The sequence below is a fragment of the Dyadobacter diqingensis genome (assembly GCF_024220585.1).
Lineage (GTDB): Bacteria > Bacteroidota > Bacteroidia > Cytophagales > Spirosomataceae > Dyadobacter > Dyadobacter diqingensis.
The window spans coordinates 173,014-230,684 of the sequence record NZ_JAMXKF010000003.1 but is presented as its reverse complement, the minus strand read 5'-3'; the positions used below and the strand labels follow the sequence as shown (position 1 = coordinate 230,684).

The following is a 57,671-nucleotide window of genomic DNA, read 5'->3' as shown; positions in this document are numbered from 1 at the left end:
TTACTCTTGCAATGGACTATTGGGATTACTATTCTGATCTTTATTTGAGTAACAACGTAATAACCGGAACAACGGTATTTGATAGGAAGTATGATGAAGGTAATATCTTTGAAGGAGCACTTACCCGACCATTATATTGGCGCGGCAGTTTAGGGCCATCTCAATACAATGGCAACGTTAGTTACATTGGTGGCTATACTTATCTGGGCTATGTTGACAATTCTAAGTATAGTGAGAGTCTTACCCTCAACACAAATTATTCCACAGGTGGTGGTAAAATCATTTTTAATGGTAGTACTGACAGTCGGTTAACCACTAATACCGGTCATTCCTTTCGTAACCTTGAAATACAAAAAACAAACGGAGCTAAATTATTAATGGGTTATTATGGCCTTTTAATAACCCATAGTTTAAACCTTGTTTCAGGGTACATAGATAGATGGGGGGAGTTAAATGGACCGTTTGGATCGGTTGCTTTTGCTGATGGTGCAACTTGTACTGGTCAGAGTGATCAAAGCCATATTGTAGGAATAATTGTAAGTAAAGTAGGTGATGATGCTTTTACTTTCCCTGTAGGTTCAGGGACTAAGCTATTTCCACTTTCTATCAGTGGAGCGCCGGGACAGCAAGGCGGTTTTTCCGTCGAGTACGTGAATGCCGATCCATCCACTAAGGGATATAACATTTCTTCCAAGGCATCATCACTTGCAAAAGTTTCAAGTGATGGGTACTGGAATATACAGAGCAACGGTGTGGCAACTGTAACACCTTCATTTGGGTACAACCTCCCAACCGGCTATATTACAGATCAATCCAAACTCCGTGTAGCCCACTGGAATGGTTCGATCTGGGAGGACTTAGGCAACGGCGGAACCTCGGGTTCCTTAACAGTTGGCACGGTTTCCACAGCCAGCGGTGTAACCAGTTTCAGCCCTTTCACCATTGCCAGTACAGATGCATCCAATCCACTTCCTGTGAAATTGGTTAAGTTTTCTGTCCAAAAGGAAAATGAAACGGCATTGCTCCAATGGAGCACTACGGAGGAAATCAACAGCGATCGTTTTGAAATAGAAAACAGCCTGGATGCTATTAACTGGCAGAAGATTGGTGAGACCAAAGCAAATGGCGAAAGCACCGTCTTATCCCATTATCAGTTCGTAGATAAGACGCCTTTTTCAGGTTTGAACTATTATCGCCTTAAAATGATCGATGCAGACGGTACTTTTGCATACAGCAGAATTGAAAGCATAAAATTGTCGGCGGTGGTACAAACGGTCATGTATCCTAATCCGGTTTCTGACAGATTGTTTTTTGAAACAACCAAAGGTGTTAGTATTTTGAAAGTTAATTTAACAAATAGCAATGGTATTCATGTATTAGTTGCCAATAATGCTGATTTGAATGAGGGTATTGATTTATCGAAGTTCCCTGCCGGGATTTATTTTGTAAATATTACACTATCAGACAGCCGGGTAGAAACACATAAGGTGTTTGTGAAATGATAGCATCACTCAGGTTGGGCTTTACCTAAATTTTTTATGCACGAAAAAATCCCATTCGAATTGAGATTTTTTCGTGCAAAGTTTGCAATGCGGAAAGATCAAATTATGTCACTTCGATAACTGGAATCTAGGATAAGAAACGGTTAATTTCTAGTAGCTGCTCGCGCGGTACATTACAAAACTTTCTTAAAAACCCGTTGAATACTACAGGTAACTTTCAAGGAATCTCCTGAAACAACACCTTCACAAAATGGCCGCTCGTTTAGCGCGTAGGTTACCGTCTTTGAAGTTTCGTTATAGCTATATTGATAAACCTGGGTCACTTTTTCCGTCCCTTCGGCATTATCATTACTTGAAACTTCCAGCTCAATCCCGTCCCTGAATTTAATTGTGGAGTAAATATCTCTGTTGCTTTCTTGCCGGTACACCCACTTCCAGGTTGTACCAATCAACTCATTCGTGGGCTCCGGAGTGGATTCCCGTTTATCTCCTTTCGAACAAGAGAGAATTAATGTAAGACAAATGAGCAATAATAATGTGTGTTTCATGATTAGTTGGATTTTTAGCTGTGTTCGTTGTTCGTAGTGTTCGCCAGAACACTGCGAACTAAAAAATAAAATACCGTCTGTGACGGTCTCCAAAGCAAAACAAAGCCGGATCATGTAAAATATCAGTCATGCCGAGTTTTCAAACTACGAGCAACGACTGTAACACAAATCTATTAATTATTACATATTCAGCGACTTCCTTGATCAAAACATTTCAAGGTGTTACAAACACAAGATTTTATCGTTTTTTCTATCCAGCGTTTCAAACGCTAAATCAAACTAACCCCGATTGCAAATCGAGATTAGCCCTTATCAGGAAATTTTAAAAAAACTACATTCAGCACAATGGTGCTGGTAACAGCGCTAAAAATCGCGATCCAGAATCCGATTTCTTTTGGATTGCTACTCCACGATCCGCCGGGCGTAAACATGAGCGCCAGCGCGTGGATAATGGTCAGCACAATTGAGATACTCCTGATTTTCTTGTTGGCAAATATTTTCATGATCAAGTTAAGTGTGAGTCTGTAGTACGTACTGTTCCGGTAAACACTACGCACTAAAATTAAAACACCGTCCGCGACGGTTTTGAAAAGTAAACAAACCCGAACAACATAGCAACAACATAGAAGTTTTCTATATCAGACAACTATCTCGCTGCAATAGTAACATTTTCAAAACGTTCGGTAAACCTGTCCATAAAATCTTCTATCTTTAAAGGACTCCTTTTTCTTCCTGAAAACCTTAACGTAGATGCTGAAAACAAGTACTCCCGAATCGGTTATGCACAAAAATGACACCAACTGGCGCCTGAAAGCCATCATGGGCGGATCCATCGGTAATTTGGTAGAATGGTATGACTGGTATGCTTATTCCGCTTTCTCGTTATATTTTGCCGGAAGTTTTTTCCCGGATTCCAACCCAACCGTTCAGCTTATCAACACAGCCGGAATTTTTGCCGTGGGATTCTTAATGCGCCCGATCGGTGGTTATCTTTTTGGAAAAATTGCAGATACAAAAGGCCGCAAGGAAGCTATGACATTATCTGTGTTACTAATGTCTTTTGGCTCATTGCTGATTGCATTTCTGCCTGGTTATGGCACCATCGGCATCGCGGCGCCTGTTTTACTTTTGGTGGCGAGATTATTACAAGGGCTGAGCGTTGGTGGCGAATATGGTACCTCGGCCACTTATTTGAGTGAAGTGGCCACCAAAGAAAGACGTGGATTTTATTCGAGTTTCCAATATGTAACGCTGATCGGTGGACAATTAATCGCGTTGGGATTACAACTTATCTTGCAAAGAATCTTCCTGACGGAACAGGAAATGCATGCCTGGGGGTGGCGTATTCCGTTCGTTATCGGAGCCGCACTTTCACTGATCGCGCTTTACCTTCGGAGTAATCTGCATGAAACGGACGCTTTCCAAAATAAAAATACTTCTCCTGCCAAAAAGGAAGGCTCCATGACCGAATTGCTTAAACACCCCAAAGCAATCGCAGTGGTCGTAGGACTAACGCTGGGCGGGACACTCGCTTTTTACACCTATACCACCTACATGCAAAAGTTCCTGGTCAATACCGTGGGTTTAACCAAAGGCCAGTCCACCACGCTGACTTTCTGTTCCTTGCTGATTTTCGCCTTGTTACAGCCTGTTTTTGGTGCACTGAGTGATAAGGTAGGGCGCCGGCCGCTTTTAATCGGCTTCGGTGTCCTGGGTACGCTTTGCACGATTCCCCTGCTGACAACTTTGAGCCATACCTCCACCATGTGGGGAGCTTTCGGTTTGCTCATGGCTGCATTACTGATTGTAAGCGGATATACTTCCATCAATGCCGTTGTGAAAGCCGAATTATTTCCGGTCGAAGTCCGTGCTTTGGGCGTTGGGCTCCCCTATTCTTTAACCGTTGCTATTTTTGGCGGAACAGCTGAATATCTGGCACTTTGGTTCAAAAATATTGGCCACGAAAATTATTATTACTGGTATGTTACAGCCTGCATTTTCCTTTCTCTTACCGTATACATAAGCATGAAGGATACAAAACATACCTCTCTGATTGAACATTAATGGCCCTTGCTATAAGAAATGTACTATTCCAATTAAAAAGATAATTTATCTATTGACATCGCCTTTTTAATTTTATAACTTTCTGGAAACCAAAACATTCTGAGAGTTATGGACATGATACACCGAATTGAGCGTTGGGGAGATACACATCACCCTGCCTGGATGGATGTAGTACGCATAGGGTTGGGCGTGCTGCTTTTTGTCAAAGGTATAAGTTTCATCAGCGATACCACGCGGCTGTCTCACCTGATCAGCAACATGGATTTCCACTTATACTCGGTTATGGCTGTCCATTACGTGGCTTTTGCACACATTTTTGGTGGGTTTTTGATCGCGCTGGGATGCCTGACCAGAATATCTGCCATTTTTCAAATCCCAATCCTGATTACCGCCGTATTTTTTGTCAACCTCAGAACAGGTTTTTCTTATTTCAATTCAGAGTTATGGTTATCCATGATAACGCTCATATTGGTTCTTACTTTCACAGTCATCGGATCCGGTAAATTTTCGATGGACGAATGGATGAAGAATCACGATAATTAAAATATTCAACGTTACAAATCTCCATCAGCAGTACAGCAATTACTCCATGGTTAATGAAAATAACCGGTTTAATTGCTGTGCTGTTTTTTATAAAGCTTTCGACATTTCATGCGGCCTTTTTGCTTCCGGCAAAGCCTTGAATAAATATTTCCTTTTGTATTCAAGTGGAGTCATATCCGTCACTTTTTTAAAATGCCGGTAGAAGTTTGAAATATTGTTAAAACCACATTCAAAGCAGATCACTTCTATCGTGAGGCTGTCTTCGATCAGGAAACGGCATGCATGGCTGACCCGGATTTCGACAAGAAAATCGTTATAAGTCTTTTTCGTCATTAATTTGAAATAACGGCAAAATGACGTGATGCCAAGATTTGCGATGGCGGCAACATCCTGCAACGAAATCGGATTTTTATAATTGGATAAGGTATAAGCATAAACTTTGTTCAGCCGAAGCGTTTCCGAATCATTGGACTTATAAAAAGCATGGGCCGAGGTGATCGTTTCCGTTTCACTGGTTTCGGCCAGGATTTTCAAAATCGACAGCAGGGCAATTAATCTGTCAAGATTCTGGGCATTCACGGTTGAGCGCATCAGTGCAATGACCTGCTCTTTTGCCTCACCGTTGATGACAAGCCCCTTTTTGGCCTTTTCATACAATTTGGGAATCAGGTAAGCTTCGGGCAGATTCAGCAGATCCCCACCCAGACAATCAGGCAAAAAATGAATAATAATAACTTCGACCGCAGAACTGCCCATCCCTCCTTCAACCCTCCAGGTATGCGGCAGGTTTTCACCAAGAAGGATCAGCTCGCCATCCGAAAAATTACTGATATTATCCCCGATAAACCGTACACCATTTCCTTTGATCAGATAATGCAGTTCCAGCTCCGGATGATAATGCCAGACCGTACCAAAACTCGATTCCCGCTCATGCCTGATGCTGAACGAGTTTTGTGATTTTATCGGAACCTTGTGAAAATGCGGTTTCATATTATTAAATTGAATCAGGACAAGACTGTCAAGTATCCTACTGTTTTCAACTTAATAAGTACTAACGCTATTGTTTCTATCCACAGAACAATTTAAAAGTAACTTTTTGGCCATCGGTTGTCGGCTATCAACAATCAACCTTAATCTGATTTCCGTCATCAAGCCGATCGCTGAAAGCCCATAACCGATGGCTCTCTTTTAATATGGCTTGGAAGTTCCCTGGATCAGCCAAATTTTTGAATAGTGGTGATCCTTGCTTTGACCAGCCGGAACATAATTTGTTGGTATTAATTTAGCAATCGCCGCATTGTAATTGACCAGATAATTTGGATCGACATTTGCCGTAGGGTACATGTAACGTAGCGGCAAAGCAGGACCATATTGTGCTACTGCCCCTGTTTTTAAAGCAGGGAAACCAGTACGGCGCCAGTCAAACCAGGACTGAACACCAAACCACGACGAAATCCACTTTTGCTCGATAATCCGTTCCTGCTTATTGGCAGCATCGGTGTAAGCAACGGAAGGCTGCGCATAATAAGTATCGAAATTAAAGGTCGTTGCGGTAAACACCCCGGCTTTTTCCATGGAGGCCTTAATTGCTTTTTTGTAGTGTCCCTCAGCGTCACTTGCGCCAAAACCACCCAGTAGAGCTGCCTCAGCAAGGATAAATTCAACCTCGTCATACGTCATAAGATCCATCGTTGCGTATGGATCCGTGTTCTTGCGATAACGGTCGTGGATATAAGAAATGTATGGATTACGTTCATTCGGATATGTGGCACCATCACTTCCCTTGTTGTACGCTATGGCCGAAGTGATTGACATACCAATGGGAAGCCCGACGTACAGCGACGTATCGGCACTGGTCGCGGTTGCCGGCACATATACCACCGAGAAAGTTTCCCCAAACATATTCGTCACGGTTTTGGTCGTGGTGGCTGTAACCTTGGCATCCCATTTTCGCTGAACAGGCTGCGCCCAGCGTTCCAGTCTTGGATCTTTAAGATTGATCAGTTTGTCAACCAACGTTTTCCCCGGTTTCAATAAATAGTTTGGATTGGCAGCATTCAGAAGACCGCCCGGAGAGGAGTTATCGGCAGTGGTTCCAATAAACGCCATCACGGCATTGTCACCATTACTTGCAAAAGCAGCTGCACTGGCATCCTTAAATTCCGTTTCGATATTCACACCCAGCGCACTCATTTCCGCCTTTTTATCTGCCAGCCGAAGTGCATAACGAAGACGTAAAGCGTTGGCAAATTTTTTCCATTTGGCCGCATCACCTTTGTACATAACATCGGCCGTCGCACTGATCGCGTCTTTCGCTTCCAAACTGCCTAACAATGTGTTTGCTTCTTTCAGATCCGTCAGTATGCCTTTGTAAATCTCCGCCTGCGCGTCATATTTTGGGAAATACTTCCCGGATGCTGCATTTAGCGCCTCCGAATAAGGAATGTCACCGTACAAATCCGTCATCAGTCCAAAAATGGCAGATTTCAATGTCAACGAGATCGCCTGAAAAAAGCGGTTGTTATCGCGTACGCCATTGTCGTAAATCAGTTTATTATTTCGCAGCACGTCAAAAACTCCTGCACCGGAAGCACTTATCCAGCCTTCCTGAACCCAGGCATACTGGTTGATGATGGCGGCTCCTTCGTTGGTACCCGCCTGCATGTACTGCATCGTCGCCCCGATTTTCGACCCATCCCTCCCTAGTGTATACACGATCTTCCCAGTATTGGTCAGCACGTAGGTCAGGATATAATTTGACGAAACATTTTCCGGCGCGTTGGGATTATTATTAACCTCAGTCAAATCCTCACACGAAGTCATGAAAAGACAAAGTGTCGCCAAAAGCGTGAAGTATATCGATTTTATAGCTTTCATATTGTCTCTCAATTTAAAAATCAACATTCAATTTAAATCCTAACGAGCCGGTGTAAGGCAAGATGTTATAATACTCTATACCCTGTGTCCAACTCCCCGTTGTACTGTTTTGCTGGAAAGCCTTTTCCGGATCAAATCCTTTAATCCCCGCTTTTGTCCACATAAACAAGTTGTTACCAACAACGGCAACAGAAGCATTTTGTATTTTAAACCTGTTGACAAATGATTTTGGCAAACGATAGGTAAGCGACACTTCGCGAAGTTTGACATACGTGGCACTGTACATATTCCGGCTCGGGAACGGACGGTTGGCATAACGATACGCGCTGAACGGATCCAGCCACTTACTTCCCGCTCCTCCCAGATTTTCGGTATACACCGTTTCCCCGGCAGCATTTTTTGTAGCAAAAACTCCCGGATTCAAGCTCGCATCCTGAACTCTCACTTTTGATTCCGTGCTCCCCTCAGGCCATGCAAATCCATGGTAGTCTGCATTTCTCCCGCCTACCCAGTTGCCCAGATATTTATCAGGATTTTCCTTGATCTGATCAGACAGGCTTCTTGACGGATCATAGGCCACCCCCGTTAATGTTTCCTCCCGTTGGCCATTATTTCCCAGGAACATCATCGTATTGGAATAAAAAGAGCCTCCCTGGCGCCAGTCGATATTCGCGAACAAAGTAAAGTTCTTATAGGTCACCGAAGGCTGAATACCCATCAGGATATTGTGGTTGAAGTTGCCTATCTTGACAATCTTGTTAATGTCAGTATTCGTCTGATAAAGTCCGCCTGCTGTTACGATCGGATATTTGTAATAAGGTGAATTGGGGTCATCTACCGTCAGCATAGGCTGCATGTAAATGTCACCGATTTGTCCTCCGGCATAGGTCCGAACCATGGCACCACCGCTTTCGTTGGTTGAAAAATAGGATATCCCGTCTGCTAATTCCCGGATGTATGCCCGGTTACGGCTCAGCGTCACATTCAGGTCAAAAGTAAGATTTTCGGTTTTAACAGGTGTCGTTACGATACCGATTTCAAATCCCTTGCTTTGCACCAGACCAGCATTAATAAGCTTGCTGGTTGCTCCCGATTCCGATGGTACGGTTATACCCAGAATCTGGTTTTTATTTTTTCTGTCGTAATAAGTCGCTTCCAGTCCAAGACGGTTTTTCAGGAATTTCACATCAAAACCAACCTCCATCGACGTCGCGATTTCGGGTTTAAGGTTAGAATTTTTCAAGGTACCTGCCATAAACATTCTTTTGGCAGTACCCCAGTCCGCCGCCGTTGCATAGGTCTGGATCAGGTTGTAAGGCGCGACGTCGTTACCAACCTGCGCATATCCCGCCCTCACTTTTGCAAAGCTCATCCAGCCTGGCAATGTTACCATTTCAGAAATCAAAACGCTCAGCGACGCCGAAGGATAGAAATACGAGTTATTTCCTTTCGGGAGTGTACTGGTCCAGTCGTTACGCGCAGTCAAATCCAGATAAACCATATCCCTGAAACCCAGAGAGGCCGATCCGTATGCGCCATACAACAATTTGCGTGTCAGACCGCTGGAATAAGTAACAGTTCCGGGAGCACCATTGGCAATGTTATACAAACCCGGCACAACCAATGAACCGGCGTTATTTTCCAGCGAACGGGCATATTGTTCAAGACGGTTACCTCCGGCCATGGCATTCAGACTCCAGTGTTCTCCAAAATTTTTCTTGTATGCGATAATCAGGTCAAGGTTGGTTTCCTTCGTGTAGGTATTCTTTACGTTGTACGCGCCGTTAACATACTCGAAGTTATTAAATGCCTTTTTCGCTTCAAAAATCTCATTGTAAGCATCTCGCGCATAACGGCCGGTAATTGAAAAATCATTGTTGATATCGTAATCCAGCTGAATTTTACTTACCGTTCTGTCTCGCTTAAAACTCGTCGGGTTTTCGTGGATGAGATAAAATGGGTTGTTCTGCTTGTCCTTGTATTTCCGCTGGGCAATCCCCTCCTGCCCCGGCAGCCAATAGTCCCGCAGGTCGTTGATGTTTACCTGAGCTCCGGTTTCATAAATACTTCTGACAGGGTCATTTCGGGATGCATCGATCATTGGCCTGTTATCTGAACCCGATTCGGTGATATTCAGATTAAATGTTGCCCGAAATTTGCTGGTGATGTTGTAGGTTGTATTCAACGCGAGTGTCAACCGCGAAAGGTCCATCGTCGGGATGATACCTTTATTGGTCATATTCCCAGCCGACAGCCTGAAATTACCTTTATCATAATTGCCATTCACCGCAATGTTGTTGGTATTGGTGACACCCGTCTGAAAAAAATCCTTGAAACGGTCAGGCTGCGAAACCAGAGGCGTTTTTACACCGCTGGTATTCCATTGTGCCCACATTTCACCTTTATCCAATGCAGCCCCCCAGCTTTCATTTTCCTGTTCTTCCAAAACATGCGCACCTGTTTTGCCCGAACCAAATTTATTTTGCACCTGAATATATTGCATCGGGATATCAAACACCACGGACGAATTCAGTGAAACACCAATACCCTTTTTCCCGGCCGCTCCCGACTTCGTCGTGATCAGCACCACACCATTACCCGCTCTGGAACCGTACAAGGCAGCTGCGCTGGCACCTTTCAAAATGGATACGTTGGCGATATCGTTCGGGTTGATATCAGAAATCGGGTTCCCCATGTCGGCTCCGCCAAATCCGTTACCCAGCTTGTTTGCAACCGGAACACCGTCAATGACAAAAAGCGGTTGGTTGTCTCCATTCAACGAACTTGCACCCCGGATGATCATACTCACCGAAGAACCTACACCACCGCCCATTTGTGAAATTTGTACGCCCGCCACTTTTCCAGAAAGCGCATTCAGAACATTATTCTGGGGAGTTTGCGTTAACGCCGTTCCTTCCACATTTCCCACCGAATAACCCAGTGAACGTTTCTCTCTTTTAATACCTAGCGCCGTCACAACCGCCTCTTTAAGGGTTTCCGTACTTTCTTCAAGATTTACATTGATGACCGTTTGTTTCCCAACGACAAAATCCTGGCTGGTAAAACCGATGTATGAAAAAGTGAGGATTGAGCTTTCTTCCGGAACATCAATGGAATAATTTCCGGCAGCATCGGTTGTCGTACCCGTCTGAGAACCTTTCAAAAGTACGTTCACACCCGGCATTGCTACGCCATCCCGCGAAGAAACCACTTTGCCTCTGACCTTTTGAATCAGATGCCCCGTTTCGGAAGGTCCCGAATTTTGTTTATCTAAAACATCCGTTGAAACCGGCATAGGTGCCAGCACAATTTGTTTGCCCATAATGCGGTACCGGATTTTCAACGGAATCAGCAGGTTATCAAGCACATCAGCCAAACGCTCATTGGTAACCTCCAGAGAATATTTTTTTACGGAAGAAACCAGCTTCGGCCGGTATGTAAATTTCACATCAGCCTGTTTTTCCAGACTGTTTAAAATCGAAATGACATTTTGGTTTTCAACTTTAATACTGACTTTTTTATTGAGCAGATCCTGTGTATCTGCCGGACGTGCAACTGCAACAGTAGCAAAAATCACCGCAACGCAGGCCTGTGCCAACGAAAGTTTCATGAGGTGATAGAGGATTTTGGGAAAACGTAGATCTTTTTTCATTTGCTTCGAATGGGTTTAAGAAAAGCAATAACAATCCTTTATCCGCTGGTGGGAATGGTGTTTTCTGAGAACCTCAGAGGAGACCTTAAATCGGGGAATAATGTAAAGAGCTGGGTTTATTCATATCAAGAGTTTTATGGGTCCGGAATTGTTAATTACACTTTTTGCCATCAATCATGATCTGCGCGTCCACCACTTTATAACTCGCCTCCAACGCTTCGCAGATGATATCCAGTCGTTCAAATAATGTTTCATTGCCAAGGGAAGTTGTCAGACGGCAATTCGACAAAAGTGCTTTGTCAAACACGATTTCAACACCGTAGGCTTTCTCAAGGGCTTCAAAAATATCGGGTAAAGGCGCATTGGTGAAGGTCAGGTCACGCAATTCCTGCTGTGAAACAACCACTTGCGGGGCTTCAACCAGTGACCGTACCAGCGTTTCATCCTCTTTCGTAAAAGCCGCCTGCTGATTGGGGATCAGAATAATTCCCTTATGATCAGCATCCAAACGTGTTAAATCTGTATTTTTAAAAACCGATACCCGCCCTGTACGGACCGAAACGGTTACCTTTTTGTTTTCTTCAAAAGCGTTGATGGTAAAACTTGTCCCCAGCACCTTTGTCACCAACTCATTGGCATACACTATAAAAGGTTTTTCAGGATTTTTGGTCACATTAAAAAAAGCGGCTCCCGACAAAAAAACTTCCCGCTGTTTTCCCGTAAAATCGCGGTCATAGCTTAGCCGGCTGGCTTTTTCCAACTTTACCGTACTGCCATCGGGCAAGATCACGCTGATGGTTCCGGAAGTCGTATTGATCACTTCTTTCAACGGGTTTTCAGCCTGTTCAATCAATCTTGCATATACCTGCGGCTGATCGCTTGTTGATGGATAATTCCACCAGATCAAAGCGGAAAGCAGAATAACGGAGGCTGCTGCGACCCATTTTTTCCAGTTTATAGTCAATACGCGACCGGTATTTTCACCTTCTTCCGCCAAAGCCGATTCCAGTTTTGACCATATTTCGCTCACGTCGTTCTGATCCACAGGCATACGGGAAGCCTCGCTCAGGTGTGTCACAATCTGACGGGCGTGTATAATCGTTTCCTGCTGACCCGGATAGTTTTGTATAAAATCCGACCAAAAAAGATCTTCTTCGGGATGAGAAAACTTCACCCAGGCGATGAACTTTTCGTCCTTCACAAAATCCTCAACTGAATATCCGGCGTATTTTTCAAACATAACCATCGCTTATCTGACCCCTAAATCGGAGTGTTATCGTTTTGTACTCAACTTTTGTTAAAAATTTTCTCAAAAAATTACCACTGCCTCAAAATCAGCTGTAAGTGATTTAAAAGGCATGATCCGGTAAAATATGAAAGTCGGTTTTAACGTGTAAAAGAAGTTATTAGCAGCAAAAACCAGCCCGCCATTTCAAATGAAATACGAAGCTGGCTGATGGCCCGGTGAAGAAGGTTTCTGACAGACTGGTTATTAAGCTGCATCAGATTTTCAATTTCTTCCAGACTGAAATCATTATGATACCGCAGCTGAATAACCTCCTGCTGCCTTTTTGAAAGTTTATTGATCGCTTTTTGTAAACGCCCTATTTGCTGAACTTCGGTTTCCTGTGCCATGAGCTCCTGCTCGAAAGAAAAATCTTCGATGATATTTTCCAGAATACTATCGGCCGTCTGCGGCAGGATATCCGACTTTTCAATATTTCGTAAAATCCGGTTTCGGAGCGCGCGAAAAAGGTAAAATTTGATAGAATCGGTCTCCGAGAGATTTTCGCGATGCAGCCAGAGGTGTAAAAAAAGATCCTGTATACTGTCTTTGATCAACTGCCGGTTGGACGTTACCCGGTACCCATAACTCAGCAGATCTTCAATGTAAAGCTTATAGATACCAGCATACGCTTCCCTGTTACCTTCCCGGAAGGCATTCCACAAAAGCACATCTGAACCCGTAGCTTTCACCGTTTTAAATTGAAATTTTATTTATAATTATTATTCAAATAACCATATTTAATAAAATCGGGCAAATTTTGTCACCCGATGTAAATTAACCTCTAAAAAAGAGGTTATCAGGCGTAAAAGCTGTTATAAAATTGTTAATTATGAAATCGCGATGCGTGACTGCCGGCGTAATATTTCTTTTGCCTTGATCAGTTGGTTTTTAACCGTGTTGGTAGAAATGTTCAGGTACGTGGCAATCTCTTTGTAAGACTTCCCTTCCTCAATGTTTAGTTTCAGTATCTGGCGACGTTTTTCGGAAAGACAGTCAACCGCAACCTGAAGAAACTGGATCCGCGCTTCTTTGTCATCACTGTCCTCGTCGTTCATGATCGTCATCCGATCCACGTATTGTTTTCTGAGCAGCTGGTCCTTCTCAAATTTTTTGAACTGATCAAAAATCTGGTTCCGCAAACTCACAAACAGATAAGCCTGAAAACTGTGCTCCGGCTTGATCTGGACTCGGCGGTCCCATATTTTGGCAAATACATCCTGAGTAATATTTTCGGCCTCTTCCTCGTCTTTGAGTAAAGTCGTGCAAAATTTGAGCGCCGGCGAACGGAAATGCGTGTACAACTGGGAAAATGCAGCTTCGTCTCCCTGGGTTACGCGGTAAAGGATTTGTTCATTAGGAAAGTTCATAGGATTAGGAAGTAAGGATTTATAACAATCATCAGATTTCACTCAGACGTTAACCAATTCAGGTTAAAACGATAATGTATGCTACTGCTTATCAAATGAATAAGATTGTCGGGCGACTGCGTCAGTGCCAGATATCCCCTTGGTTCTGCGTGTGTCGAATCCATTTCAAAAGCGCCGGTCCAGGCACCTCCGTTCAGGTATCTTTCTTTTTTGTCCGTTAATAACTTTTTGACAGGCCATGTTTTTCCTTCGTCGTAAGAAAGCGCCGCAAACATGCCGTAACCTTTGTATGTATTGCCTTTGGCATCTTTGAAAGTCATTCCGATTTTCTGTTCATCTGTTTCCTCCGGATGGTGTGTGAATGATATTACCAGTAACGGTCCTTCATTCAGCCGGTATAAAATCAGACGCTGTCCGCCGGCGACAGGCGGGAAATCCGACGCCGAATAGCTCCAGGTTTTTCCCATATCTTTTGAAATACTGGCAGGCATCCTGAAACCCGATCCTTCCTGTGCCTCAATGTTGTTATTTCTTCCAAGTGCAAACAGGCTGCCGTCTTTGAGCTGAACAACACCTGCATGAATGCCGGCGATCAGTCCCCCAGATTTCCCTTCCTTAAAGTCGGGCGTTTCCTTACCCAGATACGGATTCACCCAGGTTTTTCCCTGATCCTTGCTGATGTGTATGGCCGTACCACCGACAGGGCCCGGGTCCGCATCACCTGCCTGGACAAGCCAGCCTTCTTTGGTTTGGATCATTCCTGCAATAACCTGGTTACGAACCTGATGCTCAGGATCTGCCAGTGAAGGTGCGCTCCACGTTGCGCCGTTATCCTTACTCGTGCGTAAAACCATGGCCAGATTCTTCCAGTCACCATCCGTTTCCACACCATTCATGTGATACAAAGTGCCCTTTCCATCATCAAACAGCGACGTTCCGGTCATATTCCGGTCGGGGACTCTGAAAAACTCGGAAGGTTTGTCCCAGTTATTCTGCCCCGCACGCAGGCGGCTTGCCAGAATAGTCATTTCACGTCCGGACTCCTGATTCGTAGAAAACCATGCAGCCAGCAAATCCCCATTAGCGCACCAAGTAATAGCCGGACAGTGATTATGACCGAAAAAAGGCACTTCATCAGCACATTCCGGTTTGTTCACATAACGGATCGGCTCCATGAACACCGGTTTGCTGTCTGTAATTTTCTTCCAGCTGTGCATTTTTTGCGAAATATTCTGGTAAACCAGTGTCGTAGGCTCAACAGGCAGTGGTTTTGTTTCGGGCAAATCCCCTTCAACGATCCTGAAACCCAACTGAAAATGTTTGTCCTCCGGAATCATTGCCATACGGTTGGACGATCGCAGATACGCCACAGGTGTTCCGTGACTTCCTCCTCTGGTAACGCGATACAAACCGGAGATTCTACCCACCGGGTTATTTTGCTCGCCGGCAGCATAACTCCCGTACCAGTCGTAACACCATTCTTCTACGTTTCCGTGAAGATCGTATAATCCAAATTTGTTAGCCTCGGCCTGGGCTACTTTCAACGAAACAATTACAGGCTCACGGTCTGTTTTCTGACTTTTCAAATGTGCTTTGGACAAAAAACGGCCCGTCGAAAAATCTGTAACTGCTCCCGCTCTGCAAGCGTATTCCCATTCAGCTTCCGTAGGGAGCCGATATTTTTTCCCTTCTTTTTTACTTAACCATGTACAAAAAGCAATGGCGTCGTGGTAATCAACAAAAACGACTGCTTCGTTATCTTCCTTCGAAAAACCGTCTTTTCCTCTGAATTTTTTGTGCGCAGGATCGAAAGCTTCGTATTGGGCATTGGTTATTTCGGTTGAAGCCATTTTAAAAGGCCTTGTAATCGTCACCCGATGCACCGGATTTTCATCTTTGTTTTCACCTTCACCCTCAGCGCCCATGTAAAACTTTCCCGCAGGAATATCCACCAGCTTCATACCCAGAGAATTTGTCTGCTGTGCAAAAGCTGTCTGAGTGATCAAACCTGCCAGAAATGTTATACGAATCCAGTTCATTTTTAATAATTTTATTTTACAAGATATGGGGCAAAAATACTCGTTATCCCCAAATCACTCTGAATCTTCTCAATCTCCGTCAGTAAATCATCCATTTCCAGTTTTAACGAATCGGTAAGCACTCCCACTTCTCTTCTTGTATAAGTCGAGATCGGAAAACCACGTTTTTGTAAACTGTATTTGGCAATGATCGGATAAGCCGTGTGCACGATATCCATGGAATCGATAAAAAACTGCTGCACTTTTTTCACCTCTTCCTGGCGGTCGGGGTTATTGAAATGCTCGCAAATCCAGACCACGAGTTCAGGATAAATATTCCCCTGAATACAGGAAAGTCCTGCCGCTCCTGCCTGCAATGACGCGACTGCATTAACCATATAGGCATCATAAAGCCCAAACTGATATCCTTCGGCAACCTGAATCCTGCGTTTCACTTCATCAAGATCCAGACAAGTATCTTTATGGTAAACAACCTTCCCGGTTTCAACCAGTTTTTCAAGGATTGTACTCGGAATCAATCGTTTGTAAGGCACCGGACATTCGTAAAAACCGAGTGGAATATCACCCGTGGCCGCAATAAGTTCCAGCGCATTTTTAAGAAAAATCTCATCGGATTCATCCTCAGCAGCGATAAGACCCGATATTACAATAACCGCCTGTACGCCGGTATCATATATACGTTTTACAAATTCTGCCTGCGTTGCGATAGCACCGCCAAAGGTTCCGGTGGCTACAACCGGCACTCGCCCTGCCACCTGCTCAACCACGGTTCTGGTCACGTCAATTCTCTCCTCCTCGCTCAATTCATACATTTCGCTGGACAAACAGTTGGCAAAAAGTCCGGCAGAGCCCGCGTTTAAATAAAATTCCGTCAGCGTTTTCAAGCCTTCATAATCAACTTCTCCTGATTCAAGAAAGGGAGTTAACATGACAGGAATAAATCCTTGCGGCAAAGATGTAGTAATAGCAGTCATACCAGTTTATAGTCAGTAAGAATCAAATAGTGTCAGATATGCGTTGCCGGCGGTAAAATTTACCGGCTATGGTTTACAATGGCCACATTTAACGCGGCCTGTATGAATAAAATAAGCGTTTTCTCAGGAAGTATGGCCGTCTGCAACCACTTCCTTTTCAACTTCGATCGTTTTCCCTTTTAGCCGTGTCAGTAATAAACCTCCAAGAAAAATAGTCAGTGTCCCCACTACCATCACCATGTTCTGATGAAGCGGGTTCCGTAAGTACGAATATTCATCCGGCAATTTGGCTGAAAATGTCATCCAGATAATCACCACAATCCCGATTAAGGTAGCCGTGAGCGCCTCTGCATTTTTGGTGTTTTTCGAAATAATTCCGAGGAGAAATAACCCAAGCATACCGCCGGCAAAAATCCCGGATAACAACCACCAGACATCCAACACACTTTTTACACCGATCATAGCAATGCCTGTGATCATTCCCAAAAGTCCGAAACCCGTCGTAGCAATGTATAACAGCTTCATGGATTGCTTGGAATTCATGTCTGTCTTAACGTACCGTTGATAAATATCAACCATAAATACCGTCGCCGAAGCATTCATTCCGGAGCTTATAGTACTCATAGCGGCCGACATAATTGCTGCAATGATCAATCCAAGCAGACCTACGGGAACTTTCGTAACCATAAAATGCGGCATCACCTTATCGCCAATATCTGCGGGTGTCAGCGTCGATGCGAGTGTGCGAAGCGCTTCCGGTGTTCCGTTTGGCAAACGTTCTGCCGCGACCTGCATCTGAACGGCACTCAGCAACTCCGGATTGCTTTGATAGTATGCAAACAAACAGGAACCGAGTACAAAAAATATCAGCGAAACAGGCAGGTATAAATAAACGCAAAGCCAAACCGAACCTGCTGCTTCTTTGATGGATGACGTGGTATGATAACGCTGAACATAATTCTGGTCCATCCCGAAGTTGTTCAGGTTCATGAAAAAACCGTACAAAAGAACGACCCAAAAGGACGATGTTGTAAAATCCGGTGCAAAACTTCCGAGACTGAATTTGTTGTCAACTTTTCCAATGTCAATGATTCTGGAAACACCACCATCCATTCCGGAAACGACGAGATACAATATGATTAACGCACCGGCAGTTTTAATGACTCCCTGAACCACTTCCGTCCAGATTACCGCCTCCATGCCGCCCATTACCGTATAAAGAACGATGCAAATACCAACTACGATCATTATCGTAGCCATCGGATAACCGGTCAATGCTTGTAAGCTGAGTGCAATTCCGAAAAATATCGAGCCCATTCTGGCCAGCTGCGTCAGCAGAAAACATACCACGGCATACGTCCGGGCCCAGGGGCCAAAGCGGTGTTCTAAATGGGTATACGCTGAAACGGCTCCTGTATTCCTGTAAAAGGGGATAAAAAACTTTGTCGCAACCCAGGCCGCCAATGGCATCGACAAACTAAAAACAAACGAATTCCAGTTGCTTCCAAAAGCTTTTCCCGGCACGCCGAGAAATGTATTGCTGCTTAAAAAGGTAGCATAAATAGAAATACCAATTGCCCAGCCGGGAATTTTTCCGGAAGCTTTGGTAAACTGGTCGGCGGTAGTATTTTTTCTTGAAAAATAAATACCAACAGCCACCATCCCTACCAGGTAGGCGATAACAATAATCAGATCGATAACGGGCAAGGATTTCATTCTACTTTTTTAATAAGTATAACTTAATTGCAAATAAACAGGATTAACTTGATGTATTTATGTGGTTTTATACCCTGTTATTGTACGATATTATCATACTATCAAGTTTTCACCCGGTTATCCTGTCAATGGCCCCTATTCTTCCTTGTCTTTGAACAAATAACCAATCCCGACAGAGGAAATGACGATCAGTGATAATAACAAAATTTTGGTTCCTAATCCTTCATTCGGATGTTCCAGCAGGTAACGGATTTCCTGAGCTTCCCGGCCGGCCCAAACAGCCAGAACGGTTCTTGGAATCATGCCCAACGTCCCGCCGGCAAGCACCTGAGGCAATTTTGCACCAACAACGTTGAAAAATAAGTTGGTTATCGTAAAAGGAAGAACAGGAGAAAGTTTGGCGAAGAAAATTAAACGAAACTGGTTGGCCCGGAATTTCTTAATCAGCGATTCGATCTGAGGATAAATTTGTACGAGATAAACACGAATGGATTCGGCCTGGAAAAAATCAGCCAGTATATAAAGGAAGCCTATCGCACCGAGATTCAGGATAAACAGATAAGGAACGGCATACCAGCCCAGAAAATATCCAAATACCAACGCCAGAAAAGTAGGCGGTGTCAGCGCAATGGCAGACGTAAAAGTAAGGCCCAGTGTAACCAGCATCCAGGTGCCGTAGGTCCATTCGCGTAAAATTTCTTCATGCGCAATGGCAGAAGCAGTAAGCAAAGAAGTAGTTACTAAGGGAACAACAGTGAGTAAAACACTTACAACCAGCGGTAAAGGAAGTTTTTTTACTAATAAATTTGCCAAAAGAGGATATTTTTAGTCATTACAAACATTTCAGATATCAAATTAACCACATCTTTCTGTAAAAGGTTTTTCCGGTAGCTTATCTTTGGTTTTTTTACCACACAGCTGACTGGTTTCAAGACAAAATATATATTATGAAATTCGCTACCAAAGCCATACATGCGGGTGTTGAGCCCGATCCGACGACGGGTGCTATCATGACGCCAATTTACCAGACTTCCACCTATGTTCAGGAAAGTCCGGGCAAACACAAGGGATATGAATATTCCCGTACCCATAATCCTACGCGGACTGCTTTGCAAAATGCCCTGGCCGCTTTGGAAAATGGGAAACATGGCATTTGTTACGCTTCCGGCCTGGCAGCAACGGACGCGGTACTAAAATTGTTCCGTCCCGGCGACGAAATTATCGCCACCAATGACATTTATGGTGGTACCTACCGGATCATGAAAAGGATTTATGAGCCGTTCGGTCTTGTTTTTCATTTTGTGGATATGAGCGATGTCACAGCCATTGAAAAAGTAATTTCTGAAAAAACAAAGATGATCTGGGTGGAGACACCAACCAATCCGCTGCTGAAAATCATTGATATTGAAGCCGTAACCAGAATTGCAAAAAACGAGGGAATTCTGAGCGTTGTGGATAACACTTTTGCTTCGCCATATCTTCAAAACCCGCTGGATCAGGGTGCTGATATTGTGATGCATTCTGTTACCAAATATCTGGGCGGACATTCGGATACCGTGATGGGCGCTTTAATTGTAAATGATGATGATCTTGCCAAACAACTGGCATTTATTCAAAATGCAAGCGGCGCGGTGCCGGGTCCGCAGGATTGTTTCCTGGTTTTACGGGGTATCAAAACTTTGCATGTACGAATGCAGCGGCATTGCGAGAATGCGAAAGTTGTTTCAATGTGGCTCGAAGATCATCCAAAAGTTGGAAAAGTTTATTACCCCGGGCTAACTTCCCATGAAGGCCATCAGCTGGCTTCACGGCAAATGCGCGGGTATGGTGGAATTGTTTCCTTTGAATTAAAAGGTGATAACTACCAGCAAGCAGTGAAAGTAATGGAAAGTCTGGAAGTATTTTCCCTTGGAGAATCGTTGGGTGGCGTTGAATCACTTTGCACGCACCCGGCCAGCATGACGCACGCCAGCATTCCAAAAGAAGAAAGAGAAAAAGTCGGGTTAAAAGATACATTGATCCGCCTGAGTGTCGGGATTGAAGATGTCGCAGATTTAATCGCAGATTTGCAGCAGGCAATCGGATGAGAATTCGATTCTCTTTTGCATTCCAAAAGCAAAACCATTACTTTTGATCTCTATTTTTTAGCAAAACTTACAAATTCGTTTTTCATGGAATTAACAGGAACTGTCATCGCTTTACTCCCTGAGGTAAATGGTCAGGGTAAAAACGGAACATGGCGGAAGCAGGAATTCATTCTTGAAATCCCTTCCCAGTATCCAAAAAAAGTATGCATTTCATTGTGGGGTGATAAAATCGATCAGGCTGGCTTACAGGTGAATGACGCTGTAACTGCATCCATTGACGTAGAAAGCCGCGAATACAACAATCGCTGGTACACAGAAGTAAAAGCCTGGAAAGTTGACAAAGCAGGTGCAGGAAACGGTGGCGGAGCTTCTTACAACGCGGGAAACAACAACAGCACTTTGCCTCCGGTGACTACTTTTACCGAAGACGAATCAGACGATCTTCCTTTCTAAGACATCATTATAATATGGCGATCCACCGTTCGGCGGCGGATCGCTTTTATTTTGGTTTTCAGGAAGCCATGGCCACTGTAAAATAATCCAGCACTTCATGCGGATGCACCTCCAGCACATTGGCCAGTACCAGCATCACCAAAGTATTTGAAGCCATTTTTCTGGAAATTCCGGCGGTAGCTGCAAACAATTCGACCGTAACGGTTTTCTTTTCGTCCAGCAGCTTCATCAGTTTCTCTTCCTTATCTCCGTACTGAAAACTTATGTCCCGCTTGAAACGGCCACGGCGCATAATCTCCCGCATTTCCTTGCTTGCCTGGATGGATTTGTCCGCCACACGCACATAAGCCTTTCGGATCCCTGAGGAATCCACCACATAATGCGGCTTGTCTGGGCTTCTGGGGATCGTCAGGACCAAAACTTCCCGCTCCGTATCGATAGGGATTTTTTCCAGCCTGTAATCAAGTTTGGGGAAACAATAGGTGTTTATCGCTTTGACGAGTGTGTATTCATCTTCATCTGAATCCTTCACTCCTTTTATCGTCCTGTCGTCTCCAATACCGACGAATAATTTTCCACCGCCAGAATTGGCGAAAGCGACTAGTTCCCGGACGATTTTTTCAGGGTGATTAGATTTCAATTTGAATTCCACGTGATCACCCTCGCCTCTTCTGACCAACTCTTTAAGCAATCGTAGTTCCATCAATTGGCCTGGATAGATACTTAAACTATGAAAAAAACAATTTCGGCTTCTGGCAAATGCTTTTCATAATAACGTTAACAAGATACATTCCTTTCACGGTATTAAAAAAATATTAACGGATTAACTCCGCCAGAAACCCATTTTTATAATCCTAAAAACAATGCCCGCAACGATTTCCGGGACCGGTAAAAAACAAAAAACGGCACCTATTGGCGCCGTTTTTTCTTAATATTCATCTTCATTAAAGAAGAAGTCGTCTTTGGTCGGATAATCCGGCCAAATTTCCTCAATGCTTTCATAAGGCTGACCATCATCTTCCAATTCTTGTAGGTTTTCAACTACTTCTAACGGAGCGCCTGTTCTAATTGCGAAGTCAATCAGCTCGTCTTTGGTAGCTGGCCAAGGCGCATCTTCAAGGTATGATGCAAGTTCGAGAGTCCAGTACATAATTTTTTTCGCCTATTAAATAGTTACTTAATTTTTTCAGGATTGCAAAAGTAAAAAAATTTGCATCTTTTAATAATTTTAAACAAAAAATATTGAAAATAATTGTTTTTTATGTTTAATATTTTTCTTAATCAGGATAAGCGTTTGAATATCATAAATTTACCCAAATTCACTCATGTTCTTCCACTTGCTCTGATATCACTAATGTTATACAAAAAGCGTTCCCGCTAATTCGCCGGCATTTTGTAGAAATAACTCCTATATATCTTCCAAGACAAAATCTTTTGTAAATTCCCCCATCATTAGAATTAGAAAAATATGACAATTGAAGTTTGTGCATATTCTCTCGAGTCTTGTATGAATGCCCAGGTGGGTGGTGCAGGACGCATTGAATTATGCGGGGGCCTTGGCGAAGGAGGTACAACTCCCAGCGCAGGACTTATTGAAATGGTGCTGGAACATATCCAAATTCCGGTTTTTGTGATGATCCGTCCGCGTGGCGGTGATTTTGTTTATGATTTTTTTGAAGAAGAAATCATGAAAAGAGATATTGCCGTTGCAAAAAAACTCGGTGCACAGGGTGTTGTGTTAGGTATTTTACTCCCTGACGGACAAGTAGATATAGCCCGTACGAAAGCACTCGTAGATTTCTCATTTCCTATGAAAGTAACTTTTCACCGCGCTTTCGACCTGACACCCGACCCGGTTAAGGCTTTAAAAGCAGTGATTGAAACTGGCGCAGAACGAATTCTCACATCGGGCCAGAAACCAAGTGCACCGCTTGGCATAAAAACACTGGAACAGTTGGCGAAAGCGGCAGGCAGCTCTATTGAGATTATGGCTGGGGGCGGTGTCAACCACAATAATGCGAAAGAGCTAAAAGAAGCCGGTGTACACGCGCTGCACCTGACGGCCAAATCGTTCAGGCCCGGCCGACAAAAATATTTCCCGGCAGATATCTCCATGGCCGGCGAAAGTCCGGACGAACGTTCAGTATTATATAGTGATTTAAATCTTATTGAAGCGATAGTGGAGGCGGTAGCGGATAAGTAACAAGATACATAGCAGGAATTTTTAACCTAAGTCTCCGCAATATGAAATTTGTCAAAGCTGTTTTATCAGTAATAGTCGCAATAGGTTTAGTATATGCATTGAACAGACCATGGGGAAAGGTTCCTGCTCTGGGTTCGTTTTTAAGTCCGTTTACCGGATTCTGGCAAAACGGGGAAAAACTTGCTGATCCGGGAGCAGAGATCGAATTGAAACTGGATAGTCTCAAAGATGAGGTAACCATCCGCTTCGACGATACCGGTGTACCACACATTTTTGCTAAAAATGACTTCGATCTTTTTTATGCGCAGGGTTACATCACCGCAAAAGACAGGTTATGGCAGATGGACGTCCAAACCAGAGCGGCATCCGGCAGATTATCGGAAGTCCTTGGACCTGCCACTTTTGAACTGGACCAGAGAAGCCGCAGACTCGGAATGGCTTACGGTGCTGAGGTTAATATCAAAATAGCATTGAGTGATCCCAAATCGAGAGAAGCTTTGCTCGGTTATACGGCTGGCGTTAATGCGTACATCAACCAGCTTTCTCCGAAAGATTATCCGGTGGAGTTCAAATTACTGAGTTACAAACCTGAGCCGTGGAAACCCATCAATACCATGTACATGCTGGAACAGATGACGCTAACCCTTGCAGGAAGGTCAAATAACCTGAACATGTCCAACATTCTCAAAAAATACGGAAGCGAGGTTGTAAACGATTTGTTTCCCGATTACCCCATGTTTCAGGAAAGTCCGATTATTCCCGCTGGTACACCCTGGAATTTTACACCCGTCGCGATCCCTGAAAATAAACCCGGCAATACCAAAGACACCGTTTTAACCAATGAATATCCGAAGGAAGAGCCAAAACCCGAAGGAATTGGCAGCAATAACTGGGCAGTTGGGCCGGGCAAATCAAAAACCGGTTATCCCATTCTGGCCAATGATCCGCATCTGGAACTGACACTCCCGTCTATCTGGTATCAGGTCCAGCTGCATTCCCCTGATATGAATGTTTACGGCGTTTCATTGCCCGGCATTCCCAGCGTGATCATCGGTTTTAACCAGAATATTGCCTGGGGTGTGACCAATGTGGATGCGGACGTTTTTGACCAGTATAAAATTACTTTCAAAGACACCACACAAAACAGCTACTGGTTCGACAACCAATGGAAACCAACCCGTAAACGGGAAGAAGTTATTTACATCAAAGGCCAGAGTGAGCCGTTCCGCGAAAACGTCACTTATACACACCACGGCCCCATAACCGCTTATACGGACGATAGCAACGGCACGATAAACCTGGCTACCCGATGGATTGGTCATGAACCGGGTAACAGCTTTCTTACTTTCTACGATTTAAACAGAGCAAAAAATTACGACGATTATCGTAGTGCCCTGGCCAAATATGTAGGTCCGGCGCAGAACTTTGTTTTTGCCGATAACGGTAAAAATATTGCGATCACCGTTAACGGAAAACTGCCTTTAAAGCGAAAAGAACAGGGCAAATTTTTACTCGACGGCACCAATCCGGACGACGATTGGAAAGGCTGGATTCCGGCAGCACAAAATCCGTTTGTGAAAAATCCTCCGAGGGGATTTGTAAGTTCGGCCAATCAATCGTCGACAGATCAGACCTATCCTTATTATATCAACTGGATTTTTGCTCCTTCGGAACGGGCGATACGGATTAACGAACGTCTGGAAAAAATGACGGCAGCCAATGCCGACAGTCTGCGTATGTTACAGAATGATAATTTTAATGTACTTGCCCGGACAGTTCTTCCCAAGCTCCTTTCAATACTGCAAACAACGCCGCTGAGCGCTACTTACAAAGCAGCACAACAGGTTTTGACAGACTGGAATTACCAGAATTCTCCTGACGCCATTGCTCCTTCGATTTTCGAAGAATGGATGCCGGCATTGAAAAGTGCAGTTTGGGATGATGAATTTGATTCACCCAAAGCGCCGATGGCCTACCCTTCCCGGGACCGTCTGGTGTATATGATATTAAAACAGCCCAATGAAAAATGGTTTAACAATATTAAAACGCCGCAAACGGAAACATTAACCGACGTAACAGTCAGCAGTTTCAAAACTGCCGTGGATACGTTAATCGCTCGGCATGGTGCTATGAGTCCCTCATGGCAATGGTCCGAAGTAAAAAATACCGAGATCCGGCATTTGAGCCGTAGCCTGAAAGCCTTTAACGCACCGCATCTTAAACTGGGCGGTGGCTCGGGTATTGTCAATGCCATAACAAAAAGGAATGGCCCTTCGTGGCGGATGGTGGTAGAGCTTGGGCCGACACCCAAAGCTTACGGGATTTATCCCGGCGGTCAGTCCGGAAATCCGGGTAGTCCTTATTATCTCAACCTCCTCGACAAATGGGAAAAGGGTGAGTTAAACGAGCTTATCTATCTGTCGTCTCCCGATCAGAAAAACCAACATCTTACATCACGGGTAATCCTTAAAAAGAAATAATCTATGAACTTCGTCATCATTTTCATCGTCACCGCGATACTTCAATTTTTCACACCCTGGTGGACAGTTGCTTTGATTCCCTTCGTTATTGCGGCATGGCGGCCCACAACCTCATTGAAATCTTTTGCCACGGGTTTTCTGGCCATTGCCTTGTTATGGTTTCTGTATGGGTTATACCTTCATATCAGTTCCCAGGGTTCTATGTCCAACAAAATTGCAGAAATTTTTTCTCTGCCCAACGGCATCTTGTTGCTGATCGTAACAGCCATTGTAGGCGGACTCGTTGGCGGGTTATCCGGATTATCGGGTTATTTTGCCAGAAAAGCGACGGCATAAATCCTGATGACCTGAGAATTTTGTGATAAACTGATCTTATATCAGGTCTGGCCAATTTAAAGTAGCGTAAAAAACTACGTAATTGTAGGCCTTGAAACACAAATCATTATATTTGCGGCTCTTTCTAAAAAAACAAAACCTTAAAAACGTGAATAACAATACTTCGTTAATTTGGAACATCGTGCTTAGCATAGCCGTAGCGGTGTTATTTTTCTTACATTTCTCAGGAAATAAATCAGAAGCAGTGTCAGGATCAGACGGAGGAGTGGTAGCTGGCCGTCGCACTGTTTATGTACAGGTCGATTCTCTTTTGACGAATTACGATTATTTTAAGGATGCTAAAAAAGCGCTTGAAAACAAACATTTCCAATTGGAAAATGAATTGAATACAAAAGGACGCTCTTTGCAAAATGAAGTTGCTTTCTTCCAGCAAAAAGCGCAGACCATGACACCGGACCAGGCTCGTTCAACAGAGGCTCAGCTGATGAAAAAACAGCAGGATCTTGTTGCTTACCGTGACCAGGCTATGGCAGGTCTTCAGCAGGAAGAAGCTGGTAAAAATGAAGAATTGTACAAGCAGATCAGAGCCTACATTGAAAAATATAACAAAGACAATAAATACGAATACGTATTAGGTTATTCTTTGGGTGGCGGAATTTTGTTCGCTGACAAATCGCTTGATGTTACTCAGAAAATCATCGAAGGTTTGAACAAAGCTTACAAAGAAACAGATGCTGGTAAGGCTTCTGCGGATACTACTGCTAAGAAATAATCCTGATTAGGCAGGATAAAATATTTTGATTGAAAGGCGTCTGATTCCGATCGGATGCCTTTTTTCATGGATTGAAATCCATGGCTACAAGATCGGTCGTGCCTACGGCACTTTGCCTTAAAACAGAAAGAGACGGCTTATCCATTTAAGCCGTCTCTTTCTGTTTTATTATATTCTTAATCCAAATGGATTCCTTTGCCTTTCTAAACCGCTTTCGAAGAAACTTTTGCTCCCAGATATTCACGGTTCATACGTGCGATATTCTCGAAGCTGATTTCTTTTGGACATTCAGCCGAACATGCGTGGGTGTTGGTACAGTTACCAAAACCTTCTGCGTCCATCTGAGCAACCATTTTCTCCGCACGAATACTGCGCTCTGCCTGACCTTGCGGCAACAAAGCAAGCTGTGATATTTTGGCAGATACGAACAACATCGCAGAAGCATTTTTACATGCCGCTACACAAGCTCCGCAACCGATACAGGCAGCAGCGCTAAATGCGTCATCAGCATCTTCTTTTGCAATAGGTAAATTGTTTGCATCCTGTGCATTTCCTGTATTTACCGACACGAAACCACCTGCTGATATGATACGGTCAAAACCATCACGATCTACAACAAGATCCTTGATAACCGGAAATGCTCCGGCTCTCCATGGCTCCACGGTAATTGTATCACCATCCTGGAAAGAACGCATGTGCAACTGACAAGTTGTTACGCCTTTCAAAGGTCCGTGTGGCTGTCCGTTTATAAACATAGAACACATTCCGCAAATCCCTTCACGACAATCGTGATCGAAAGCGACCGGTTCCTTATTCTCTTCAATTAATTGTTCGTTAAGAATATCGAACATTTCAAGGAAAGACATATCCGGAGAAACGCCATCCAGATTATAATTCTCAAATCCTCCTTGTGTATTTGTATTGCTTTGTCTCCACACTTTAAGCGTAAGACGCATATTGCCTGCACTCATTTGTCTAAACTGTTAATGATTAACTATTAACGAAATTTATTTTAGTTATAAACTCAATGAAGGACCTTAGCTAACAGCTAAATGCCAATAGCTAACGGCTATTTATAACTTCTCTGAGCGATTTTGATATTATCGTAAACAAGGTCTTCTTTGTGAAGCTCCCATTTTTCGGAATCGATATGCTCCCATGCTGACACGAACATAAAGTTTTCGTCGTCACGAAGTGCTTCCCCTTCCTCAGTCTGGTATTCTTCACGGAAGTGGCCACCGCAGGATTCGTTACGGGTTAATGCATCAATACACATCAATTCACCCAACTCGATAAAGTCTGCAACGCGGTTTGCTTTGTCAAGTTCAGGGTTAAAATCACCGATTTTACCCATTACTTTTACATCCTTCCAGAATTCTTCACGTAAAGCGCGGATTTCAACAATCGCTTCTTTCAATCCTTTTTCATTACGTCCCATTCCACATTTGTCCCACATGATTTTACCCAGGCGGCGGTGGAATAGTTCAGGAGAAGTATTTCCCTGAATCGAAATTAACTTTTCAATTCTGTCTTTTACTTCCTTTTCCGTTTTTACGAATGCTTCGTGATCGGTTGAAATATGTCCGGTTCTGATCTCACCTGCAAGGTAAGCTCCAACCGTGATTGGAATCACAAAATAACCGTCTGCCAAACCCTGCATCAACGCAGAAGCTCCCAAACGGTTCGCACCGTGATCTGAGAAATTCGCTTCTCCCAATGAATACAAACCAGGAACGGTTGTCATCAGGTTATAATCAACCCAAAGTCCACCCATGGTGTAGTGAACCGCCGGATAAATACGCATAGGCACTTCGTAAGGATCTTCTCCCGTGATCTGCTTATACATATCGAAAAGGTTACCATACTTTTCTTTCACTACAGCTTTACCCCATTCCAGAATCTGGCTTTCAGAGGCATTAGTAATGTTATTTTTATTCGCTTCTCCCTGTCCGTAACGGTGGAAAGCAGCAGAGAAATCAAGGAATACCGCCAATTTGGAAGTACCCACACCATATCCTGCATCACATCTTTCTTTCGCAGCGCGGGAAGCGATATCACGGGGAACCAGGTTACCGAAAGCAGGGTAACGACGTTCCAGGTAATAATCTCTTTCGTCTTCCGGAATAGCATTTCCGGCACGTGTATCGTTTTGTTTTTTCGGAACCCAGATACGGCCATCATTACGAAGTGATTCTGACATCAAAGTCAGCTTCGACTGATGCTCACCCGATACCGGAATACAGGTCGGGTGAATTTGTGTAAAACATGGGTTTGCGAAGAATGCACCACGTTTGTGCGCTTTCCAGGCAGCCGTTACATTACTACCCATCGCGTTGGTCGACAGATAAAATACGTTGCCGTAACCACCTGTACAAAGCAAAACCGCGTGTGCAGAATGTCTTTCCAATTCACCGGTAATCAGGTTTCTGGCGATAATACCACGGCACTTTCCGTCGATTTTCACAACATCCAGCATTTCGTGACGGTTGTACATGGTAATTGTTCCCATCCCAACCTGACGCTGTAAACCGGAATAAGCACCTAACAAAAGCTGCTGTCCTGTTTGTCCCGCCGCGTAAAAAGTACGCTGAACCTGCACCCCACCGAAAGAACGGTTGGAAAGAAGTCCGCCGTATTCACGTGCAAAAGGAACACCCTGCGCAACGCACTGGTCAATAATATTTCCGGAAACTTCCGCTAAACGGTGCACATTGGCCTCACGTGAGCGATAATCTCCTCCTTTAATCGTATCGTAAAAAAGACGGTGAACCGAGTCCCCGTCATTCTGATAATTCTTTGCAGCGTTGATCCCTCCCTGTGCAGCGATCGAGTGCGCACGGCGTGGTGAATCCTGGAAACAAAATGCTTTTACTTTATATCCCATTTCCGCAAGCGTAGCAGCGGCAGAGGCTCCGGCCAAACCGGTTCCTACTACAATCACTTCGATATTACGCTTGTTGGCAGGGTTTACCAGAGGTACTGACGATTTGTATTTTTCCCACTTATCTTCCAGCGAGCCTTGAGGTATTTTGGCATCCAGACGAGATGAAGTTGCCATATATTTTGAAATGTTAATTAACCTGAAAAATTAGATTCAAAAATTTAATCAAAAACATTCAACGATTGCATCAGCGTAATTTTACACTGACAGTCAAATGCCTGGGATTTAATAAACCCATCCAAAGAATATAGAAATAGGCATCAGTGCGAAAAGAACCGGGATCACGATTGAAAAAGCAACACCTACGAAATGAATCGCACCGTTGTATTTCACGTGGTATAGGCCCAATGATTTAAATGCACTTTCAAACCCATGCAATAAATGCCAGAAAAGCGAAAAGCAGCCTGCAACATAGATCAATACCACCCATACATTCTGGAAAATATCGAGCATCATCTGGTACAGATTCAATTCTTCACCGGTAGCAAATTGATTGGTACGGTTTGGAATCCAGAAATGTGAGGTGTGGATCACCAGGAATATCAAAATCAGAGTTCCCAAAAGTCCCATACTACGGGAATACCATTTGCTGTTTGCGCTGGCATTACTTACCGCATACTTTACAGGTCTTGCGTCGTTGTTGGCTTTTGTAAGCCAAAGACCGTCAGCAATGTGTAGAAGGAAACCTAATACCAAACCAATTTCAAGCGTGCGGATAATGGGATTGGTACCCATGAAGTGCCCCCAGTGAGAAAATGTTTCACCCCCATCGTTGTAAAAAATCATTGCATTAATGGTGGCATGTATTACCAGGAAACTGATCAGAAATAGACCGGTAAGCGACATGATCAGCTTCTTACCGATAGAACTTGTTAACGCTTGTGTAAACCAAGACATAGCAAACACGAATAGTTTTAGTACAAAAAAATAAGGTATATTTAGAACCTTTCAAAGGTATGGCACAAACGTTAGCAACACAATAAAACAGGATCATTTTTGTGTAGTGCTTTACAATTTATAATCATTATTAAATACCCTTTGTATGAATTATTAACGGTTGAAATTCATTCGACTAACTAAACGGTAAAATTTAATCAGAAAATTTGCCGCAATCAGACCCGATATTACGAATAGATAAATACATTTTAATTCAGATTTTTCGTTCATATTTCAGTGATATTGACGTTATGTATTTTTATTTTTAATATAAAAATGTTTGTTTTAACAGATATCACCACCGTTATTTAATATTGCATACATTCGATGTTCCGACTTGACATGTTTGCCTCTATCCTGAATAAATTATTTAGTATGCGCCATAATCTACGATTTCAGTTTTTACTGCTAATTCTCATCAGTTTTGCCTTTGGAAACAAGGCCTTCGCCACGCACTCCCGGGCTGGCGAAATAACGGCAAAACGTGTTCCGGGTAACCCTTTGGCTTACGACGTTACGTATACTGGTTATTTCGATGTGAGTCCCGCAGGTATCGGCGCTGCTGACAGCCAGACATTTGTACTCATGTATTTTTATGCCGGCTCGACTGACGGTGCAACGGCTACCCCAAGACAGGTAGATCGTATAACGTCGCTGACACGTAATATTGGCAACAATACCACGCAGAATATCTACACCACCCGTTATGTTTTTCCGTCTGCCGGGAACTGGAATATATCCGTCACGATCGACAACCGGAATGCCAACATTTTGAATTTAGGGCCGGGGTCAACAGACCGGCTGAATTTTTACGTGCATACCACCATCGTCATCAACTCATTTGTAGGTTTAAACCAGACACCCGTTCTCTTAAACGCTCCGATTGATATTGCAGCCGTTGGCCAGCGGTTTATCCACAACCCGGGTGCTTTCGATGCAGACGGTGACAGTATCGCTTACAGACTTTATACACCACAACAAAGCACACGCAGAGGTGGTTTAGGTGAAAATATCGCTGGTTATAAACATCCTAACCTGGCTTTTCCCCCCGGCTCAACCGAAGGTGGACAAAGCCCTGCTACTTTCAGTATTAATCCCATAACCGGGGATCTCATATGGGATGCCCCCAATACCAAAGGGCTCTATAACGTCGCCTTTGTCGTCGAGGAATGGCGACAGGGGATCAAAATTGGGGAGATTGTCAGGGATATGCAGATCATTGTCGAGGACGCAAAAAATGACAGACCAAAGCTCGACCTGCTGCCTGATATATGCGTCGAGGCCGGGACGCTGATCAACCAGACCGTCAAAGCCACCGATAAAAATGGGGATAAACTCACGCTTACCACCAGCAGCGGGGTCTACCAGGCTACCGCACTGATCTCACCGGCTTATGCCACATTCAGTGTGCCACAACAGGGTGCGCAAGGGACGGTCACCGGGCTCTTCTCCTGGCAAACCGGGTGCAGCCACATCCGGGAAGAACCTTATGATGTGCTCTTTAAGGTCGAGGACGGACCCGTTGCCGGAACTCCGAACCCTGCCCTGTTCAGAAAACTCGTTGATATCACCACGTTAAGTATCCGGGTTTATGGCCCGCAGCCCGTTAACCTCAGGGCTGTACCCGTTACTGATGCCGCCGGAAAAGCGTTCAGGGTGAGCTGGGATGCTTATAAATGTCAGATACCAGGTGCCAAAATATCCATTTACAGAAGAGAAGGTTGTCGGGTCATTCCGATTGATGTCTGCTCTCCGGGGCTACCTGCCGGATCTGGTTACGAAAAAATCGCCAGTGTGGGCGTAGGTGAGTTATTTTATGTGGATAACAACAACAATACAGGTCTGAAAGCAGGTATTTCATACAGCTACCGGATCGTTGTAGAGTTCCCAAGACCAGGTTCTAATATCACTGAACCCGGATATCTGGCAGGCGGTGGTGAAAGCCTTGTTTCCGAGCAGGTTTGTATCGAGGTGCCTTTGCAGATGCCTGTTATCACCAACGTGACTGTTGATGCTACCAGTGAAACAAAAGGTGAAATTACCGTAAAATGGATCAAACCAGCGCTTCCGGAAGGAGCCTCTATACCGGCACAGTATAAATTGTTCCGTGCAACAGGTTTAAACGAAAGTGTTTATACCAACATTGCCACCATCAATACGAACCTGGCAGCAGGTGCGCCGGATACCATCTTCGTTGATAAAGACCTGAACACCGTAGCCAATGCTTACCGGTATAAAATTGAATATTATTATACAGAAGGTGGAAAACTGGTAAAACTCGATGAAACCGAAGCTGCGAGCAGCGTACGTTTATCGCAGGGACCCGCCAGTCCGACCACCATCAGGCTGAACTGGACGGCCAATGTGCCATGGAGCAACGATGGCAGGAAGCACAGGATTTACAGAGAAGACAAGTCAAAACCCGGAACTTTCAACAGGATCGCGGAAGTATCCGTACAAGGGCCGCAGACTTATACCTTCACCGATGACGGAACGGATAAATACGCGCAGGATGGCACGGTGAACGTGGTAATCGCCAAGGATTCGGTTTATTGTTATAAAGTAGAAACAGAAGGTTCTTACAATAACTCGCAGATCAAAGTCGATCCGCTTTACAACTTCTCACAGATCATTTGTATCTCCGCTGCCGATACCACCAAACCCTGTGTGCCGGTGCTGGCGATCGATGTGCTGAACTGCGATAGTTTAAAGGCCGATTCCTTCTGCGGACAGAAAACATTTACCAACAATCTGTCCTGGACTTATCCACAGTCGGCAGGCGGAAAGGATTGCGACCAGGCCATTGTCGCTTACCGGTTGTATTACACCCGGTACGAAGGTGATACTCCGACGCTTTTAAAAGAAATCACAGCACCTGTGGCTACGTCTTTTGCACACGAAGGCCTGACTTCTTTTGCCGGATGTTATTACGTGACGGCCGTTAACAAATACGGAACAGAAAGTGCGCCAAGCAATACTGTCTGCAAGGATAACTGTCCGATCTTTAAACTGCCCAACGTAATCACACCAAACGGGGACGGCAAAAACGATCTGTTCAAACCATATGATTGTCCGAGTTTCGTTCAGTCGCTTGAATTTAAAGTGTTCAACAGATGGGGCGCCAAAGTGTTTGATACCAAAGATGTCAACATCAGCTGGAACGGACAAACCAACTCGGGAAGTGACCTGGCCGCAGGACAATATTACTACGAAGTCACCGTCTACTTTGAGTCCGTGCAGAAAGGTGGAAAACCGGCTCAGTTTAAAGGATGGGTACAGCTGCTTAGGTAAGCGTCTTTTCCTCTAAATAAAAACAATAAGCCCGATTCTTTCGAATCGGGCTTATTGTTTTTATTATCAATTAGTTACAAATAACATCAAAATATAAATCCGCTCATTGAAAAACTGACATACAGGAGAATTAATAAATATGTATCTGATCATATACATTCATACACTATCAATACACATTTTTGAATTAATTTTCGTTCAATACATAACGCCGGAAATAGAAACTTTAAAAATGATTTCTCCGGCGATAAAAGCCCTAAGATGGCAACCTCTGTCTATTTAAAAAGTCATAATACACATGCGCTCAATTTTACAGTTTCTATCACTACTGGTTATAGTTTTTGGTCTCTCTATCAATCAAAAAGCCTTTGCAACACATGCAAGAGCCGGCGAGATAACAGCCAAACGGGTTACCGGCAACCCATTAACCTACGACGTAACGTTCACGGGTTACTTTGACGTAACCCCAGGAGGGGGAAAAGATGCCGCCGATCATCAGGATGATGTGAATATGTATTTTTACACAGGCGCTTCTGATGGAGAGAAGCAGACTCCTATCAAAGTGCTCCGTTTGGCGAATGTCAATATTGGCAACAACACCACACGGAATACCTACACAACCCGTTACACTTTTAGATCCGCCGGTAATTGGAACATATCTGTTGCCATTGATAATCGGAATGTCGGCATTTTGAATTTAAGTCCCGCTCCCACAAGTAGCCTTAATTTCTACGTGCACACCACCATTGTCATCAACTCATTTGTAGGTTTAAACCAGACACCCGTTCTCTTAAATGCTCCGATTGATATTGCGGCAGTCGGCCAGCGGTTTATCCACAACCCAGGCGCCTTCGACGCAGATGGTGACAGTATTGCTTACCGACTTTATACACCACAACAAAACATCACTGGTGGTGGATTAGGCACCAACGTTGGCTACAAACACCCTAACCTGGCTTTTCCTCCCGGCTCAACTGAAGGTGGCCAAAGCCCCTCGACTTTCAGCATGAACCCCATTACCGGTGATCTCATCTGGGATGCCCCCAACACCAAAGGGCTCTATAACGTCGCCTTTGTCGTCGAGGAATGGCGACAGGGGATCAAAATTGGGGAGATTGTCAGGGATATGCAGATCATTGTCGAGGACGCCAAAAATGACAGGCCAAAGCTCGATCTGCTGCCCGATATATGCGTCGAGGCCGGAACGCTGATCAACCAAACCGTCAAAGCCACCGATAAAAATGGGGATAAACTCACGCTTACCACCAGCAGCGGGGTCTATCAGGCTACCGCACTGATCTCACCGGCTTATGCCACATTCAGTGTGCCGCAACAGGGTGCGCAAGGGACGGTAACCGGGCTCTTCTCCTGGCAGACCGGGTGCAGCCACATCCGGGAAGAACCTTATGATGTGCTCTTTAAGGTCGAGGACGGGCCTATTGCCGGAGCGCCAAACCCTGCACTATTTAGAAAACTAGTGGATATCACCACGTTAAAAATCAGGATATATGGCCCGCAGCCGGTCAATCTCAGAGCAGTGCCCGTTACTGATGCTTCCGGAAAAGCATTCCGGGTGAGCTGGGATGCTTATAAATGTCAGGTTCCCGGAGCTAAAATATCCATTTACAGAAGGGAAGGCTGTCGGATTGTCCCCATCGATCCATGTATACCGGGGCTGCCCGCAGAATACGGTTACGAAAAAATCGCCAGTGTTGGTGTGGGTGAATTATTTTATGTCGATAACAACAACAATACAGGTCTGAAAGCAGGTATTTCATACAGCTACCGGATCGTTGTAGAGTTCCCAAGACCAGGTTCTAATATCACAGAACCCGGATATCTGGCCGGCGGTGGTGAAAGCCTTCCCTCCGAGCAGGTTTGTATCGAGGTGCCTTTGCAGATGCCGGTTATCACCAACGTCACTGTTGATGCTACGAGCGAAACAAAAGGTGAAATCACCGTGAAATGGATCAAACCAGCGCTTCCCGATGGAGCGTCGATCCCTGCTCAATATAAATTGTTCCGCGCCACTGGCCTGAACGGAAGTGTTTATACAAACATTGCTACCATCAATACGAACCTGGCAGCAGGTGCACCGGATACCATCTTCGTTGATAAAGACCTGAACACCGTGGCCAATGCTTACCGGTATAAAATTGAATATTATTATACAGAAGGCGGGAAACTGGTAAAACTCGATGAAACCGAAGCTGCCAGCAGCGTACGTTTGTCGCAGGGACCTGCCAGTCCGACCACCATCAGACTGAACTGGACGGCCAATGTACCATGGAGTAACGATGGCAGAAAGCACAGGATTTACAGAGAAGACAAATCAAAACCCGGAACTTTCAACAGGATCGCGGAAGTATCCGTCCAAGGGCCGCAGACTTATACCTTCACTGATGACGGAACGGATAAATACGCGCAGGATGGCACGGTAAATGTGGTGATCGCCAAGGATTCGGTCTACTGTTATAAAGTAGAAACAGAAGGTTCTTACAATAACTCGCAGATCAAAGTCGATCCGCTTTACAACTTCTCACAGATCATTTGTATCTCCGCTGCCGATACCACCAAACCCTGTGTACCGGTGCTGGCGATTGATGTGCTGAACTGCGATAGTTTAAAGGCCGATTCATTCTGCGGACAGAAAACATTTACCAACAATCTGTCCTGGACTTATCCACAGTCGGCAGGCGGAAAGGATTGCGACCAGGCCATTGTGGCTTACCGGTTGTATTACACCCGGTACGAAGGTGATACCCCGACGCTTTTAAAAGAAATTACAGCACCCGTAGCTACGTCATTTGCACACGAAGGCCTGACTTCTTTTGCCGGATGTTATTACGTGACGGCCGTTAACAAATACGGAACAGAAAGTGCGCCAAGCAATACTGTCTGCAAGGATAACTGTCCGATCTTTAAACTGCCCAACGTAATCACACCAAACGGGGACGGCAAAAACGATCTGTTCAAACCATACGACTGTCCGAGTTTTGTCCAGTCGCTTGAATTTAAAGTGTTCAACAGATGGGGAGCCAAAGTGTTTGATACCAAAGATGTCAACATCAGCTGGAACGGACAAACCAACTCGGGAAGTGACCTGGCGGCAGGACAATATTACTATGAAGTCACCGTCTATTTTGAGTCTGTGCAGAAAGGCGGAAAACCGGCTCAGTTTAAAGGATGGGTACAGCTGCTTAGATAAGCGTCTTTTTTCTTTCACTTTCAAGTCGTTAATTTGCAGCCCGATTCGTAAGAGTCGGGCTCGATTTTTTTACTACGAAATTTAAAAAGCCACTAATTATGAAAAAAGCCTACATATTTCCGGGTCAGGGTTCTCAGTTTAAAGGTATGGGTCTGGATCTGTACCAAAGTTCCGATTCAGCTAAAGCATTGTTTGACCAGGCAAACGACATTTTAGGCTTTGAAATAACCAAGATCATGTTTGAGGGTACCGACGAAGAACTCAAACAAACCAACGTAACACAACCTGCCATTTTTATTCATTCGGTTGTTCTGGCAAAGATCAGCACGGATTTTGCGCCTGAAATGGTGGCCGGTCATTCTTTGGGTGAATTTTCAGCCCTTGTAGCCGCTGGTGCCTTGTCATTTGAAGATGGGTTACGCCTGGTTGCTCAGCGCGCTGACGCCATGCAAAAAGCCTGTCTGATCCGCCCTTCCACCATGGCTGCGATTCTTGGTCTTGACGATAAAACGATTGAAGACATTTGTGCTAGCATTATCGACGAAGTTGTGGTACCTGCCAATTATAACTGTCCGGGACAGGTTGTAATATCCGGAACGATCGAAGGCGTTGAAAAAGCCTGTGAACTATTAAAAGCTGCGGGCGCAAAACGTGCATTGATCCTACCTGTTGGCGGTGCTTTCCATTCACCACTTATGGAACCTGCACGCGCGGAACTTGCTGCGGCAATTAACGCGGCCGAATTTGAATCCCCTATCTGCCCGATTTATCAGAACGTCAATGCGAAGCCCGCAACTGAGGTAACGGTCATCAAGGAAAACCTGATCGCGCAGTTAACTGCACCGGTGAGATGGACCCAGTCGGTGGAACAAATGGTGGCAGACGGAGCAGGAATATTTATTGAATCAGGTCCTGGAAAAGTTTTACAGGGATTGGTTAAAAAGATCGCCAGCGGTGTTGAATTAAAAAGTATTTGAAATTTTTTTTTCAAAAAACTTGACAAATAAAAAAACTCGTATTACTTTTGCACCACTAACACGGTATTGGCCGATGGTGTAATGGTAACACTGGACATTTTGGTTGTCTCATTCAGGGTTCGAGTCCTTGTCGGCCAACAACTTTTTAGCAAAGAGCTCATTATCTAATGAGCTCTTTTTTTATTCTTTCTCACACTAATTTTCATTCGAAAACTGTACACTCCCCCTAAGTCAGAGTCGTTAAAATTCAATTCTTAAAATATTTTTTCCGATCAATAACTATTAGGAAACGAAAACAGAAAAAAGGTTACATATCTTCTTGAAAAATGATAATTATTTTCGGACGAAATGTTACATTTACTATGTATAACCTAAATGCCCCGTAAATGAAAATCGACACAAAAGTTAAGAAAAGAGACCGGGAACGGACCAAGGGAAAAATTCTCAAGGCCGTCGGAGAAGTGATTGAACAACATGGCACCGAAAAAGTCGGCGTAAATTTGATTGCTCGCACGGCGGGCGTCAACAAAGTACTGATTTACAGATACTTTGAAAGTGTTGACGGTCTGATGGAGCAGTATGTGAAATCAGGAGAGTACACCTCGACCATGGCTGATGATTACATCGACAACATGACCCTCGTCCCACCCGATGAACGCAGAAAAGCATTAACAGGCCTGATGCAGACTTTCCTTACAGATTTAAGGGAGCGCAAAGCGACCCGCGATTTGTTAAGATGGGAAATTGGCACAGGAAAATCGATGCTTTCAGATGCAAGGAATCAGATTGCTACACGAATTGTCGACAAAGTGGGAGAATTGCCCGACTTCAAAGACACGAGCGCTCTGATGGCCTTTTTAACGGCAGGAATCTACTACATGACGATCGCGACAGATTACCGTGAGAAAATGATCGATGTAGACCTGCACACAGACGAAGGCTGGAAAAGAATCGAAAATGTGATTGAAAGAATTATCGCTACAATCGCTTAAAAAGTAAATCCGCTTATATCGGGAGTCCTTCACGAATGTAAATTCTGAAGGACTCTTTTTTGTTGCTTCTACAAATAAAACGAGAACGCTTCGTGTATATTTGCAGCGCGGAGATATCCTGAAAATCCAGGTTCAACAATTAAAACAACAATCTTCGTTGACAAGTCGAAAATTATGAGTGTTCTGAAAAAACTTGCCGGGGATACGGTGATGTATGGCGTGAGTACCATGTTGGGAAGAATGCTTAATTATCTGCTCGTCATGCTTCATACGAAGTTGTTCTTACCCGAACAGCTTGCCTCTCAGGTTCAGTTATATTCCTACGCAGGACTTTCCCTTGTGGTTTACACTTTCGGTATGGAAAGCGCCTACTTCTGGTTTGCGAGGAAAGAAGGAGACCGCCAAAAATATTATAACCTTGTTTTGAGTGCTGTTATATTGGTCAGCATTTTCTTTTCCGGCACTATATTTCTTTTTGCCGAAAGCGTTTCCAACCTGATCCACTATCCCGAAGAAGTTACATTGGTACGCTGGATGTCCATTATCATGGCCATTGACGGCATTGTTTCTATACCTTTTGCAAGGCTAAGGCTGGAAAAAAAGGCTAAAAAATTCGTAACCGCCAGGGTAGCCAACATCCTCATGAATATCGGTTTAAACTTCTTTTTCCTGATCGTTTGCCGCGACATCTATGACGCAAAATATCTGACCTTTTTAAAACCAGCAATCGATCTGTTCTATAATCCGGCCGTCGCTGCGGGATATATCGTTTTGGCCAATCTTGTGGCCAATCTTATGTTTTTCGCGTTTTTGTATAAGGAATTTGCAGATTTCAGGTTTGTTTTTGACATGAGCTTATTTAAGCCCATGTGGGTTTATGCCTTTCCTCTTTTTATCATGAACCTGGCCGGCGTAACCAATCTACTTTTCGACAGAACATTTTTGCAATATCTGATCCCCAATAATTTTTATCCCGGAAGGACGACAAAAGATGCTATCGGAATTTATGGTCAGTGTTTCAAGCTTTCCATCTTTATGAATCTGGCTATTCAGGCCTTTAAGTACGCAGCAGAGCCGTTCTTCTATTCAAAGGCGGAGGACAAAAATGCACCTTCTGTATTTGCCGATGTGATGAAGTGGTTTATTGTGATCTGCGCGACGATGTGGGTAGGTATTTGCCTTAACCTGCATTTGCTGGCTGAAATATTTTTAAGGAAAAAAATATTTCACGAAGGATTGGCTGTGGTGCCATGGCTCCTGCTTGGGTTTTTATTTCTGGGGATATACTACAACCTGGCGACCTGGTTCAAGCTCTCGAATAAAACGCAGTACGGCACGTACATAACGCTGACAGGCGCAAGTATCACCATTGTCCTGAACCTGCTCCTGGTGCCTCAAATCGGCTACCTGGGCTGCGGGATTGCATTCGCGTCATCCGGGCTCGTTATGATGATTCTTTGTTATTATTACGGACAAAAATATTATCCGATACCTTACAACCTCAATTCAGCTTTGGGATATATCTTTGGCGGCGGCGTATTTATTTTGCTGGATGTTTTCTTAATTCCATCAGATTCCGTCGCGGGCTTCGCTTACCATATGCTTTTCTTTGTGCTGTTCTGTATTCTTGTCGTTTTCGCCGAAAGAAAGGCACTGCCGCAACGTTATCAGCGGATCTTAGGCGCCAAATAGAATTTATTTGTTCTGGTTTTCTTTCGCCGCATCTCTCAGCAATTTATTGGCAAAAATAAACTCGTTCAGCTCCGGCACTTTGGTATTGGTAATATCAGAATTAAGCCCTTCCCAAAGCTTATCTCCCTGATAAAGAAAAATGATATTCTGCCCGATTTCCATCACGGAGTTCATGTCATGGGTTATGATCACGGTGGTGATTTTATATTCCTCGGTAATTTCCTTGATCAGTTCATCGATCTTGACAGAGGTAAGCGGATCAAGCCCTGAGTTTGGCTCATCGCAAAATAAGTATTTAGGGTTCATCACAATCGCCCGCGCAATGCCTACACGCTTTTTCATACCGCCGCTGATTTCAGAAGGCATTCGTTTTCCTGTTCCCTCCAACCCCACCCGCTGAAGACAAAATTCAACGCGTTCCTTTTTCTCGGCCGCAGAAATATCTGTTAACATATCGAGAGGAAAACGTACATTTTCTTCTACGGTCTGTGAATCAAAAAGTGCGCCGCCCTGAAATAAAACACCCATTTCACGGCGGATTGACTGGCGCATGTCTTTATCTGAATTATAAAAATCCCTGCCGCTATAAAGAACATTCCCCCGATCCGGTTTAATCAATCCGATCATCGTTTTCAGCAAAACACTCTTCCCAGTTCCACTGCCGCCGATGATCAGGTTGGTTTCACCTTCCCGAAATGTGCTTGTTATGCCTTTTAATACTTCCTTACCGTTGAATGCTTTTGCTATATCTTTTATTTCAATCATTTTCCTGGTTATTAAGGATCAGAAAAAGCCATGCGCTATTATAAATTTAAAGACGCCGGCCATCGGTAACCCATTATAATAAAAGCTGCGCTAATAAATAATCTGCTATCAAAATAGAAATACAGCTGTTTGTTACAGCCTGTGTGCTGGATCTTCCCACTTCCAGCGCACCTCCCTGCGTAAAAAATCCCTGGTAAGATGATATGGTGGCAATTAAAAACCCGAATACAAAAGGCTTAACACACATAAAAAAGAGATTATAAGGCACAAACGAGTCGCGAATTCCATATAAATAATCTCTTTCGGTGATCACTCCCGTCAATGTTCCGGCGAGATATCCGCCAAAAATCCCCAGAAAAGCCGCCAGAATTACCAGCATTGGAAACGTAAACATCGCGGCCAGTACCTTGGGAAGCACCAGATAAGAGGATGAATTAATTCCCATCACTTCCAAAGCATCAATCTGCTCCGTAATACGCATCGTGCCCAGTTCACTGGCAATATTAGACCCAACTTTACCCGCCAAAACAATGCAGGTGATCGTGGGAGCAAGTTCGAGAATCTGCATATCGCGCACAATCAGTGCAACTGTGGATACAGGAATGATGGGACTTACGAGGTTATAGGCGGTTTGTATACACGACACCGCGCCGATAAAAGTGGAAACAATAGCAACAATAAAGATGGAGCTGACCCCTATGCCGACACTTTCTTCCATGAATCGCCGCCAATAGACCGACAATTTTTCACCTTTTCCAAAGAGGGACCCTAAAAAAATAAAGTATTTTCCGATTACAGACATAGTATCTTAATTGTATTCAATATTTTCGGGAAAATTAGACAAAAAAAGAGCTAAACAGAAAAATGAATCCATTAGTAGTTATCACAGGTGGTACAAAAGGTATTGGAAAGGCATTGATTGAAGAGTTTCTGGCCGGAGGTTTTGACGTTATCACCTGCGCAAGAAACGAAAACGATCTGTCTACATTACAAAATGAAATGAAGGAGCAGTTCCCCGGACACTCGGTTTTTTTCCAAAAAGCTGATCTTTCTTTGAGACATGAACTGAATGGATTTATTGATTTTGTAAAATCTCATAAACGGCCGGTCGACGTACTGATCAATAACACCGGCGTTTTTATTCCCGGTCAGGTGCACAACGAAACCGAAGGAACGCTGGAAAAAACAATAGAAACGAATTTATACAGTGCCTATCACCTCACCCGCGGCGTTATCGATGAGATGATCCAGGTAAAAAAAGGTCATATTTTCACAATTTGTTCGACAGCCAGCATTACGGCTTATCCAAACGGAGGCTCCTATTGCATTTCAAAATTTGCGTTGTACGGCATGACAAAAGTGCTGCGTGAGGAAATGAAACCGTTTGGCATAAAAGTAACAGCCGTTCTACCCGGTGCAACGCTCACCGACAGCTGGAAAGGGACAGAGCTTCCGACAGAAAGATTTATAGATCCGAAAGACGTCTCCGGAGCCATCTGGTCGGCCTATTCGCTCTCTTCCAGAGCAGTGCTGGAAGAAATTTTAATAAGACCGCAGCTTGGAGATCTCGATTGATTAGTGAAGAATGAAGCATTTTTGCTAAATTGCCGCATTTTTAAAATTATTTATAAAACCCTTATTTCATTTCATGGAACAATACCTTGGTATAGACGTGGGCGGTACTAACGTAAAAATGGGGATCGTTGACGCTACAGATGGGAGAATTTCTAATTTTTATAGCCACGATACCGCTAGCTGGCGCAGTTCAGGACACTTTATAGAACGCCTTGGTGACGCCATCGCTTTGCAGCTGGTTGAACATACGGAAGTTAAAAGAGTAGGAATAGGCGTTCCCGGCCTGATCTCACGTGACCGTACCACATTGTTGGAAATCACAGCAATTCCGGAAATTGACGGCATCACAATTGTTCCGGATTTAAAGGCTCGTTTCCCTCAGCATGATTTTTTCCTTGAAAATGATGCAAATGCAGCAGCATTGGGAGAATATTATTTTGGAGAAGATAAACTTCCTGAAGACTATATTTTTGTAACACTTGGAACGGGTATCGGTGGCGCTGCCATTATCGATAAAAAAGTTTTCAAAGGTGGTGGCGGAAACGCAATGGAGCCAGGGCACGTACCTTCAAAAGGAGGAAAAGTACTGGAACGTAATATCGGAAAGAAAGAGCTTTTGGATATGGCACATGCCATGAGAGAGAATTTCGCAGGAAAAACGCAATTGCCGGATAACGGTACCATTTCTACAACGGGATTGGTAGCAGCGGCTGCGGCTGGCGACGAATTGGCCAAGCAGATTTTCCACGAAATGGGTTATCTGTTGGGTGAGGGGCTGGTTTCTATGGTAAGAATTCTTGACATCACCACGATCCTGATTGGCGGCGGTATTTCTGCTTCCTTTGAATATATTTTACCAGCGATCAACGAAAGATTTGAATACTGGCTCACTCCTTATTACATGAAGACTATCAGCATCAAAAGAGCAACTTTGGCCAACGATGCCGGATTGCTGGGTGCGGCATCACTGTGTTTCGAATAAGGATAATTCTATCGGTTATTCTGCCAGGGCATAGTAAAAATTTATCGGTGAAGAAATCCGGGTCTGATGAAAAGAAGACCTGGAACGGAGCCTTATTTTATGGCTTTTAAAATTCCTGACACTAAAAATAATGATCAGCAGGCGTTAAGACACCTGCTGATAAGGATCAAAAAACTGGTCTGATATATATTAAGGCAATCGTCAGACACAATCCGGGATATCGGATTTATTGTTTGACGATTGTTTTTGATACTTCCAGGCCATCATCATTTTTCATACGCAGTACATAAGTACCTGCCGGCCAGGCAGAAATATTCATTTCAAGATTCCTGCTCAGTTTCAGCTTTGCAGCATGATAAGACTGTCCTTTGCTGTTGAAAATCTCCAGACTACCCGATACAGATTTCTGAAAATCCATCTGTAACACATTGCTAACCGGGTTCGGGTAAACTTTCCAGAAAATATCATTAGGATCAGGCTCAGTACCCAATATCGGTGAAAGGTCGATAACCGACTGTGCATAAGCCGACTCGGATTTATCACTAACTGCCTTGATCCGGTAGGTATAAACCGAAGTCATTTCAACATCCTTGTCTTCAAAAAGAAGCGTCTTGGCATCGAATTTTTTCAGGGTTTTAAAATCGCCTGACGTCCCCGATTTTTTCTCCAAAACATAAGACACAGTCCCGGTAACCGCAGTCCAGCTGATATTGACAGAGCTAAAATCTGATTTCGCAGTCGTTAAAGTAATGGCAGGCAAACTGCTTACCACCGCTACATCATAAAAGGAAAAAGCGCCAAGGTTTCTTTTATTCCTCAGATACGGCCCGGTAAACAACCCGATTTTGTAGGAAAACGGAACGATCAGCGGCAGATTTTTGGGAATAAAAGATGGCAAATAGCTAATTTTTGTCGCCGTAGACGGTTCTTTTAAAGTCAGAATAACCCTGTTACCATCCACTTTCCCCGCAGAAAAATGTGCGTTTTTCTCATCATTATTCAGATAAAAAAGATTTTTAAGGCTCATCACCAGCGGTGTACCGTCCTGTCCCTTTATGGTCGTATCCGCTGCCCATTTCAAAATTTGCCCCTCATCAAATGTCAACGTTATTTCATCCTTTTTATCGGTAGTATAAAATGCTTTCTGAATATCCGGGCTGCGGACATTATCCGAATCGTTGGATTTATAAACCGTCGGTCTTAAAAACCGGTACAGCCGTTTACCTAATTCTTCATAACCCGGTCTGTCATAATGCACGCCATCGTAGCCAGGAACACCTATCGCCGTAAAATTATCCGTCTTAGGGTAAAGATATTTTGTCCGGCGCAAGAAATCCCTGACCGACCCTCCTACCGGATTCTGCACGTCGTTATCCAAAACGAGAACATTACTCTGGACAACAATAAACTGATCGACAGTAGGATAATCTTTAAGCCAGAATTTGAAGAGCTTGTCATAATCATCAGCATAATTCCCGATGTTTTCAAAGACTTCCTGCTCACCGTGCACCCAGAAAAATGCCCTTATTCTTGTCGGTTTGGCAATATTGACCCGGTGAAGCAATAAACCGTAGACCGAGTTAGGATTAGCAGGATTGGCTTCCTCCCTGCCCAGAAATTCGCTTACCTTTTTACCAGGCAAAGAACCATTGATGACGCAGGTCGGGATGCTGTCCTGATCAATAATCGATTTTTGCAGTTCCAGTCCCCACGCACCCACATACGGCCATGACCAGGCCGCCTGTATCCACAACGTGTCGCCGGCGCCAATACTGGCATCCGTGTCGGATGGCAGACGGGCGATAGTCCTGCAATATTTCCCCGGGCCATTCCCAAAAACGGTCGCAGCCCCGTTTGACTGGCCAGAAATGATATAAAAATCACCCGCGACAATTTCATTCCGTCTTACGATCAGCACCGAGTCAGCTCCCTTCCGGGCAAAAACCTCAAAACTGTAATCGGCTATTTCCGCTTTTATTTTTGGTTTAAGATCAAAAGAACCGGAAGTTTTTCCACCGTAATTGATAGGTGATTTGGCGAAACCGTAACGAACATTATTCCGATAAGTTACCACCGACATATGGTCCCAACCGGGAATTTCAATAACACCGGAAATGGGCACCTCCGCCAAATTATTATCATCCCGGGCATACAATTGCATGTCTTTGGGCAGCTTGTCAAATACAACCGAGTAAAATCTTTGACCATAGCCTTCTGTCAAAGAAAGGAAAATGAAAAGAGCGAGCGCAAAAAGTCTCCTGTTGAGTAAAGTCATGTCATTAAAAATTACTTTTCAAATAGCTAATAATCAATAAAAAAGAATTCCCATCCGGCCATTAATAAACCAAAAGCTTATTAATTTCGGGGCGTGTTGTGAGGCCTTTCACCCGTGTGTCGGGTCCTAAAAGAAACTGACCAAATTATTTTCACGTATTTAAATTACAACAAAATTTTCTATAATGATCTCAAAGATATTATAGAAAAAATTTGATGTACAATAGTTGCAAAAAAATGTACTGACCGGTGAGATCAACAGATATTAACCAAATACTAAAAACCGATATTCAAAAAAAGAGCGAATTGCTTCCGGTAAACTTTAAATAACTAATTTCGTCATTCGTAACACCCTGATTTCGTTACATTTTCAATCTTTTAACCCTTTTAAAAAGCTACATAAACACTATACACTGGCTTTTAATAATGACTATGAAAAATAATTTACTCCTACTTTTTTTACTTTTTTCAGGACTGGGCATTTCCAGAAATTATGCACAAACGATCGGCGTGGCGGCTTTTGATAAACTTCCGGCCGACAAACAGCTCTTTGCAAGGGATAAAAACAAACAAGCCGACATAACCATTGCCGGAAAAGTCCAGTCTACGGGTTATGCTTATGTCTCCGTTGTGAAATTCCGGAATAAGGCACGTATCGGTTATCAAAAAGCAGCCTTGTCATACGCCGGATCCAATGCACCTTTTAGCCTTACTTCTAAAATAAAGGCAGAACTCGCAGAATATGCATTTGAAGTATATGCCTGTAAATCTGCGACCGACTCGTCGCTGATCGTTCGCCGCAACGATATCCTTGCCGGTGATTTTTACCTCATTTATGGCCAGTCCAATGCCGTGGCATGGGAAGTGGATTATACTTACCGCAATGAATTTTGCCGCACTTATGGTTTTAACGGAGGCGGAAATGGCTGGGGTTTATCCAATGACCTCTCACCAAGAGTCGGCATTTTTGGAATAGAATTTCAGCGCCGGGTTGCAGAAAAATATCAGATCCCAACCTGTGTTATGAACGGAGCCATGGCTGGCGCATCGATCGTGGACCTTACGGGAAGAAATCCCAACAACCATGCAGACGCAACAACCGGTTATGGCATTATGCTCAATTACGCACAACAATCCGGGTTACTTCCATCCTTGAAGGGTATATTTTACTGGCAGGGAGAAGCCGAGGCCGCTTCCGATGACCCGACCGTCTGGGCACCGCGTTTTGACAAGCTGATGACGCAGTTACAGGAAGATTATCCGATGATCGAAAAAATGTATGTTTTTCAGCTTCCGCTTTTTGGCGGCGGCGCTTATGACGACAGAATCGGCGCATTTCGGGAACAGCAGCGATTATTAAATAAAAAATATCCGATCATTCAACCTTACGCAGCATTAGGTGCGCCGGACTGGAACGGGTTTCACTACGGCCTGAACGGTTATCTTCAGGTAGGCCGGGACCTCGCCGAAATGGCTGGCTTTTATCACTATGGCGCGAAGGAAAAGGCAACATCACCAAGTTTACAGAAGGCTTTTTACTCAACGCCAAAAAAGGATGAAGTAACAATGGTCTTTGAAGATTATCAGCAAATGGTTTATCCAAATGACACCATCAGCGACAATATTCCGGGAAGCCAGGAGGCTAGATCTGTTTATTCGGTTAAAGATTTCTTCTACCTCAATAAAGACCGGGAGAAATTAAAGGCCGGAAGAGCCGAGGCGAACCGGGTTATCGTAACATTGAAAACAGTGGCAAACGATACCACGATAAAATATTTGCCTTCCAAATATCATTATGCCGGCTTGTCGTCTGCACCGTGGGTTTATATCGGTCCTTTTTTGAAAAATACCAGAGGGTTCCGGGCTTTTGCGTTTCACTACAATACGATCAACCCTTATGTTGATCTCGGAACATTGGAGCTTACAGCGTCGGAGTCAAAGAATCATGTGGCGTTAAATTGGAACAAACTACCGAATGTAACAGGATATATTCTGGAAAGGCTGGACGGTAAAGACTCTCTTCAGACGCATGAAATCATGTATCTGCCCAAAGATCAGACATCCTATACCGATCTTTCCGCTAAAAAAGGAGTAGCTTATACTTATCAGATCAGAGGTTATACCGATAAATCGGAGTCAGCAATTGCCTATCTGAAATTCACGAAAGAAAGTGAAGATGTTGTCGACGAAACAATTGTCGATATCAATGTCTATCCAAACCCGACGATTGACGTGATTAACGTCGTTTCCACGACCGATAAAATCAACCAGATCGATATTTTTTCTGTGGCCGGCAAAAAAATGGAAACCAGGACATATTCCGGAGATGAGTGGGTTACACTTCCGACAACCAGCCTGGGTGGCGGGCAATATATCCTGAAAGTTCACACGGCCGAAAAAACCAGCTCACACAAGGTTTTAGTGGTAAAATAATTTATCCTGTTTCCTGTCACTGGCCGTAAAAAGCCAGTGGCGGTCAAACATGGCCAAAAACCACAATACCATGATCATCGGCAGCGAATATTTATCCCACGATAACTGTGCTTTTCCCAACAACAAAATATTGATCAGCACCACGCAGCTGGTAAGATTGAAATAAGGCGAAAAAAAGCGCATCATCGTAATCAGCATCAAAAGCCCGAAAATGATCTGTTTGACAAAACCGGTGATACCAATGGTCATAAACAGCTGATCCACATACCCCAGATAAGGCCAGGTAAAATACGGGTTGTAAGCTTGTCTGGCAGGAAAGAGCATGATCAGTGCTCCGATCAGGATTATATATCCGATAAACAAACGCGGATGGTTTTTGGGATAATCAATAAAATACCGAAGGTTACGGGTTATTAAAACCTCAGGAATAATATAATAAACCGCCAGGCAGGCCGAGGAATAAATTACATATCCAAAGTTGTACTGAATAAGTTTGTCCGAATCGTAATACTGCTTTGTCATCACGGCGGCGGGTGCAGGACCTTTCCATAACAAAATCCAGGGAACAATACTTAACACAGCCAGCGCATAAGGCAACCATGTTCTGTCTGTAAACAAACCCGTTAAAAAGTGCCTGATACTGAAATCCTTTTTCAGGCGTTCGAGGAATTCATAGGCCACAATCGCAGCCGGGAAAGCCAGCATATATTGCCTGCTCGCAACCGCGCCGATAAAAAATATCATCCCCCACCAATGTGCTTTCCGGATATAAGCCACCACACCGGCCAGCACGCCGATCATCGCGAAAATATCGGTGTAGTAATAAACACTGCACAAATAGTAATTCGGAAAAGCCATTAACCCCGCCAAACAAAGAAAAAAACGTTTGGAATAATCGGGACTTCCCCAGACAAAAATCATCAGCAAAGCAAAACTTACGGCAAACGTCAGCAAACGAAGACACTGAATATTTTCCCCGAATACACTTACTACCCATCCGCCCAGAATAAATGGTACCGGCGTATTTAATTCGCCATAACTTTTTAGTAAATCCAGAGAGGGAATTGGCTCTTTGCTAAAAAAAACAGCCGTTGGCAGGTAATGATGTTCGTCCTGATAATTCTCTCCGAGAAAATTTTGTTTCAGAAAAAAAATGGCAATAAAAATAACTAAAATACCAAGTGAGATATAAAGCTTTGGGGAACGCATAAATATTTCTTTATATGAAATTTACTTCGGCATTTAAACGAATACCGAACTTTTCTTCAATGGACTGCTGAATTTTTTGTGACAATAACTTTATTTCCTCGCCACTTCCGCCGCCATAGTTAACCAGCACAAGTGCCTGCCGTGCGTGCACGCCTATGACGCCATCACGATAACCTTTCCAGCCAGCTTGCTCAATAAGCCAACCCGCAGGAACTTTGACAAAGCTAGGGCTTGCCGGATAACCTGGCAATGCCGGAAAATCACTTTTAAGGCGATTATATTGCTCCTCAGGTATTTCGGGATTCTTAAAGAAACTTCCTGCATTCCCGATTTCCGCCGGGTCAGGGAGTTTACTTTTTCGGATACTGATCACAGCTTCGCTTACCGACTTAATAGAAAGCGTCTGCACACCCATTTCTTCCAGCGTTTTTTGAATATCTCCATAGGCAACATGATAAACCGGCTTTTTATTCAGACGAAATAATACGCCGGTAATAATGCACTTGCCTTTTAATTCATGTTTGAAAATACTTTCACGATAACCAAACCGGCATTCTTCATTGGAAAACACTTTGGGTTCTGCATGCTCTGATGAAATTGTTTCCACCGTTTCCACAACCTCTTTTACTTCCACCCCATAGGCACCGATGTTCTGCATCGGTGCAGCTCCTACCGTTCCCGGAATCAGCGACAGGTTTTCCACACCCGCATATCCGTTATCCACACAATACATCACGAAGTCGTGCCACATTTCGCCCGCACCCACATGCAGCCAGATATGGTCATCGTCTTCCTTCACTTTTTCAATACCTTTTATCGAAATTTTGATGACAAGCGCATCGATATCCTGTGTAAGCAAAATGTTACTTCCTCCACCCAGAATAAATTTAGGCGTCCCGCGCAGCTCAGGATTTTTAATAATCGCCGTCAGTGCCCCGACCGACTTTACCTCTTCAAAAGACTGCGCCCGGGATTCGAGCCCGAAAGTATTCAGATTACGCAGGGAAACGTTATGTTGCATTTGTCCAGATTGTATTCAATAAGTAAGCAAAGTTAGGTATTAGATTCAAAATAGCACACCGGCGTGGTTTATCTCTCTAATTTTGGTTAAGTTTGTAAGTTCATTACGAATTGTTTTATACATGTCGCTCGAAAAGAAATTATTTTTGCTGGTGATCCCACTTAGTTTTCTGGCTTTGTCAGGATGCAGTAAAAAGACTACGCCCGGCGGCACTACGACGACAGAGTATCGTGAAGACCTGTCATCCGTACGACCACGTTTTGAATATGTTGAGCCCAGTATTGTAAAGAAGGCTCAGACGAAACCGGGGGTGACTGAAACTTTACCGACAGGGTCAGGCGACAAACCTCTTTATGTTAATAAAAGACTGGAAACTGTTTTGGACACGATGGCCCAGCAGAATAAAGCCATTAAATATATAAGCGGATATAGAATACAACTTTATGTTGGCAATGTCCGTCAGGAAGCGGATAATGCCAAGGCATATATTTACCAGTCTTTTCCTGATTTGAATCCTTATGTTTCATATTCCCAGCCTACTTACCGGGTAAAAGCAGGCGATTTTATGTACCGTAGCGACGCGGAACAATATCTGGAACAGATCAGAGCACAATATTCCTCGGCAGTTATTCTTGCCGACCGTGTGGAAATAAAACGGAGCCTGCTCATACGCGTGCCCGCTGAATAGATTAAAATTCAGAAATAGGCTAATAATTTTATCTTTGTATTTTATATACATACTAATTGACGATGAAGAAGGCATTAATTACAGGTATTACAGGACAGGACGGAGCGTATTTGGCTGAATTGCTATTAAGTAAAGGGTATGAAGTGCACGGTATCAAACGCCGCAGCTCCCTTTTCAATACCCAAAGAATTGACCACATTTATGAAGATCCGCATGAAAAAAATGTGCGTTTTCACTTACACTACGGTGATTTAAGTGATTCTACGAACATCATCCGGATTATCCAGGAAGTGCAGCCAGACGAGATTTACAATCTTGGTGCGATGTCACACGTTCAGGTGAGTTTTGAAGAACCTGAGTACACAGCCAATGTTGACGGAATCGGTACACTTCGTATTCTGGAAGCGGTTCGTTTATTGGGTTTAACCAAGAAAACACGTATTTATCAGGCATCGACTTCTGAATTGTACGGTTTGGTTCAGGAGGTTCCTCAGTCTGAGCGTACGCCGTTTTATCCTCGTTCACCTTATGCAGTAGCGAAATTATACGGATACTGGATTACTGTAAACTACCGTGAAGCTTACGACATGTATGCGGTTAATGGTATTCTTTTCAACCACGAATCTCCTTTACGCGGCGAAACTTTCGTAACGCGTAAAATCACCAGAGCTGTGGCAAGAATTGCATTGGGCTTGCAGGAAAAAGTTTTCCTTGGAAACCTTGATGCACAACGCGATTGGGGACATGCCAAAGATTTCGTGGAAGCAATGTGGCTTATTCTTCAGCAGGAAGTAGCGGAAGATTTTGTAATTGCTACCGGCGTTACAACGCGTATCCGTGATTTCGTACGTATGGCTTTTGCCGAAGTAGGCGTAGAACTGGAATTCATTGGTGAAGGCGTGAATGAAATTGCCAAAGTTGTGAAATGCAACGATCCTAATTACCAGATCAAAATCGGTCAGGAAGTTGTTGCGATCGATCCAAAATATTTCCGTCCGACAGAAGTTGAATTATTGATCGGTGACCCTACCAAATCCATGACAAAACTGGGCTGGAAACCTAAATATGATTTGAAAGCGCTGGTAAATGACATGGTTTCTGCTGATTTGACATTGTTCAAAAAAGATCAGATTCTTGAAAACAGCGGTCACCGTGTGATGAACTATTACGAATAGAATATCCGGTTGATACTATAACAAGAGAGCCGCAGGAAATTTCCTGCGGCTCTCTTGTTATACAATACTTTGATAAATTAGATGGAAGGGATCGCTTTACCGATGCTAAGCAATGTTCCCGGTTCCTGATATCCAATTACCTGCTTAACTATTTCTCCGTCAGGATTGATAAAGAATAAAGTCGGATAACCTTCCAATGGATATTTTCGTGCCAGTTTCGGGCCTTCTCCGCTTTCCATATCCACTTTCACATTGATAAATTTCTGATTGAACAATGCCCCTACTTCCGGTTTGGTAAATACATTTTTCTGCAACAGTTTACACGGTCCGCACCAGGTTGTATAAGCATCAAGAAAAACGATTTTCTTTTCCGCCTTTGCCTTTTTCAATATGGCTGCCCACGATCCTTCGGTAAACTTAATACCAACATCTTTTTTGGGTTCTTTTTTGTCGCCATCGTTAGCATAGGCTGTGGAAAAAGCCAAAGCCACCACGAACAACAGAGAAATCATTTTTTGAAAACCTTTCATTGCCTCCTTATATTATAGTTTGAATAAATACTTAACGAAATCACTCACCTGATTTATTTCATTAAACCAATTCTTATCCAATAGGTTCAACTTTTCATCATAAAAAAGGAAGACGAACATAATTAAATTTTTCCTAAAAAAAGCGCCCTCGCATTACTAATTGCAAGGGCGCCGGTTCATTGGGCTTGTACAAACTTCTAATGGCAAGAGAAGTCTCTTCTTATTACTATTTACTGATAACAACTTTATAGCTGCTGGTGCCACCATTTGAGCGTGTAATATTGACAGCATACAAACCTGCGGGCAAACTTTTCACATCCACGCCGTCCACCGGCTCTTTGGATGACTGGAATATCGTCTTTCCGTTTAGATCTGAAAGTGTAATCCTGCCAATTTTGTTCCAGTCTTTCACTTTGAAATAAAGGCGGTCTGCAACGGGGTTAGGATAAACCACCGCCACATCAGAAACTTCGAGTGAAACACTACGAATTGTGCTGTATGCAAATGTACCATCTGAATCAATCATTTTCAAACGGTATAAGTTTTGCCCGTCTGCCGGATTTGTATCCGTGAATGTGTAGTTTTCCTTTGTTACGCTCTCACCTGCTGCTTTCACATTGCCGATATTGGACCAGCTCTTTCCGTTAAGGCTGTGTTCAATGTCAAAGCTTTCGCTGTTGGTTTCCGCCGTTGTTGCCCAGTTCAAAAGCACGGTTTCATTTTCTTTTGTCGTTGTAAAACTGACTAGTGTAACAGGCAATGGTGTAGAACCTTCGTACATACCCGCATCGATCGTCATGTTATCCCTTTTCATATCTCCTGAAGGGAAAGAAGTGTCAATGGTGATCTCATCGCTGAAATTTCCGTTATCAGGATTCGAGTCGCTATCCTCATCCGCAGCCACGCCTGATTTTTTGAAATAAGTAAAAAAGGCTTTTCCCGATGACGGCAAGATAAACTGAACCTTATATTTCCCTGTCGACAAATCATCAAAAAGATATTTTCCGTACTGATCCGTTACGGCTCCGGTTTGTACCGTCCAGCTGCTTGTGCCGTTATCGGTCACATATTTATACAACTGCACTTTTAATCCTGATACCGGAAGCTCTGTCTTGCCTTGTTTTCCATCACGGTCGGTATCATACCAAACATAATCGCCAATGGATCCGAAAGCCTCTTCTTTTACACAGGTTCTCTTGACAACTTTATAGACTGCCGTGATTTGCGGGTTATTATTCTTCTTTTCGTCAAAATCATGTCCGGGTGTATTTTCATCCCAGAAGAACATATCCGTACCATTGTAACCGCCATCGCTGTTGATTACACTTTTCCCGTTCGTTACCAGAATGGCCCCGCCATAACCGGATATTTTCTTATCAATTGTTAAATCTCCATCGGTGATGGTAATGGTCCCGTTGTTGAAGGCCGCGCCGCGGATATTCACATTCCCCTTGATGGACATACAGCCATTGTTCTCAAATTCTTTGCCCGCACCCTTATCCCCGATAATAAATTCACAAGCCGATGAACCGAATTTTCCGCAAAGTGTGTTGATCTCACCATCGTTCAGAATAGAACCGTGGTTGTAAAAATAGCGGCTGATGTTAATCACGCCTGATGTTTCATTTTTAAACCGTTTGGCATCTGCATTTTCTAGACTGGCAAACTCCATCGTTCCCCAATTACAGATCACCGTATTACTGCCAAAAACCACCATGGATGGTGCCGTTGCAATCAGCTTTGAGTTCGGCCCGAAATTGTAAAACGCAAACGAATCCTTAAACTGGACATTACCAGTATTGGTAAAAGTCGTTGTACCCTGATTATTGATCAGTAATTTACTGCCGATTCCGCTCGTGTTTGTGTTCAGCGCACCACCTGTCTGGACATTGATGTATGACGCAACACTGGAATTGAAGTTGTCGTTACTGTTATAATTAAAAGTCCCGTACACATTGATATTGACAGAACCATTGAAATTGGTTTGGTTACTCTGTGTCCAGGTAACGCCTGACGCAATGCAAATGATGTTGTTGGTATTGCTGATATTTAATGTAATGTTGCCGACATTGGAAGAAATGATCAGCGTTTTATTTCCATCGAGTGTGTATTGTCCACCGGTAACAGCAGTAAAATTACCCGCCGGGCATTGCGCATGTATGTGATCGGTTATGAACACAGATAACACAACAAGAAGCCATTGGTAAATTATTCGTTTCATGAGTAACAGGGTTGAGTGTTAAGTCCTTTGTCTGCTTTTGACAGATGATTGAAAATGGCCGGATTCAGAACATCCGGCCGGTTACGATATTTTGTATTGAAATCCTTATTCCTGTTTGGAAATATGAATCGGCATTTTGAACGTGTTGTTCGACTTGTCTTTTTCTTTATAAATCCCGGTTGGATCAACCTCGACTTCAAGTATATAATCTCCTGATTTTAATCCTTTTGGCAACGAAACAGATTGTCCTTCATACATCATCCCATAGGTATCGTAACCTCCAACACTGATTCCCTGTTTCAGCGACTTACAGTCCATGTAGTTACCCAGACCGTAATTGACGAGATTTTTATCCCCGTAAGTTTTGCCATTCAGGACACAAAGACTGTCGCCGTTATTACAAATTCCGGAGTCAAACAGACAATAACTCACCTTGCTTCCCTTTGAAACGAGCTGTCTTTTAACAACTTTTCCTTTCTTGTCTTTAATCTCCTTAACAACCCGGAATTCAACCCAGTCATCTACGTGATAATGATTATGTCCGGGTTTGTCATCAAAATAATTGGTGCCGGCAATCCGGTCCTGCCACTCTATTTTATTACCGTTTTTCTTATAAACCCGCTGATGAATCTGTTGGCGCGGGTGTGTTTCATCGTTACAGATCACCGTAGAATCCTTCACCTCTTCACCACCGCAATACCATTTATTGTTGCCAAAAGCTTCCATTGGCCCCTCTCCGATATTGGCAATAGAAGCTGCCAGCCGCAATTGTCCCGGATAATAGGGATCATTCCAGGGATACTCTTTTACCTGATCCAGCGTAAGCCTCGGCAGGATAATCAGATCCGGCAACAACTCACAACCCTCACTGCCATCGGCACATTTACAGGCAGTTCCGTCTTCCATCGAACAAGGACTTACGTCGGTATTCGGTGTCGGGTTCTCGCTAAATTCGAGTGTTACAAAATTCAAAGCTCCTCTTTCGCCGGTTCTCAGATCCTGTATCATCAAATACCAGGTCCCGTTTGGATCCTGTCCGTTGTTCAAAAAGGTCATTCTGCCATCAGGAATATACTCACCTGTAAAAGGCGCCCCCGCCTGATGCACATATCCTGAAAAACCGTTTGACCGGAAACAGGTATTTGTGTAATGCCGTCCTCTATCCTTTCCATTGCGGTTTGTAAGCCAGATACTGGTTCCATCAGGGCTCAAAAGCTCAATTTTAAGATCCGAAACCTTGGGATGAAGTATTGTAAAACAAATTTTGGCAATCCCGAAATTGTTATCAATCTTCGATTTCAGTCCACTTACTTTTATTGGAAACGAATCTATTTTAAACCCACCTTTAAAATCATGTATTGCGCCGCCGGTTCCGTAGAAACTTTGTGCAAAAGTAAAAACAGTCATACTTAGGAAAAGTATGACCATTAAGTAAAACTTTACTAAGGCAAGACGGGACAGTACCCGTGTAACACACTCACTCATTGATATTTAATTCTGATAGTTGGGCCGGCAGTCAATATGAGAATGAAAAATCAACCAAAGTCTCATTTCTTCTACAAGCCCCGGGGTCTACGCGGCAAACCGGTATTCACATGAAAAATAGAACATTTTCTAGTTCCGAATACCATAATGCAAATCTAAAACCATTTATTATCAATACTTTAAGAATGAATTGGAAATTGAAACGTATTACTTGTAAATTGTTATAGAATTAATTTTATATCATTATAGAATGTACTTCTTTTTCGATGTAAAACTAATGTGGATATACGTTATCAAAAAAGCACAATTGGAATTCCAGTTACGCTGTTGAAACTTGTAGTACCACATCAAATTCCCAGGCCGGGTTCTGTATAA

Annotated in this window: 44 protein-coding genes (1 of these 44 running past the window's edge); 19 read left to right on the top strand and 25 right to left on the bottom strand. The window is 43.7% G+C overall.

The features are described 5' to 3' along the window. Window positions 1–1,502 carry the 3' portion of a T9SS type A sorting domain-containing protein gene (locus M1L62_RS10100; protein WP_254412917.1) on the top strand. It extends 892 nt beyond the left edge of the window, so the window shows 1,502 of its 2,394 coding nt (coding positions 893–2,394); its start codon lies off the left edge, out of view; the stop codon is at window positions 1,500–1,502. A gap of 173 nt (window positions 1,503–1,675) precedes the next feature. Here M1L62_RS10100 and M1L62_RS10095 read toward each other — a convergent pair whose 3' ends face one another. Both M1L62_RS10095 and M1L62_RS10090 read right to left on the bottom strand, forming a co-directional pair. Beyond that, window positions 1,676–2,050: a hypothetical protein gene (locus M1L62_RS10095; protein ID WP_254412916.1), complete on the bottom strand. Its 375-nt coding sequence runs from the start codon at window positions 2,048–2,050 to the stop codon at window positions 1,676–1,678. 302 nt (window positions 2,051–2,352) lie between these two features. Beyond that, window positions 2,353–2,553, bottom strand: coding sequence for a hypothetical protein (locus M1L62_RS10090; RefSeq protein ID WP_254412915.1), 201 nt, complete (start codon window positions 2,551–2,553; stop codon window positions 2,353–2,355). Between the two features lie 247 nt (window positions 2,554–2,800). On the opposite strand from M1L62_RS10090, the gene M1L62_RS10085 reads away from it, so the two are divergent. Both M1L62_RS10085 and M1L62_RS10080 read left to right on the top strand, forming a co-directional pair. Next, window positions 2,801–4,114, top strand: coding sequence for an MFS transporter (locus M1L62_RS10085; protein WP_254412914.1), 1,314 nt, complete (start codon window positions 2,801–2,803; stop codon window positions 4,112–4,114). Window positions 4,115–4,222: 108 nt separating this feature from the next. Further along, a complete protein-coding gene (locus M1L62_RS10080) occupies window positions 4,223–4,657 on the top strand; it encodes a DoxX family protein (protein WP_254412913.1) in 435 nt (144 codons plus the stop codon). An 87-nt stretch (window positions 4,658–4,744) separates the two neighbouring features. Here M1L62_RS10080 and M1L62_RS10075 read toward each other — a convergent pair whose 3' ends face one another. The 10 genes from M1L62_RS10075 to M1L62_RS10030 all read right to left on the bottom strand — a co-directional run bounded on the left by M1L62_RS10075 (window position 4,745) and on the right by M1L62_RS10030 (window position 19,383). Further along, a complete protein-coding gene (locus M1L62_RS10075) occupies window positions 4,745–5,647 on the bottom strand; it encodes an AraC family transcriptional regulator (RefSeq protein WP_254412912.1) in 903 nt (300 codons plus the stop codon). 198 nt (window positions 5,648–5,845) lie between these two features. Continuing rightward, window positions 5,846–7,534, bottom strand: coding sequence for a SusD/RagB family nutrient-binding outer membrane lipoprotein (locus M1L62_RS10070; protein ID WP_254412911.1), 1,689 nt, complete (start codon window positions 7,532–7,534; stop codon window positions 5,846–5,848). 13 nt (window positions 7,535–7,547) lie between these two features. Continuing rightward, window positions 7,548–11,186, bottom strand: a complete 3,639-nt coding sequence (locus M1L62_RS10065) for a SusC/RagA family TonB-linked outer membrane protein (protein ID WP_254412910.1) — start codon at window positions 11,184–11,186, stop codon at window positions 7,548–7,550. Between the two features lie 151 nt (window positions 11,187–11,337). Next, window positions 11,338–12,426, bottom strand: coding sequence for a FecR family protein (locus M1L62_RS10060; RefSeq protein WP_254412909.1), 1,089 nt, complete (start codon window positions 12,424–12,426; stop codon window positions 11,338–11,340). 146 nt (window positions 12,427–12,572) lie between these two features. Then, window positions 12,573–13,163 (bottom strand): RNA polymerase sigma factor, encoded by a 591-nt coding sequence (locus tag M1L62_RS10055; RefSeq protein ID WP_254412908.1) that lies wholly within the window; start codon window positions 13,161–13,163, stop codon window positions 12,573–12,575. A 138-nt stretch (window positions 13,164–13,301) separates the two neighbouring features. Further along, window positions 13,302–13,841 (bottom strand): RNA polymerase sigma factor, encoded by a 540-nt coding sequence (locus tag M1L62_RS10050; RefSeq protein ID WP_254412907.1) that lies wholly within the window; start codon window positions 13,839–13,841, stop codon window positions 13,302–13,304. Between the two features lie 38 nt (window positions 13,842–13,879). Next, complete coding sequence (locus tag M1L62_RS10045; RefSeq protein WP_254412906.1) at window positions 13,880–15,880, bottom strand: SUMF1/EgtB/PvdO family nonheme iron enzyme; 2,001 nt, start codon at window positions 15,878–15,880, stop codon at window positions 13,880–13,882. An 11-nt stretch (window positions 15,881–15,891) separates the two neighbouring features. Further along, a complete protein-coding gene (locus M1L62_RS10040) occupies window positions 15,892–16,854 on the bottom strand; it encodes a dihydrodipicolinate synthase family protein (protein WP_254412905.1) in 963 nt (320 codons plus the stop codon). Between the two features lie 123 nt (window positions 16,855–16,977). Then, a complete protein-coding gene (locus M1L62_RS10035; protein WP_254412904.1) occupies window positions 16,978–18,570 on the bottom strand; it encodes a sodium:solute symporter family protein in 1,593 nt (530 codons plus the stop codon). 135 nt (window positions 18,571–18,705) lie between these two features. Beyond that, complete coding sequence (locus tag M1L62_RS10030) at window positions 18,706–19,383, bottom strand: VTT domain-containing protein (protein ID WP_254412903.1); 678 nt, start codon at window positions 19,381–19,383, stop codon at window positions 18,706–18,708. Window positions 19,384–19,517: 134 nt separating this feature from the next. On the opposite strand from M1L62_RS10030, the gene M1L62_RS10025 reads away from it, so the two are divergent. After that, complete coding sequence (locus M1L62_RS10025; RefSeq protein ID WP_254412902.1) at window positions 19,518–20,657, top strand: cystathionine gamma-synthase; 1,140 nt, start codon at window positions 19,518–19,520, stop codon at window positions 20,655–20,657. A gap of 84 nt (window positions 20,658–20,741) precedes the next feature. Beyond that, window positions 20,742–21,110, top strand: a complete 369-nt coding sequence (locus M1L62_RS10020) for a DUF3127 domain-containing protein (RefSeq protein ID WP_254412901.1) — start codon at window positions 20,742–20,744, stop codon at window positions 21,108–21,110. Between the two features lie 58 nt (window positions 21,111–21,168). Here the strand turns inward: M1L62_RS10020 and M1L62_RS10015 are convergent, their stop codons facing one another. Both M1L62_RS10015 and M1L62_RS10010 read right to left on the bottom strand, forming a co-directional pair. Then, the gene (locus tag M1L62_RS10015; RefSeq protein WP_254412900.1) at window positions 21,169–21,813 is read right to left on the bottom strand and encodes an AlbA family DNA-binding domain-containing protein; all 645 of its coding nucleotides are present in this window, start codon (window positions 21,811–21,813) and stop codon (window positions 21,169–21,171) included. A gap of 225 nt (window positions 21,814–22,038) precedes the next feature. Further along, the gene (locus M1L62_RS10010) at window positions 22,039–22,260 is read right to left on the bottom strand and encodes a DUF2795 domain-containing protein (protein ID WP_013927448.1); all 222 of its coding nucleotides are present in this window, start codon (window positions 22,258–22,260) and stop codon (window positions 22,039–22,041) included. 318 nt (window positions 22,261–22,578) lie between these two features. On the opposite strand from M1L62_RS10010, the gene M1L62_RS10005 reads away from it, so the two are divergent. The 4 genes from M1L62_RS10005 to M1L62_RS09990 all read left to right on the top strand — a co-directional run bounded on the left by M1L62_RS10005 (window position 22,579) and on the right by M1L62_RS09990 (window position 26,901). Then, window positions 22,579–23,313: a copper homeostasis protein CutC gene (locus tag M1L62_RS10005; RefSeq protein WP_254412899.1), complete on the top strand. Its 735-nt coding sequence runs from the start codon at window positions 22,579–22,581 to the stop codon at window positions 23,311–23,313. Window positions 23,314–23,354: 41 nt separating this feature from the next. Beyond that, window positions 23,355–25,793, top strand: coding sequence for a penicillin acylase family protein (locus M1L62_RS10000; protein WP_254412898.1), 2,439 nt, complete (start codon window positions 23,355–23,357; stop codon window positions 25,791–25,793). A gap of 3 nt (window positions 25,794–25,796) precedes the next feature. Then, a complete protein-coding gene (locus tag M1L62_RS09995) occupies window positions 25,797–26,129 on the top strand; it encodes a hypothetical protein (RefSeq protein ID WP_254412897.1) in 333 nt (110 codons plus the stop codon). Window positions 26,130–26,277: 148 nt separating this feature from the next. Then, window positions 26,278–26,901, top strand: a complete 624-nt coding sequence (locus tag M1L62_RS09990; protein WP_254412896.1) for an OmpH/Skp family outer membrane protein — start codon at window positions 26,278–26,280, stop codon at window positions 26,899–26,901. Between the two features lie 203 nt (window positions 26,902–27,104). On the opposite strand, the gene M1L62_RS09985 is transcribed toward M1L62_RS09990, so the two are convergent. The 3 genes from M1L62_RS09985 to M1L62_RS09975 all read right to left on the bottom strand — a co-directional run bounded on the left by M1L62_RS09985 (window position 27,105) and on the right by M1L62_RS09975 (window position 30,739). Beyond that, window positions 27,105–27,857 carry a succinate dehydrogenase/fumarate reductase iron-sulfur subunit gene (locus tag M1L62_RS09985; protein WP_254413387.1) on the bottom strand — a complete coding sequence of 251 codons (753 nt, stop codon included), beginning with the start codon at window positions 27,855–27,857 and terminating at the stop codon, window positions 27,105–27,107. Between the two features lie 113 nt (window positions 27,858–27,970). Next, window positions 27,971–29,959: a fumarate reductase/succinate dehydrogenase flavoprotein subunit gene (locus M1L62_RS09980; RefSeq protein ID WP_254412895.1), complete on the bottom strand. Its 1,989-nt coding sequence runs from the start codon at window positions 29,957–29,959 to the stop codon at window positions 27,971–27,973. A gap of 108 nt (window positions 29,960–30,067) precedes the next feature. Continuing rightward, a complete protein-coding gene (locus M1L62_RS09975; RefSeq protein ID WP_254412894.1) occupies window positions 30,068–30,739 on the bottom strand; it encodes a succinate dehydrogenase cytochrome b subunit in 672 nt (223 codons plus the stop codon). A gap of 414 nt (window positions 30,740–31,153) precedes the next feature. Between M1L62_RS09975 and M1L62_RS09970 the strand changes: the two genes are divergently transcribed. From M1L62_RS09970 to M1L62_RS09950, 5 genes are all read left to right on the top strand, one after another. Next, a complete protein-coding gene (locus M1L62_RS09970) occupies window positions 31,154–34,069 on the top strand; it encodes a T9SS type B sorting domain-containing protein (protein WP_254412893.1) in 2,916 nt (971 codons plus the stop codon). A gap of 298 nt (window positions 34,070–34,367) precedes the next feature. Continuing rightward, complete coding sequence (locus M1L62_RS09965; RefSeq protein ID WP_254412892.1) at window positions 34,368–37,277, top strand: T9SS type B sorting domain-containing protein; 2,910 nt, start codon at window positions 34,368–34,370, stop codon at window positions 37,275–37,277. Between the two features lie 98 nt (window positions 37,278–37,375). Continuing rightward, window positions 37,376–38,254: an ACP S-malonyltransferase gene (gene fabD, locus M1L62_RS09960; RefSeq protein WP_254412891.1), complete on the top strand. Its 879-nt coding sequence runs from the start codon at window positions 37,376–37,378 to the stop codon at window positions 38,252–38,254. A 386-nt stretch (window positions 38,255–38,640) separates the two neighbouring features. Then, window positions 38,641–39,246: a TetR/AcrR family transcriptional regulator gene (locus tag M1L62_RS09955; RefSeq protein WP_254412890.1), complete on the top strand. Its 606-nt coding sequence runs from the start codon at window positions 38,641–38,643 to the stop codon at window positions 39,244–39,246. Window positions 39,247–39,420: 174 nt separating this feature from the next. After that, a complete protein-coding gene (locus M1L62_RS09950; protein ID WP_254412889.1) occupies window positions 39,421–40,938 on the top strand; it encodes an oligosaccharide flippase family protein in 1,518 nt (505 codons plus the stop codon). Window positions 40,939–40,941: 3 nt separating this feature from the next. Here M1L62_RS09950 and M1L62_RS09945 read toward each other — a convergent pair whose 3' ends face one another. Then, the gene (locus M1L62_RS09945) at window positions 40,942–41,703 is read right to left on the bottom strand and encodes an ABC transporter ATP-binding protein (RefSeq protein WP_254412888.1); all 762 of its coding nucleotides are present in this window, start codon (window positions 41,701–41,703) and stop codon (window positions 40,942–40,944) included. A gap of 73 nt (window positions 41,704–41,776) precedes the next feature. After that, complete coding sequence (locus M1L62_RS09940) at window positions 41,777–42,505, bottom strand: MlaE family ABC transporter permease (protein WP_254412887.1); 729 nt, start codon at window positions 42,503–42,505, stop codon at window positions 41,777–41,779. Window positions 42,506–42,567: 62 nt separating this feature from the next. Here M1L62_RS09940 and M1L62_RS09935 point away from each other — a divergent pair, with 62 nt between their 5' ends. Beyond that, window positions 42,568–43,278 (top strand): SDR family oxidoreductase, encoded by a 711-nt coding sequence (locus M1L62_RS09935; protein WP_254412886.1) that lies wholly within the window; start codon window positions 42,568–42,570, stop codon window positions 43,276–43,278. Between the two features lie 73 nt (window positions 43,279–43,351). Then, the gene (locus M1L62_RS09930) at window positions 43,352–44,260 is read left to right on the top strand and encodes an ROK family protein (protein ID WP_254412885.1); all 909 of its coding nucleotides are present in this window, start codon (window positions 43,352–43,354) and stop codon (window positions 44,258–44,260) included. Between the two features lie 226 nt (window positions 44,261–44,486). Here the strand turns inward: M1L62_RS09930 and M1L62_RS09925 are convergent, their stop codons facing one another. Next, window positions 44,487–46,535 (bottom strand): T9SS type A sorting domain-containing protein, encoded by a 2,049-nt coding sequence (locus tag M1L62_RS09925; protein WP_254412884.1) that lies wholly within the window; start codon window positions 46,533–46,535, stop codon window positions 44,487–44,489. A 431-nt stretch (window positions 46,536–46,966) separates the two neighbouring features. On the opposite strand from M1L62_RS09925, the gene M1L62_RS09920 reads away from it, so the two are divergent. Continuing rightward, window positions 46,967–48,967 (top strand): T9SS type A sorting domain-containing protein, encoded by a 2,001-nt coding sequence (locus M1L62_RS09920; RefSeq protein ID WP_254412883.1) that lies wholly within the window; start codon window positions 46,967–46,969, stop codon window positions 48,965–48,967. On the opposite strand, the gene M1L62_RS09915 is transcribed toward M1L62_RS09920, so the two are convergent. Together M1L62_RS09915 and murB are read right to left on the bottom strand one after the other, a co-directional pair. Next, window positions 48,953–50,176, bottom strand: coding sequence for a hypothetical protein (locus M1L62_RS09915; RefSeq protein ID WP_254412882.1), 1,224 nt, complete (start codon window positions 50,174–50,176; stop codon window positions 48,953–48,955). The genes M1L62_RS09920 and M1L62_RS09915 overlap by 15 nt on opposite strands. A 10-nt stretch (window positions 50,177–50,186) precedes the next feature. Beyond that, entirely contained in the window at window positions 50,187–51,197 is a 1,011-nt protein-coding gene (gene murB / locus M1L62_RS09910) for a UDP-N-acetylmuramate dehydrogenase (protein ID WP_254412881.1), read from the bottom strand. A 121-nt stretch (window positions 51,198–51,318) separates the two neighbouring features. Here murB and M1L62_RS09905 point away from each other — a divergent pair, with 121 nt between their 5' ends. Together M1L62_RS09905 and gmd are read left to right on the top strand one after the other, a co-directional pair. Beyond that, window positions 51,319–51,885 (top strand): SPOR domain-containing protein, encoded by a 567-nt coding sequence (locus tag M1L62_RS09905; RefSeq protein WP_254412880.1) that lies wholly within the window; start codon window positions 51,319–51,321, stop codon window positions 51,883–51,885. A gap of 62 nt (window positions 51,886–51,947) precedes the next feature. Further along, on the top strand, window positions 51,948–53,060 hold the full coding sequence (gmd, locus tag M1L62_RS09900) for a GDP-mannose 4,6-dehydratase (RefSeq protein WP_254412879.1): 1,113 nt from the start codon (window positions 51,948–51,950) through the stop codon (window positions 53,058–53,060). 77 nt (window positions 53,061–53,137) lie between these two features. Here the strand turns inward: gmd and M1L62_RS09895 are convergent, their stop codons facing one another. The 3 genes from M1L62_RS09895 to M1L62_RS09885 form a co-directional block, all read right to left on the bottom strand. Beyond that, window positions 53,138–53,590 carry a thioredoxin family protein gene (locus M1L62_RS09895; RefSeq protein WP_254412878.1) on the bottom strand — a complete coding sequence of 151 codons (453 nt, stop codon included), beginning with the start codon at window positions 53,588–53,590 and terminating at the stop codon, window positions 53,138–53,140. Window positions 53,591–53,816: 226 nt separating this feature from the next. Next, window positions 53,817–55,811: an SdrD B-like domain-containing protein gene (locus M1L62_RS09890; protein ID WP_254412877.1), complete on the bottom strand. Its 1,995-nt coding sequence runs from the start codon at window positions 55,809–55,811 to the stop codon at window positions 53,817–53,819. Between the two features lie 105 nt (window positions 55,812–55,916). Further along, a complete protein-coding gene (locus tag M1L62_RS09885) occupies window positions 55,917–57,218 on the bottom strand; it encodes a proprotein convertase P-domain-containing protein (RefSeq protein WP_254412876.1) in 1,302 nt (433 codons plus the stop codon). Between the last annotated feature and the right edge of the window lie 453 nt (window positions 57,219–57,671).

Bases quoted from the DNA above. Each gene is read 5' to 3' on its own strand.
- M1L62_RS10095 (WP_254412916.1), bottom strand. From the start codon at position 2,050: ATGAAACACACATTATTATTGCTCATTTGTCTTACATTAATTCTCTCT.
- M1L62_RS10090 (WP_254412915.1), bottom strand. From the start codon at position 2,553: ATGAAAATATTTGCCAACAAGAAAATCAGGAGTATCTCAATTGTGCTG.
- M1L62_RS10085 (WP_254412914.1), top strand. From the start codon at position 2,801: ATGCTGAAAACAAGTACTCCCGAATCGGTTATGCACAAAAATGACACC.
- M1L62_RS10080 (WP_254412913.1), top strand. From the start codon at position 4,223: ATGGACATGATACACCGAATTGAGCGTTGGGGAGATACACATCACCCT.
- M1L62_RS10075 (WP_254412912.1), bottom strand. From the start codon at position 5,647: ATGAAACCGCATTTTCACAAGGTTCCGATAAAATCACAAAACTCGTTC.
- M1L62_RS10070 (WP_254412911.1), bottom strand. From the start codon at position 7,534: ATGAAAGCTATAAAATCGATATACTTCACGCTTTTGGCGACACTTTGT.
- M1L62_RS10065 (WP_254412910.1), bottom strand. From the start codon at position 11,186: ATGAAAAAAGATCTACGTTTTCCCAAAATCCTCTATCACCTCATGAAA.
- M1L62_RS10060 (WP_254412909.1), bottom strand. From the start codon at position 12,426: ATGTTTGAAAAATACGCCGGATATTCAGTTGAGGATTTTGTGAAGGAC.
- M1L62_RS10050 (WP_254412907.1), bottom strand. From the start codon at position 13,841: ATGAACTTTCCTAATGAACAAATCCTTTACCGCGTAACCCAGGGAGAC.
- M1L62_RS10045 (WP_254412906.1), bottom strand. From the start codon at position 15,880: ATGAACTGGATTCGTATAACATTTCTGGCAGGTTTGATCACTCAGACA.
- M1L62_RS10040 (WP_254412905.1), bottom strand. From the start codon at position 16,854: ATGACTGCTATTACTACATCTTTGCCGCAAGGATTTATTCCTGTCATG.
- M1L62_RS10035 (WP_254412904.1), bottom strand. From the start codon at position 18,570: ATGAAATCCTTGCCCGTTATCGATCTGATTATTGTTATCGCCTACCTG.
- M1L62_RS10025 (WP_254412902.1), top strand. From the start codon at position 19,518: ATGAAATTCGCTACCAAAGCCATACATGCGGGTGTTGAGCCCGATCCG.
- M1L62_RS10020 (WP_254412901.1), top strand. From the start codon at position 20,742: ATGGAATTAACAGGAACTGTCATCGCTTTACTCCCTGAGGTAAATGGT.
- M1L62_RS10015 (WP_254412900.1), bottom strand. From the start codon at position 21,813: ATGGAACTACGATTGCTTAAAGAGTTGGTCAGAAGAGGCGAGGGTGAT.
- M1L62_RS10010 (WP_013927448.1), bottom strand. From the start codon at position 22,260: ATGTACTGGACTCTCGAACTTGCATCATACCTTGAAGATGCGCCTTGG.
- M1L62_RS10005 (WP_254412899.1), top strand. From the start codon at position 22,579: ATGACAATTGAAGTTTGTGCATATTCTCTCGAGTCTTGTATGAATGCC.
- M1L62_RS10000 (WP_254412898.1), top strand. From the start codon at position 23,355: ATGAAATTTGTCAAAGCTGTTTTATCAGTAATAGTCGCAATAGGTTTA.
- M1L62_RS09995 (WP_254412897.1), top strand. From the start codon at position 25,797: ATGAACTTCGTCATCATTTTCATCGTCACCGCGATACTTCAATTTTTC.
- M1L62_RS09985 (WP_254413387.1), bottom strand. From the start codon at position 27,857: ATGCGTCTTACGCTTAAAGTGTGGAGACAAAGCAATACAAATACACAA.
- M1L62_RS09980 (WP_254412895.1), bottom strand. From the start codon at position 29,959: ATGGCAACTTCATCTCGTCTGGATGCCAAAATACCTCAAGGCTCGCTG.
- M1L62_RS09975 (WP_254412894.1), bottom strand. From the start codon at position 30,739: ATGTCTTGGTTTACACAAGCGTTAACAAGTTCTATCGGTAAGAAGCTG.
- M1L62_RS09970 (WP_254412893.1), top strand. From the start codon at position 31,154: ATGCGCCATAATCTACGATTTCAGTTTTTACTGCTAATTCTCATCAGT.
- M1L62_RS09965 (WP_254412892.1), top strand. From the start codon at position 34,368: ATGCGCTCAATTTTACAGTTTCTATCACTACTGGTTATAGTTTTTGGT.
- fabD (WP_254412891.1), top strand. From the start codon at position 37,376: ATGAAAAAAGCCTACATATTTCCGGGTCAGGGTTCTCAGTTTAAAGGT.
- M1L62_RS09955 (WP_254412890.1), top strand. From the start codon at position 38,641: ATGAAAATCGACACAAAAGTTAAGAAAAGAGACCGGGAACGGACCAAG.
- M1L62_RS09950 (WP_254412889.1), top strand. From the start codon at position 39,421: ATGAGTGTTCTGAAAAAACTTGCCGGGGATACGGTGATGTATGGCGTG.
- M1L62_RS09945 (WP_254412888.1), bottom strand. From the start codon at position 41,703: ATGATTGAAATAAAAGATATAGCAAAAGCATTCAACGGTAAGGAAGTA.
- M1L62_RS09940 (WP_254412887.1), bottom strand. From the start codon at position 42,505: ATGTCTGTAATCGGAAAATACTTTATTTTTTTAGGGTCCCTCTTTGGA.
- M1L62_RS09935 (WP_254412886.1), top strand. From the start codon at position 42,568: ATGAATCCATTAGTAGTTATCACAGGTGGTACAAAAGGTATTGGAAAG.
- M1L62_RS09930 (WP_254412885.1), top strand. From the start codon at position 43,352: ATGGAACAATACCTTGGTATAGACGTGGGCGGTACTAACGTAAAAATG.
- M1L62_RS09925 (WP_254412884.1), bottom strand. From the start codon at position 46,535: ATGACTTTACTCAACAGGAGACTTTTTGCGCTCGCTCTTTTCATTTTC.
- M1L62_RS09920 (WP_254412883.1), top strand. From the start codon at position 46,967: ATGAAAAATAATTTACTCCTACTTTTTTTACTTTTTTCAGGACTGGGC.
- M1L62_RS09915 (WP_254412882.1), bottom strand. From the start codon at position 50,176: ATGCGTTCCCCAAAGCTTTATATCTCACTTGGTATTTTAGTTATTTTT.
- murB (WP_254412881.1), bottom strand. From the start codon at position 51,197: ATGCAACATAACGTTTCCCTGCGTAATCTGAATACTTTCGGGCTCGAA.
- M1L62_RS09905 (WP_254412880.1), top strand. From the start codon at position 51,319: ATGTCGCTCGAAAAGAAATTATTTTTGCTGGTGATCCCACTTAGTTTT.
- gmd (WP_254412879.1), top strand. From the start codon at position 51,948: ATGAAGAAGGCATTAATTACAGGTATTACAGGACAGGACGGAGCGTAT.
- M1L62_RS09895 (WP_254412878.1), bottom strand. From the start codon at position 53,590: ATGAAAGGTTTTCAAAAAATGATTTCTCTGTTGTTCGTGGTGGCTTTG.
- M1L62_RS09890 (WP_254412877.1), bottom strand. From the start codon at position 55,811: ATGAAACGAATAATTTACCAATGGCTTCTTGTTGTGTTATCTGTGTTC.
- M1L62_RS09885 (WP_254412876.1), bottom strand. From the start codon at position 57,218: ATGACTGTTTTTACTTTTGCACAAAGTTTCTACGGAACCGGCGGCGCA.